Source organism: Streptomyces sp. NPDC001514, assembly GCF_053597075.1.
Genome location: NZ_JBSFHO010000001.1, coordinates 467,380 through 525,050, shown reverse-complemented (window position 1 = coordinate 525,050; position 57,671 = coordinate 467,380). Strand labels below are relative to the sequence as shown.

Genomic DNA, 57,671 nt, shown 5'->3' with positions numbered 1-57,671 from the left:
GCCTTCCATGACCGGTGGGCGTCGGGGCAGTTGCTGTCGCGCGGGACGACGGATCTGATGCTGCTGCGGATGTTCCTCGCGTTTCCGCTGACGTTTCTGCTGGTCAACGGGGTGACGATCCTCGTCGGCGCGGGGATTCTGCTGGCGCAGCAGTGGACGCTGGGGCTGATCCTGCTGGCGCCGGTTGCGCCACTGGTCTTCGTGGTCGCGAGGTTCGAGTCACGCTACTCGGAGGTCGCGCGCACGGCGCAGGACCAGGTCGGCGATCTGACGACGGTCGTCGAGGAGAGCGTGCTCGGCATCCGCATCATCAAGGGCTTCGGCCGCCACCGCAGCCAGGCGACGGCCTTCCGCGCCCTGGCCCAGCGGCTGCGGGGCACGGAACTGGCCAAGGCCCGGCTCCTGGCGGGCATCTTCGGCGTCATCATGATCGTCCCCGAGCTGGCCATCGCCGCTGCGCTCGTCCTCGGCACGATCCAGGTTGCGGACGGCACCCTTTCGGCCGGCACGCTGGTCGCCTTCCTCTCGACGGCGCTGGCCCTGCGCTGGCCGGTGGACGCGATGGGCTTCCTGCTGGCGATGAGCCAGGAAGCGGCGACGGCGACGGACCGCTACTTCGAGGTCATGGACGCGGCGGAGGAATCCCGGGAGCAGGCCGCTGCTTCCTCCCGGACCCACCACGCGGACGCGGACGGCGGGACATCCGGGGCGTCGTCCCACGGACGGCCTGTCACCGTGGACGGCAAGGCTTCGGGCGAGGCGGTCCACGAGGGCGGGGGCACCCCGGGCGAGGACCTCGCCCGGCTTCAGGGCGCAACCGGGCCCGGCCGTAGGGGGTCGCGGGGCGGGATGGTGTTCGAGGGCGTCGAGTTCCGGTACCCGGATGCCGACGAGGACTCCGTGCCCGTGCTGAAGCGGATCGATCTGCATGTGAGGCCCGGCGAGACCATGGCGCTCGTCGGGGGGACCGGGTCGGGGAAGACGACGCTGACCGCGCTCGTGCCGCGGCTGTACGAGGTCACGGGCGGGCGGATCATGCTCGACGGGCGGGACGTCGCGGTGCTGCCGCGGGAGGAGTTGCGGCGGCTCGTCTCGATGGCGTTCGAGGAGCCCACGCTGTTCTCGGCGAGCGTCGGGGAGAACGTGGGGATGGGCGACGAGGACGCCGGGGAAGAGGAGTTGCGGCGCGCGCTCGACGTGGCGCAGGCCGACTTCGTGGACGCGCTGCCCCAGAGCCTGCACACGCAGGTCGGCGAGCAGGGGCTCAGCCTCTCCGGCGGGCAGCGGCAGCGGCTCGCGCTGGCCCGCGCGGTCGTCGGGCGCCCGAGGTTCCTGGTCCTCGACGACCCCCTCTCCGCGCTCGACGTGCACACGGAGGCCCTCGTCGAGGCCGCGCTCCGCCGCGTCCTGGAGGACACCACCGCCCTCGTCGTGGCGCACCGGCCGTCCACGGTGCTGCTCGCCGACCGGGTGGCGCTGCTGTCCGGCGGCCGTATCGCCGCCGTCGGCACCCATCACGAACTGCTACGGGACAACGCCGAGTACGCCTGGCTGATGTCGGGCGGCCACGCCGAGGAGACAGCACGATGACGTCGCCGAGCGACCCGTTCGACCGGGACGCACTCCCCGCCCCGGACGGCGCCACCGGCGCCCTCCTTCGGTCCCTGCTCGCTCCCCGGCGCGCCCGTGTCGTCCTCGCCGCGCTCCTGCTGCTTCTGCAGCAGGCCGCCGCGCAGGCCGGGCCCCTGCTCGTCGCGTACGCCATCGACAGCGGCGTGCCGGCACTGCGCCGCGGCGACCACGGCCCGCTCGTGGCCGTCGGCGCCGGGTACGCCGCGTCCGCGGTCGCGTCCGGCGCGTTCCAGTACGCCTTCATCCGCGCCGCCGCCCGCGTCAACCAGGACGTGCTGCTCGACCTGCGCGGCCGTATCTTCCGGCATGCGCAGGCGCTCAGCGTGGACTTCCACGAGCGGTACACGTCCGGCCGGCTGATCTCCCGCTCCACCACGGATGTCGAGTCACTGCGGGAGCTCCTCAGCGAGGGACTCCAGGAACTCGTCGCCGTGGTCCTCGCCTTCGTCTACATCTCGGCGATGCTGCTCTGGCTGGACCTCGGCATCGGCGGCCTGGCCGTCCTGAGCTTCGTACCGCTGTATCTGCTCGTACGGCTCTATCGGCGCCGCGCCGCGGTCGTGTTCTCCGAGCGGTCCACCGCGATCGCCGCGGTCATCGTGAAGTTCGCGGAGACGATGAACGGCATCCGCCCGGTGCGCGCCTTCCGCCGCGAGCGCGTCAACGACGACCGCTTCCGTACGCTCAACGACCGCCACGCCCGCGCAAACGGCGACGCGCTCCTGGAGATGGCGCGGTATGTCGTCGGCTCCCGGCTGGTCGCCAACACCGCTGTCGCCGGGATCGTGCTGTGGGGCGCGTACCGCGTGACGGAGGGGACGCTCGCGCTCGGAGTGCTGGCGGCCGCCGTGCTGTATCTGCGGCGGCTGTACGACCCGATCGACCGGCTCGGCATGTTCCTCAACTCGTACCAGTCGGCGGGCGCATCGCTGGAGAAGATCGCGGGTCTGCTGGCCCAGATCCCGTCGGTGCCGGAGCCGGACCACCCCGCGGAGCTGCCCGCCAGTACCGGGTCCGGCGGACCGGGCCGTGCCGTGGTCTTCGAGGACGTACGGTTCGCGTACCGCACCGGCGGTGAGGTGCTGCCGCGTTTCCGGCTCACGATCCCGGCCGGGCAGACCGTCGCGGTCGTCGGCGCCACCGGCGCGGGCAAGTCGACGCTCGCGAAGCTGCTGGCCCGTTTCTACGATCCGACCGAGGGTCGCGTTCTCCTCGACGGCGTCGATCTGCGCGACCTCGCCGTGCGCGATCTGCGGCGCGGCGTGGTGATGGTGACCCAGGAGGCGTTCCTGTTCTCCGGCACGGTCGCCGAGAACATCGCGATCGGGCGCCCGGACGCGACCCGCGAGGAGATCGAGCGCGCCGCCAAGGCGATCGGCGCGCACGACTTCATCAGCGGGCTGCCGGACGGCTACGACACGGACGTACGCAAACGGGGCGGCCGGATCTCGGCGGGCCAGCGACAGCTCGTCGCGTTCGCGCGGGCGCTGCTGGCCGACCCCGCCGTGCTGATCCTCGACGAGGCGACGAGCTCGCTGGACATTCCGGGCGAGCGGGCGGTGCAGCGCGCGATGGACACGGTGCTGCGCGGCCGTACGGCGGTGGTGATCGCCCACCGGCTGTCGACGGTGGAGATCGCGCACCGCGTGCTGGTGATGGAGCAGGGCCGGATCGTGGAGGACGGCAGCCCGGCCGAACTCATCGCCGGCACCGGTCGGTTCGCCGATCTGCACCGGGCGTGGCGGGACAGCCTGGTCTGAGAACGCGGGGCTCCGCCCCGGTCCGCGCGTCCCCCAGGCGCAGCGGCCGCCGCCCATCGTGCAGCGGCCGACCGGGGCGGGACCGGACTGCCCGCGGCCGGTGTGATGGAGTGGGGATCATGACGACGACTGACGCGATCGTGGTGCCGGAGCTGTACGTCGGCTATCCCGGGGTGGCCTTCGGCGGGTACGTCGCGGGGGTGCTCGCGGAGCGCTCGGGGGCGAAGTCGGTACGGGTGGACTTCCGCGGTCCTGTGCCGGTGGAGGTGCCGGTGCGCATCGCCGAAACGGCGCACGGGGGCGTGGAGCTGGGCGAGGGCGAGCGGCCCCTGGCGACGGCACGTCCGGCCGAGCTGCCGCTCGACGCACCAGAAGCCCCTTCCTGGGACGAGGCGGTGGCCGCGGCCGAGGCGTTCCGGGCGGCGCCGCCGGAAGGGCTCGTCGACTGCTTCGGCTGCGGCCTGGACCGTACGCCCGAGCGTGGACTGCGTCAGCACTGCACCCCGGTGCCGGGCCGCGGACTTGTCGCCTCCGCCTGGGTCCCGTCCCCCGCTCTCGCCGACCCTGACGGCCTGCTTCCGGCGGAGCTGGTGTGGGGCGCCCTGGACTGCCCGGGCAACTGGGCGGGCCGCATGCTGGGCTCCCAGCGCCCGGGCGCGGTCACGGCGGCCCTCACCGGCACGGTCCTGCGCCCGGTGCGTACGGGCGAGCCGTACATCTCCTATGCGTGGCTGCGGTCCGAATCCGGCCGCAAGCACTCGATGGGCGTGGCACTTGCCACGGTCGGGGGCGAACTGTGCGCCCTCGCCGAGGCCTTGTGGCTGGACCCCCGGCCGACCGACTGACGGGCGGGCACCACGGTCCGCCACGGGCCCCTGCGGACGACGGGACTGACGCCCTCCCAGAGGATGCCCACCCATCTGGCGCTCTTGGCGCATGTGCAGGGACTGTCGATGGCGGCCGGGTCGGAGGCCGTGGCGTGCCGGGACCTCGGGCTGTCCGACAGCGAGTGGACGGCACGGAACGAGCCACGGTTCGCAGCGATCGCGGCGAGTGCGCGTACCCTCCGCGCGCCTCTCTGTTCGATCAGGACGACGTCGACCTGGATCTCGACTCCACCGTGAACTCGGCCTGGCACGCGTCCTCGACGGCGTCGCGGTGATGGTCGGCGAAACGTCCGCTTAACGAACATGACTTTTCCGCGAACGGACGGTTTCCGGCCAATCTGTTGACGCGCTCCTGACAGGAGGCGCTCGCGCCTGCCACTCTTCCCCCAATCCCGCACCGCATGCTCCGTCGCTCTGCCCGGGTGGCCCACCCAGCTGCCCGTAACCCCCCTCGCAGAAGGAGTCCGCGTGAGACCCACGCCCAGCCGTCGTCGCGCGTCCGCGACCGGCGCTCTGCTCGCAGCCGCAGCCCTCCTGGCTGTCGGAGTCCAGTCCGGACCGGCCGCCGCCGCACCGGACGCTCCGGCCGGCGCCGCACCGAAGAACCAGGCCGCATCGGCCGCCGACCCGGGCGCGCTGCCCGCGCAGCTCAGCCCCGCGCAGCGGGCCGAGCTCATACGCGAGGCCAACGCCACGAAGGCCGCCACGGCGGCCGAACTCGGCCTCGGCGCACAGGAGAAGCTCGTCGTCCGCGATGTCGTCCAGGACCGGGACGGCACCACGCACACCCGCTACGAGCGCACCTACGCTGGTCTGCCCGTCCTCGGCGGTGACCTGGTCGTCGCCGAAACGAAGGCCGGGAAGACCGAGTCCGTCACCAAGGCCAGCGCGGCCGCGCTGAAGAACGTCGACACCAGCGCCGATGTCGCCCCGGCCGCCGCCGAGCAGCAGGCGCTGGCCGCCGCCAGGGCCGAGGGCTCGAAGAAGACCGTGGCCGACCGCGCACCGCGCAAGGTGGTCTGGCTGGCCCAGGGCAAGCCGACCCTCGCGTACGAGACCGTCGTCGGCGGCATCCAGCACGACGGCACCCCGAGCGAGTTGCACGTCATCACCGACGCGGCCACCGGGAAGAAGCTCTTCGAACGCGAGGCCATCGAGACGGGCACCGGCAACACCATGTACAGCGGCCAGGTCACGCTCGGCACCGCGCCCTCGTACAGCCTGACCGACACCGGCCGCGGCAACCACAAGACGTACAACCTCAACCGCGGCACCTCGGGCACCGGCACGCTCTTCTCCGGCTCCGACGACATCTGGGGTGACGGCACCCCGCAGAACCTGGAGACCGCCGGCGCCGACGCACACTACGGCGCCGCGCTCACCTGGGACTACTACAAGAACGTGCACGGCCGCACCGGCATCAAGGGCGACGGCGTCGGCGCGTACTCCCGCGTCCACTACGGCAACGCGTACGTCAACGCCTTCTGGTCCGACAGCTGCTTCTGCATGACGTACGGCGACGGCTCGAACAACGCCAAGCCGCTCACGTCGATCGACGTGGCCGCGCACGAGATGACGCACGGCGTCACGTCCAACACCGCCGGTCTCCAGTACAGCGGCGAGTCGGGCGGCCTCAACGAGGCCACGTCCGACATCTTCGCGGCGGCCGTCGAGTTCTACGCCAACAACGCCCAGGACGCCGGCGACTACCTCGTCGGCGAGAAGATCGACATCCGCGGCAACGGCACCCCGCTGCGCTACATGGACAAGCCGAGCAAGGACGGCTCGTCCAAGGACGCCTGGTACTCGGGCATCGGCGGCATCGACGTGCACTACTCGTCGGGTCCGGCGAACCACTGGTACTACCTGCTCTCCGAGGGCAGCGGCGCCAAGACCATCAACGGCGTGAACTACGACTCCCCGACCTCGGACGGCCTCCCGGTCACCGGCATCGGCCGCGACAAGGCGTCGCTGATCTGGTTCAAGGCGCTGACGACGAAGTTCAACTCGACCACGAACTACGCGGGTGCGCGCACCGGCACGCTCGCCGTCGCGAGCGAGCTGTACGGGGCGAGCAGCGCCGAGTACAAGGCGGTCGCCGACGCCTGGGCCGCCATCAACGTCGGCTCCCGCCCGGGCGGCGACACGGGCACGTCGTTCGAGAACACCGCGGACGTCGCGATCCCGGACCTCGGCACCGCCACCTCCTCGGTGAGTGTCACCGGCCGCACCGGCAACGCACCCGCCACGCTCAAGGTCGGCGTGGACATCGTCCACACCTGGCGCGGTGACCTGGTCATCGACCTGGTGGCCCCGGACGGCACGGCGTACCGGCTGAAGAACTCCAGCGGCAGCGACTCGGCGGACAACGTCGTGGAGACGTACACGGTGAACGCGTCGAGCGAGGTCGCGAACGGCACCTGGCAGCTGAAGGTCCAGGACGTCGCACGCTACGACACCGGGTACATCAACAGCTTCAAGCTGACGTTCTAGCTGCACCGCATCAGCTCGGCCGCCCTGGGGGAGTGAGGCACACCCCCCAGGGCGGCCGCCTGTGTGACGAGCCCTCCGGACGGAAGCCCGTTTCCGCACGTGGTGAATAATCCTCACTCCATCACGGACGTCTGAGGGGGAATCATGCGCACCAGTACCGGGATCGGTGGCGAGCTCCCTGCGCATCGGTGACAGCCGCGCCGGCCTCACGGCCCGGCTGCCCCCTCAGGCGCTGGACGGCCCGCCCGACGGCTCGGAGCCCGAGCCGCCGGGGATGGACGCGTGCGTGTACTACCGGACGACCGACTACGCCCTGCACCCGGTCTACCGGCTGTTCTTCGACGACGGCCGGCTCGCCGCGAAGGACGTGCTCGATCAAGACCTACGACGCTCGTCGACGGACGCGACGCCATAGCCGGTGTGTCCGAAGTCGCGGCAGGTCACGCAGTGGTTGGACGCCATCCCCCAGGGCGCGTTCGCGCCGGACTCCACGACGACCACCTGTTCGGGCGTCTCGGATGGTGCCGTCATTGACCCCGTGATTCGCTGGGGACGCAGCCCCTGCCGTCACAACGGAGGTCACGGAGATGCCGGAGTGTTACGCGGGTACCTACTACCCACATCTGCGTGAGGTGCTGGACTCCCGGTATGCCGGCTTCTCCGACGGTGAGCTGGAGGAGGCCTTCGCGGAGGCGAGCGGTGAAAACATCACCCCCGCGGAGTACGAGGAGTTCTTCGACGGCCTCGGCACTGCGCTGGCGAAGGTGGCCGAGCCCACGGCCACGTTCGCCAAGGCCGTCGGTCCTGGCGCACTTCGGGGCGCCGCCGCCGGCAGTGCGCTGGGCCCGTTCGGCGCGCTGGGCGGGGCGCTGGTCGGTGCGGCCGGGTCGGCACTCCAGCAGCGATACGGCGGCCACGATGCCCGTGGCATCGGCGGCGTACTCAGCGGCGCGGCCGGCACAGCCGGCGGCTCGCCGACCGGGCCCGGCGCCCTGGCCTCGGGGCTGCTGGGCCTGGCCGGAGGCCGCGGCGGCCCGGCCTCGGCCATGCTGATGGCGTTGCTGCGGCGGCCGGAGACGGCCCAGGCGCTGGCCGCCCTCGGCGAGGGCCGGCACCTTTTGGTTCCCGTGGGCCGCCAGCAGGTGCCGGTGCCTGCCCACACGTTCGCCGGGCTGCTCGGTGCACTGGCCCGAGAGACCGAGGCGGAGTGGACGACCGACGCGGAGTCGGAGGAGGAACCGGAGGCCGGTGACGAGCGGGCGGGTCGGCTGCTGGGCCTGCTGGTGGGTGCGGAGCAGGACGAGACGGAGTCCTACGACGACGACGCCACCGCGGCGTACGAGGAGTTCGACGCATACGCCGGCTTCGACGATGAGGAAGGTCTCGACGATGCCGAGGACTTCGACGACATCGAACTCGACGACACCCTGACCGACGACGAGTGCTTCGCCTTCGAGTTCGACGAACTGGTCGGTGCCCGATGACCGGTCAGCAGCAGGTGATCGAACTCCTGCAGCGGCACCTCGCCGGCGCGGCGACGGCCACGGACGGCCTGGCCGACCTGGCCGGGTCGGCCGGATCCGACCAGCAGCTCGCCGAGTTGCTCAGCCGGCGCGAGGCGCAGCTGGAGCGCGACCTGGCCGAGGCCGAACAGGCCGAGCTACGGACCGAGGAGGAGGCCCGTCGGCTCTCCGAACGCCGCGAGCCCGCCGAGGACGTACGCCGTCGGGTCGCCGAGCTGGCCGCTCAGCTGGACGTGGCACACGGTCTGCTCGACGACATGGCCGCCGCGCTCGGCGCGTGCCCCGCGTGCTTCGGCGCGGACGACACATGTTGGTGGTGCCGCGGGCGGGGCGCGCCCGGCTTCACCACCCCCGACCCCGGACTTTTCGACCGGCTGGTCCGCCCAGCCGTTGTCATGCACGCCCGCATGCACCGGCGGGACCGTTCGACCGTCACCACCGACCCACCGTCGATGCGCGAAGGGACAACCCATGACTGAGTACGACGAAATCGGCACGCTGCTGGACGGCACCGAGTACGAGGAGTTCGAGGAACGCACCCCCTACCGTCGCCCGGCGGTGCGCACACCGAGCCGACGCAGCAGCTACTCCCCGAGACATACGCCCGCGCCGGCCAGCCAGGGCCAGGTGCAGTCCACCGCTCGCAACCTGGACAGCAAGATCGAGACCCTGGCTGCCGCGGTCAAGTCGCTGGAGTCGCGGACCAACACGCTCGCCACCGACCAGGGCAAGCTCGTCGCGACACTCCGCAAGGAAGCCGGCGAGCAGAAGAAGAGCTCCGACGTCATCCGGACCGACTTGCAGCAGACCAAGCTGCTCGCCCTGCTGCTGCCGATGCTCACGCAGGAGACCGTGGACGCCGACGCCGACGGCAAGGCGGTCAAGGTGGTCACCCGGTCGCAGAGCCAGATGGCCGACCTTCTGCCGTTCCTGCTGCTCATGCCGGGCTTGAGCGGCGGTAGTGGCAATCCGCACAGCGGCGGGCTCGGAGGCGACATGGTCACCAACCTGCTCCTGCTGTCCATGCTGACCAAGAAGTGAGGCGGAGATGGCTGCGTTGACATTCGGCACCGGCACCGGTGCGACCGGCGGCGTGGGCGTACCCGATGTGGCCGGCAAGACCCGCGCGGAGGCCGAGAAGAAACTCAGGGACCTGGGGCTGACGCCGCGCGTGTGGGAGATCGGCGGGGACGGCAAACCGGGCGAGGTGTTCAGCCACGAGCCACCCGTCGGGGCTGTCCGGCCGAAGGGCTCGGTGGTGACGCTGAACGTATTCGCCGCCAAACCCAACCCGCCCATCCCGCCCGAAGTGGTAAAGAAGCTGGATGAACTGACCAAAGCGGTCGCCAGGCTGGAGGACGAAGCCTCCGCCAAGGCGCGGTACGACGCCCTGGTCAAGAAGCTCGACCAGCTCGCCGGCAAGCTGCCCGGCAAGCTCTGAGCGGAGGGGTCGTCCATGGACCCGGCACTGCACGAGTTGGCCCGCCGCGGCGACCCCGATGACGAGGTCGGCGTCATCCTGCGATTGCGTGACCCGGACCGGCCCCCGGCGACGGTGCGGATCGTCAACATCTTCGGTGACATCGCCACCGTGCGGGTGCGTCGCCGGGACATCGCCGATCTGTGGGCCGACCCGGCCACGGTCAGCGTGAAGGCTCCGCGTCTCTACACACCGGACGTCGAGCCGCCGGCGGCGGCCACCGAGGCGGCCGACAGCGCGCCGTTCGAGGACCACTCCCGACCGGACCTCGCCGAGACCGGCCGTGGCGTCGTCGTCGGCATGGTCGACTGGGGCTTCGACTTCGCACACCCCGACTTCCGCCGATCCGACGGCCGCACAAGGCTGTTGGCCCTGTGGGACCAGCGCCCGGCAGACCCGGCGAATCCCGACCCGGCCGCCTCCTACGGGACAGGGCGACTGTTCACCGCCGCGCACATCGACGCCGCGCTCGCACAGCCCGACCCGTACCGGGCGCTGGGCTACCACCCCGCCGACTTCGACTCCGGGCCGGGCGCGCACGGCACCCACACGCTGAGCATCGCCGCGGGCAACGGCCTGGCCGGCGGACCGCCCGGCATGGCGCCCGAGGCGGACATCGTGGCGGTCAGCATGAGCAGACAGCCCGGCAACGCCATGGTGTCTCTGGGCAGTTCGGGTGACCTGCTGGACGCCTGCGCGATGATCTTCGACATCGCAGGCGACCGGCCCTGCGTGATCAATCTCAGCCTGGGGCGGCACGCAGGTGAGCACACCGGGCGGCTGCTGCTCGAGCAGGCCCTGGACCATCTGGTCAGTGCGGCGCCCGGCAGGGCCGTCGTCCAGTCCTGCGGAAACTACTTCCAGAGCCGCGCCCACGCCTCCTGGCGTTTGCGCCCGGGGGAAGCACGGACCTTCCGGGTCGCGGTGGACCCGGCCGACGTCACCCCCAACGAGGTCGACATCTGGTATCCGGGCCGCGACCGACTGACCGTCGAGGTGGTCACATCCGACGGAGCGCACCGGGCCGTGGTGCCGCTCGGCGACAACGGGGTGATCGGCATCAACGGGCGTGAGGTGGCCCGGATCCATCACCGGGCGCACGACCCCAACAACGGCGACCACCAGATCAGCCTGTTCCTCGACCCGGACCCCGCGATCGACGGCTGGCACATCACGCTGCACGCCGACGATGTGGTGGATGGCCGAGTACACGCCTGGATCGAGCGGGATGCCGGGTGCCGGCACTGCCAGGCACACTTCGACGACTCCGACGTGGACACCACGACCACCCTCGGCACGATCGTCAACGGGCTTCGTACCATCGCCGTCGGCGCCTATGAGGCGCACCGCCCGGACCGGCCTCCGGGCCGGTTCTCCTCCTCCGGTCCGACCCGCGACGGCCGGCAGAAACCCGACCTTGTCGCTCCCGGCGTGCGGGTGCTCGGCGCGCGATCACACCCCGGCACAAGTGAACGGGGACCGGCGTACGTGCGGATGTCCGGCACGAGCATGGCGGCGCCGGCGGTGACCGGCACGGTGGCACTGATGTTCCAGGCCGCCGGCCGGCCGCTGCCCGTCGAGGAGACCCGCCGGGCGCTCCTGGCGAGCTGCGACCCGCCGATGCCGGGCGCCGACGCGCGCCGACTGGGCAGCGGGTATCTGCGGGCCGACCGTGCGGTCGCCGCCGTGAGGCCCGCCGGTCCGGCCGGCGGCCGGGCCGACCTCCGGACGTACGTCGACGGCGACGCCGTGGCCGCGGGCACCCCCGGACTCGACACGTGGCAGACACCTTACGAGGCTTCGCTGCACGGGGAGGTGGACCCGTGCGCGCTGTCCAATCTCCGGGTGGCGGTGGTCGGCGGCGGCTTCGCCGGTCTGATGGCCGCCTGGTCACTGGCCACAGGCGGGGCCCAGGTCACCGTGTTCGAGGCCACCGAGCGGCTGGGGGGCCGGGTGCGCACGGACCGGTCGCTCGTGCCGGGCAAGGTGGTCGAGGCCGGCGCCGAGTTGATCGGAGAGAACCATCCGGCGTGGATCGCCCTCGCCCGTACCTTCAAACTGACGCTGACCAAGGTCACCACGAAGGACGAGTACAAGTCCAAGGGGCTCAAGGTCCGGTTGAGATTCGGTATGACTACGACCGACCTGACGGATGCCGAGCAGAAACAGATCGAATCCGATCTCGAACCGGTGCTTCTCAGGATCGGCGCTGAGGCGAAGGCGATCGACGCACTACGCCCGTGGACCAGCAAGAACGCCGCCAAGCTGGACGCCATGTCGCTCGAGGACCGGCTGAACGAAGAGGACATGTTCGGCGAGGCCTCGTCCCCGGCCCGGCACTACTTCGAGTTCTTCACCGAGAACGACCAGTGCGTTGCACTGGACAAGCAGAGCTACCTCGGGTACCTGGCCGCGGTGAAGGCGCACTCGATGGGCGGCGACATGCTGGCCTACTGGAACAGGACCGAGACCCACCGCTGCGAGGGAGGCAACGACCAGCTCGCCACCGCGCTCGCGCGCACCCTCAAAGACGTCCGGCTCAAAAGCCCGGTGACCGCGGTCGAGGTGCAGGACAGCGGCGTACGGGTGACGTACGGCTCCGGTGCCTCCGGAGGGGCGGTCTCGACCGCTGATTTCGACTTCGCCATCCTTGCCGGCTCGCCGTTCGCATGGCCGACGGTCAGCGGTCCCACACCTTTCGTCCCGGCCAACTACACCATCCAGCACGGCCCGGCGGTCAAGTTCCTCAGCGCCTTCGACCGCGACTTCTGGACCACCCAGGGACTGGCGCCGAGCGCGCTCTGGGACCGGCTGGGCAGCGTCTGGGAGGGCACCGACAAACAGAAAAAGCCGCGGAAGGGCGTCGACCTGTCCGTCTATTCAGGCGGATCGTTCGTCCTCAGCGCTCCGCTCTACAAGACCCGCATGGAGCTGCTCTACCCCTTCTACACGACCAATCTGAAGAAGTCGTCGCTTGTCGACTGGCCGAACGAGCCGTACGTCTGCACCGGTTACTCGGTACCCGCCCCCAAAGAGGTCACCACGATCGCGAAGAACCTGAGCAAGCCCTATCAGGGACGGTTGTTCTTCGCCGGCGAGCAGGCCTCGCCGGGGTTCTTCGGCTACATGGAGGGGGCTCTGCAGTCCGGCCTGTTCGCGTCCTACGAGGTGGCCAAGGCCTGGCTGGTGGCCTGTGGCGGGTCAGCGGTCACACCGAAGACGGTGGAGCAACTGGCCGCGTTGATCGGCGAGAAACCCGCGCAGAGCGAGGCGGACATGATGGGATCCGGCGGCTTGTGGGATCTGCGGACGCCGGCACCGCAGAGGGTCGCCGCCCACGCCTACGAGGCGGAGACCGCGTACGAGCAGGACGACGACGTGCCCGTCTCGCCGCCCGCTCCTCCCGTTCCTCCGGCTCCGCCGACGCTCAACCCCACGTACCTCACGGTCGGTTCACCCCAGGAACGGCCCAACGCGACCTATGCCGCCGAGCAGTCCCCGGGAACCGCCGTACTGCCCAAGGCGCGCCCCCGGTTCACGCCTCCCGCCCCGCCGAGCCCGGCGCTCGCCGGACCTCCGGTCCTGCGGACGTGCTGCATGCTGTCGCCCGGTTTCCTCACCGGCGGCAGCGGTGCCGGAGGACACGGCTCCGGCAAGCCGGGCATCGTCTACACCGGCAGAGCCGGATTCATCGACCTCGCCCACCTGTGGGACGTCTGCGACGGCACGGCATTCGCCTATCAGGAGATCCACCGGGCGAGCGGCGCCGCCGGCACGAAGATCCGTACCGCCGAGGGCGAGGCCACGCTGACCGGCGCGGTGCCGCCGACGGAGTGGATGGAGGTGGCCCGGTCGATCGCCTTCGACGACGCGTTGGGACACGAGATCGCCACGTACCCCATGGGTGCAGGATCTTGCGGCCCCACCGTTCCCGGGCTGCACAACTCGTCGTTCTCGCCCGAGGACCTGTGCTCCAACTTCCTCGGCACGGTGGTCGCCCAACGCTCGATCCTCGCCGGCGGGGCCTTCGTTCCGGAGGCCGAGCGTCAGCTCACCGCACTGCTCGCCTCGCTCGCCGCGCAATCGGCCACCGAGACGAGGGCGGCCTTCGCGTTGATCGCGCGGCGGTGGGTCGACCTGACGCTGGGCATCACCAACTCGTGCTTTCTCAAGCGGCGCAACTTCACCTCGGTGCCGTTCAAGACCGGTCACAGGAGCGACGCGCCCACGCCCGGGTGGGTGGTCAAGCCGTTCGCGTTCACCGCCACGTACGACTACCAGCACGTCACGGGCTTCCGCCGGACCGACTTCGGCACCCACATCGCCAGGATCAAGGCGGCGGCGCGGGCGCAGTACGGCCCCGACTTCGCGTCCCCGTAGCGGCCGGGCCCACGCCCCCGCCTGCTGGTCGGGAATCTGCGGCCCGGGGCCCACACCGAACCGGCCGTCTTCCCGGCGGCCCGCCGCCCCCTCGCAGGGCGACGGGCCACCCGGTGCAGCAACCGTCAGCGCATCAGCACTCCCGCCCCTTCCCCCGGCGCCTCCGTCGGCAGCGCCACCAGCCCGAGATCGGCGCCGGACGGCAGCCGTGGATGCGCGGGCAGCACGCGGACGGTGTAGCCGAAGGGACCGGTGCGGTCCAGGGCCAGCGGGCCCTCGTAGACCCTGCGGCCCGCCTCGTCCGGACCGCCGTCGGCCGGTTTCAGCGGGAAGGCCTGGGCGTCGGCGATCGTGTCGTCGGAGTCCACGTGGCCCGCCACCGCCTGCACCTCCACGTCGTCCGGCTGGAGTTCACCGAGCCTGACGCTGACCCGCAGGGCGAGCGTCGAGCCCAGCTCCGCCGTGCCGAGTGCCGTGCCCGCCTCGACATGGTCGACGGCGACCCCCGGCCAGGCCGCACGCACCCGGCGCTTCCAGGCCGCCAGCTCCCGGGCCGCGTCCGCGTCCAGGGCGAGGTCGCGGTGGGCGCGGGCGGCCGGGGCGTACAGCCGGTCCACGTACTCCCGCACCATCCGGTCCGCCAGCACCTTCGGGCCGAGCGTCGTGAGGGTTCGGCGGACCATCTCGATCCAGCGGCCGGGCAGCCCTTCGCGATCCTGGTCGTAGAAGAGCGGCGCAATGCGCTCCTCGATGAGCTCGTACAGCGCGGCGGCCTCCAGCTCGTCGCGGCGGTCGTCGTCATGGGCCGCCGAGCCGTCGGCCGTGGGGACGGCCCAGCCGAAGTCGGGCTCGTACCACTCGTCCCACCAGCCGTCCAGGACGGACAGGTTGAGACAGCCGTTGAGCGCTGCCTTCATCCCGCTCGTACCGCACGCCTCCAGCGGCCGCAGCGGGTTGTTGAGCCAGACGTCGCAGCCCGGGTAGAGCGTGCGCGCCATCGCCATTCCGTAGTCCGGCAGGAAGACGATGCGGTGGCGCACCCGCGGATCGTCCGCGAACCGCACCAGCTCCTGGATCAGGCGCTTTCCACCGTCGTCCGCGGGATGGGCCTTGCCCGCGACGACGATCTGCACCGGCCGGGTGGGGTGCAGCAGCAGCTCCATCAGCCGGTCGCGGTCCCGGAGCATCAGGGTGAGCCGCTTGTACGCGGGGACCCGGCGGGCGAAGCCGATGGTGAGGATCCCGGGGTCCAGGACCCCGTCGATCCAGCCGAGCTCCGCGGCGTTCGCCCCGCGCTGCCGCCACGACACGTACAGCCGCTTCCGCACCTCCCGCACCAGCTGCCCGCGCAGCTCCCGGCGCAGCTCCCAGAGCTCTGCGCCGGGCGTCTCCGCCACGGAGTCCCCGAGCCGGCGGATCTCGGGGGCCACCCAGGTCGGGGCGTGCACCCCGTTGGTGACGGAGGTGATCGGGACCTCGGGCGCGTCGAAGCCCGGCCACAGGCCCGCGAACATCCGGCGGCTGACCGCGCCGTGGAGCGTCGAGACGCCATTGGCGCGCTGGGCGAGGCGCAGGCCCATCACGGCCATGTTGAAGACCTTCGGCTCACCGCCCGGATAGCTCTCCATGCCGAGCCGCAGCACGCGCGCGGCATCCACTCCGGGCAGTTCGCCGTCGTCGCCGAAGTGGCGGGCGACGAGCTCGCGGTCGAAGCGGTCGATGCCGGCCGGGACGGGGGTGTGCGTCGTGAACACGGTCCCGGCCCTCACCGCCTCCAGCGCCGCGTCGAAGTCCAGTCCGTACGGGGACAGTTCGCGGATGCGCTCGAGGCCGAGGAATCCGGCGTGGCCCTCGTTGGTGTGGAACACCTCGGGCTCCGGGTGTCCGGTCAGCCGGCAGTACGTGCGGACCGCCCGCACTCCCCCGATGCCCAGGAGCATCTCCTGCAGCAGGCGGTGTTCGCTGCCGCCGCCGTAGAGCCGGTCGGTGACGTCGCGCTCGCCCGGCGCGTTCTCCTCGACGTCCGAGTCGAGGAGCAGCAGCGGTACGCGCCCGACGTGGGCCTGCCAGACGCGGGCGCGCAGCGAGCGGCCGCCGGGAAGGGCGAGGGCGATCTGGGCCGGGGCACCGTCGGCCTCGCGGAGGAGGGTCAGGGGCAGCTCGTCGGGGTCGAGGACGGGGTAGTGCTCCTGCTGCCAGCCGTCGCGTGACAGGGACTGGCGGAAGTAGCCGTGGCGGTAGAGGAGTCCGACGCCGACGAGGGGGACGCCGAGGTCGCTCGCGGCCTTGAGGTGGTCGCCGGCGAGTATGCCGAGGCCGCCGGAGTACTGCGGCAGTGCGGCGGTGATGCCGAACTCGGGCGAGAAGTAGGCGACGGCGGCGGGCAGCGGCTCGTCGTCGGCCTGCTGCTGCTCCTGGTACCAGCGGCGCCCGTGCAGATAGTGGTCGAGGTCGCCGGCGGCGTCCGCGAGCCGGTGCAGAAATCCCTGGTCACGGGCGAGCCCGGCGAGCCGCCCGGCGGACACGGCGCCGAGGAGCCGCACCGGGTCGCCCCCGGCCGCGCGCCACCCGTCGGGATCGACGGCGCGGAAGAGCTCCCGGGTCCCGGAATGCCAGGACCAGCGCAGGTTGCGTGCCAGCTCGCTGAGGGGGGTGAGGGGTTCGGGGAGGACGGGGCGGACGGTGAATCGACGAATGGCCTTCACAGGTCCCACCTTCGCAGCGGAGGTACGCATCCGGGGACGCACAACGCTGGGCGCCGGGCCGGATGTCGCCTTCCCCTCCGACGGTAGTGGCGCGACGCCCCTCTCAACCACGGCGCACGGCCCGGCGCGGAGGGCGCGCGGTCCGTGGGCCTCTTGGGCGCCTGCGGCAGGGCCCGTGCGACTCCGCCGCGTGAGCCCGCCGCAGGCGCCCCTACCGCAGCCGCACCGGCGGCACGTCGTACGGCGAGCCCTGGTTCACCGTCTCCGCGTCGAACGCCCCCGTCGCGGCGTAACGTGCCGCGATCTCCGCCAGCTCCGCGGCCGGGATCACGTCGTGGATGTCGGTGAATCCGCCGGGGGCGCGCTCATGGGCGAGCTTGATGACGACCTCGGGCCCCAGCTGCCGGTTGGCGCGCTGGAGTTCGGTCATCGCCGGGCGGCGCGCCGCCTCGTACGACGCGAGTGCCTCGGCCGGGTCGGTGTGCCGGGCCAGCGCGTGGGCGAGGGCGCGGGCGTCGATGATGGACTGGGTGGCGCCGTTGGAACCGATCGGGTACATCGCATGGGCGGCGTCGCCGATCAGGGTCGTACGGCCGTGGCTCCAGCGCTCCAGGGGCTCGCGGTCCACCATCGGGTACTCGAACGCGCCGTCGGCCGCGCGCAGGACCTCGGGGACGCTGACTCCGTCGAACTCCCAGCCCTCGTAGTGGTGCAGGAACTTCTCGACCGGAACCGGCCGGTTCCAGTCGCCGCGCGAGGTGTCGTCGATGGCCTCGGCGGGCATCGCGAGCGCCCAGTTGACGAGGACCTCCCGGGTCTCCGGGTCGGGCCCGGCCATCGGGTAGACGACGGCCTTGAGGCGGTCGTCGCCCGCGATGAACATGAACGTTCCGGCACGGTGGGCGGGCAGCCGGGACACGCCGCGCCACACCAGCATGCCGTTCCACGGCGGTTCGCCCTCGGCCGGGTTGAGCGCGGCGCGCACGGCGGAGCGGATTCCGTCGGCGCCGATCAGGACGTCGGGTTCGAGCGCGGTCCGGCCGCGGTTCGTACCGTCGCGGTGCTCCAGGCGGACGCGGGCGCGGCCGTCCGGGAGCGGGTCGAGGCCGGTGACGCGGACGCCGCCGACGACGGCGCCCGGGCCGATGCGGCTGCGTACGGCGTCGGCGAGGACCCGCTGGAGGTGGGCGCGGTGGATGGACAGCTGGGGCCAGCGGTAGCCGGCGCCGAGACCGCGCGGGTCCCGCGAGATCAGGCCGCCGGAGCGGTGGTAGTAGCGCAGCTCCCGGGTGCGTACGGAACCGGCCTCGAGGGGCTTCAGCAGACCGAGCGCGTCGAGTTCGCGCACCGCGTTGGGCATGATGTTCAGCCCCGCGCCGACGTGCCGGCTCTCGCGGGCCGCCTCGACGACGGTGATCCTTTCGAACCCGGCGGCGTGCAGGCTCAGCGCGGCGGTGAGCCCGGCGATACCGCCGCCGGCGATCATGATGTGCGTCATGGCGGGCGTTCTGGCTCGGGTCCTGGCGTACGTTCCGGCTTGGGTCCTGGTGTGCGTCCTGGCTTGCGTCATTGCGTGCGCCCTCCTCAGGCCGCGGGTGTGCGCGGGCGTTCCGTCGCGCGGCGCACCAGCGTCTCGTTCTCGCGGGTCAGGTCCAGCACCGCACGCAGCAGTTCGACGGGGGCGCCGCCGCTGCCGACGTCGTACAGCCGGACCTCCTCGCTGTAGGCCTTGCGGGCGATGCCGATGTGGCGGGCCCGGAACGTCTTGAGGGTGCGCAGCACCCGGGCGAGGGAGACGGCGGACGCGGCGAGCTCCGGCGGCAGCCGGTCCACCTCCTCCCAGCTGATCGCGGCGGACAGCTTGCTGACGGCGGAGGTGCCGCCCGCGTGCGCGGCGTGGAAGGCGCGCCACGGCGGGAGGCTGTACGGGACGGACTCGGCGAGGAACGCGTCGTACCGCGCGTCGCTGCGGTCGCTCTGCCACAGCGTCAGATCGATCAGCCAGAGCGGCACCTGGGCGGCGGCGGGGCCGAGGTGGTCCCGGCCGTCGACGGATATCTCCTCGAAGTAGGGGCGGAGCACCTGCGCGAAGAAGACCGGCGAGACATTGGCGACGGTGAAGTCGATGGAGTCGACCATCGCCTGCACGTGATGGGCCGTGCGGTCGAGCGCGAGCGCGAAGCCCGGCTCGTACGGTTCGAGCGCGGCGAGCTCGGCGCACGTGTCGAGGGAGGCGACGAGGCTGGGGAAGACCATGCGTACGGCGTCCTGGAGACTGGCCTCCATCGGCTCGCCGGTGTACATGCGCTGCCGCGCGCCCAGCGGGTTCCAGGTCGTGTAGTGGTGCACGGTGTCGCGCGGCACCATGTCGGTGCGCCGCCCCAGCTCCGCGAGCACCGGAAGTGCCTCGGGAACGGCGTCCAGCGGCTCCGTCCCGTGCCGCTTCAGCGACCCGAGCAGCATCCCGATGTCCCGCATGGCCGCGAGCGCCTCGACGACGCTCCACCCGGCGGCCCGGTCGGGCTCGGGGAGCAGTGTGCGCAGCGCGACGGTGAGTGCGGCGACGTCGGCGTTCCGGTTCATCTCGGGCAGTGCGGCGAGCAGCGCGTCGGCGGCGAGGGGGTCGGCGGCGCGGATGTCGGCTATCCGGTAGCGCGGATCGCCACGCGTCTCCAGATCGCGCGCGACAAGGTCGAATACGGACACGGAAAGGCCCTCCTCGGGCGGTGAAAGGTGTGGTCGTGGTCGTGGTGCGGGGCGAGACGGACGGCCCCGCAGGGCGGTGCCGGTCGGGCGGTGCCTTGGCGGCACCGCTCCGTCAGCCGCGGTCTGCAGGCTCAGGTGAGGCGCGTCGGCGGGTGGGGGCGCGTGCGGCGGGCCCACGCGGCGGAGCCGCATATCGGACACGCCCCCGCCCTTTCCCGAACCGGGGGCTGGGGGCGCCGCGCCCGGTTTCCGGGGCTCCGCCCCGGTCCCCCTCCCCTACGCCCTGCGGGCGTGGGGACGTTGGGCCCCATGTGGGCCCGTCCGGCGCTCGAGGACGGACACCCGGTCCCGCCCGGCGGTACCGGACATGCCCCAGGGGCCCGGGAGGCTTGCCCCCGTCACGGGACCGGGCGGGGTCGCCCCTCCCCCGTCGCGGCCGCCGCAGGCACCCGCAGCCTCAGCGACAACAGCGCCGCGGCCGCGGCGAACGCGGCGCCCACGAGCAGCGCCGCCTTGAAGCCCGCCGTCTCCGCCGCCGCCCCCGGGGCGTCCGCGGCGGCCGTCGTGGTCGTGGCCACCGCGACCAGCACCGCGAGGCCGAGCACCGAGCCGAACTGCTGGCTCGTGTTGATGAGTCCGGATGCGAGGCCCGTCTCCTCGGGCGCCGCCTCCGCCGTCGCGGCCACGTTCGTGGTGACCATGACCAACGGGAGCGCGACGCCCAGCAGCAGACTCGGCGCCAGCACGGTCGTGAAGAACGTGCCCTCCGCGGTGAGGGCGAGCGACAGCCACACCATCCCCGCGAAGAGCAGCCCGAAGCCCAGCGTCATCGCGTGCCCCAGCCCCAGCCGCCCGATGAGTCGCCCCGTCTGCGGGGCCGTCAGCACGACCACCACCGACAGCGGCAGCAGCCCGAGCCCGCCGGTCAGCGGCGACTGTCCGAGCACGCTCTGCAGGTAGAGGCTGACCAGGAAGAACATCGGGAAGAGGGCCATCTGGGCCAGCGCGCTCAGCACATTGGCGAGCCGCAGCGCCGGCCGCCGCAGCACCGCGGGCGGCACCAGTGGTTTCGCGATCCGGGTTTCCAGCACCGTGAAGACCACGAGCAGGACCAGCCCCGCGCCGGCCGCCGTCAGCGTACGGACGCTCGTCCAGCCCGCATCGCCCGCACCGACGAGCGCGTACGCCAGCAGCCCGAGGCCGCCCGTGGCGGTCAGCGCTCCTCCCGCGTCGAAGCCCGGCTGTGCGCTGCGCGTCCCCCCGTCGAGAAGGCGCAGTGCGAGCAGCCCGAGGAGCAGCGCGACGAGCACGTTGAGCCAGAACGTCGAACGCCAGCCGAGCAGATCGGTGAGGACGCCGCCGAGCACGGTGCCCAGCACCCCGCCGAGGCCGCCCATCGCGGCGAAGGCGCCGAGCGCCCTGTGCCGTCCCGGACCGTCCGGGAAGAGGATCAGCAGCAGCGCGAACGCCGCCGCGGCGGCCAGCGCCGCCCCGATCCCCTGCGCCGCACGCGCGGCGACCAGCGCGCCCGCCGACTGCGCGAGCCCACCCGCCGCCGACGCGGTGGCCAGCAGCCCGAGCCCGGCGAGGAACATCCGCCGGTGCCCGAGGAGATCGGCCGCGCGGCCACCGAGCAGCAGCAGCCCGCCGAAGGTGATCAGATACGCATTGGCCACCCACGACAGACCTGCCGAGCCCGACCCCAGCGCCTCGCCGATCGAGGGCAGCGCGACATTGATGATCGCGGTGTCCATGATCAGCAACAGCTGGGTGGAGGCGAGCAGCACCAGCGCGGCCTTCGGACCACGCTTCGGAGGTGCTGTCGTGTCCACAGGGTTCAGCGAGGTCACCGCTGCTCCCCGGAATCCGGCTCCCGTCGGTCCAGCTCGTAGCCGTCCAGACACGCCTGCGCCAGCTGCTCGCAGCTGGCGGTGTCGCCCTCCCACACCTGCTGCATCAGATAGATGTGCGGGGCGCCGTGGTAGAAGCGCTCGTACTGCTCGTGACGGCCCGCGAACTCCGAACCGAGGGCGTCCCAGGCCAGCTTGAGCAGCTTGATCCGGTCCTCGGCGGGGTGCCCGGGCGAGCGTATGTACTTCCGTACCAGCGGCCCGAGTTCCGGGTGCAGCAGATCCTCGCCGGACGCCGGCAGCTGGATGACACCGCCGCCGGCGAGCATCTTGATCTCCTGCACGGCCTGCGGATACAGCTCCCCTGCCATGATCCGCTGCGCGAAGGAGATGTCCTTGCCGGGCCTGACGCCCTCCCCGCCCTCGACCTCCTCGTACGACGCCTCGGCGGCCAGCACGAACGCCTTGGCCTGGGCGACCTTCCCCATCAGCCGTCCGATCGCCTGCGTCACCGGCGGGAGCTGATACGTGTTGTTCGCCTTGGTCAGCAGGATCGCCAGGCCGGTGAGGAATTCGAGCTTCGTCCAGAACCGGGTGGCCGCCTGGTGCACGAAGTTGAGGTACGCGGGCGTCTGCCACCACATCCGGAAGGTGGCGTCCACGTTCCGGTACGTGAGGACGTTCTCCCACGGCACGAACACGTCGTCGCAGACGAGCAGCGCGTCGTTCTCGTCGAAGCGCGACGACAGCGGATTGTCGAACACGCTGCGCGCCTGCGCCTCGTACGACGTGCGGGACAGGAACTTCAGCCCCGGCGTGCCGATCGGGACCGAGAAGCACAGGGCGTGCTCGATGTCCTGCGGGGCGAGCGGTTCGATGGTGCCGACGATGACCTCGTTGCCGAAGACCGAGCCGGTGCCGATCATCTTGGCGCCGCGCACGACGATGCCGCCGTCCTTCTCCGCCACCACGCGCACGACCAGGTCGTCCTCCTCCTGTTCGGAGGCGGACTTGGTCCGGTCGATCTGCGGATTGGTGATGGTGAAGGTCGGGTAGAGGTCGCCCTCGGCGAGCCTGCGGTGGTACGCGAGGGCGTTGGGGGCGCCGTCGAAGCCGTCCGTCGTGAACAGCTGAGGCGCGGCCGCGAAGCCCGCGGCGCCGCCCGCCATATAGTCGGGGGTGCGCCCGAGGAAGCCGAAGCTCGATTCGGCCCAGACCTTGTACGCGCGGCGGCGGGCCACGAGATCCTCGTACGAGCGCGGCACGGCGTATGCGCGGTGGACACCGCCCTGGGTGAGCACGGGCGTGTGCTCGGAGTCGTGTGCCAGGTCGTACAGCCGGGCGATCGACGCCGCGGTGTTGCGGAACGCGGGGTGCCGGGTGACGTCCTCGACCCGCTCGCCGTCGAGCCAGACCTCCCGGCCGTCACGCAGCGATTCCAGATAATCCTGACCGGACCTCGTCACCATGTCTCCTCTTGCGGAACACTCTGCCGCTGCCGAGCCTGTCTGCCCTCCCCTGCCTGCGGCAATGAACGACCGTCCAGCGGTCATTAAGAACCGGCCAGTCGGCGGCCCGTCGCCCATGGGCGTTCATGGGCGTTCGTCTATGCGCGTTACGCGGCACTGACGGAGGCGCTGCGGTACTCGCCGGGGGTCTTGCCGAACCATTTGCGGAACGCGAGGTGGAAGCCGACGGAGCTCTGGTAGCCGACCCGCTGCGGCACCGCCGACTGCGGCAGTGACGTCTCGCCCAGCAGCCGCGCGGCCTCCTGCATCCGCCGTCCCGTCAGATGCCGGGCCGGCGCCTCGCCGACGAGCTCGCGGAACGCCGCGGTGAAGGCCGAGCGGGACATCCCCACCGCGCGGGCGAGCGACTCGATGGTCCATGGCTCCGCGAACCGGGTCGCGACGATCACCAGCGCCTTGCTGATGCCCGGATGCCTGAGCACGGGCAGCGCGGCGGGATTGTCCGCGAGCTCCCTCAACAGCGGCCGCAGCGCCAGCACCAGCGCCATTTCGAAGGCCCGCAGGGTGATCAGCCGGTCGCCGGGGCCCACCGGCCGCTCGGGCGAGGCGAGCAGGCGCAACGTGTCGCGCAGCAGGGGCTCCTTGGCGACCTGGGAGCCGTCGAGCACGAGCACCCAGGGCAGCGCCTTGTACAGGCCGGTGGCGGCGCCGGCGTCGTAGTGCAGTCCCGCGCACAGGAGCCGGCTCGCGGGGCCTTCGCCGTCGATACGGATCTCGCCCGAGGTGCCCGGCTGACGCTCGGGCAGTACGGCCCTGAGCGGGACGCCCTGGCGGTCGGGGCGGTCGGAGAGCCGGTGAGCGGTGCCCGTGGGAAACACGGCGAGGTCTCCGGCGTGCAGCTCCAGCGGGGTCTGGCCCTCGCCGCTGATCCAGCAGCCGCCCTCGACGATGTAGTGCAGCACGGCGCAGCTCTGCTCGGCATCGCCCTCGATGGCCCATGGTGCGCTGACATGCCACCGGCTGTCGAAGACGCCGGTGAGGCGGAGCGGTTTCAGCAGCTCACTGAGGAGGTCGTCGCTCTGCGCATCGGTGGCTTCCATGGACGATCCTTCAACCTCCCCCCCGGTTTGTTAATTGATCGGCCGAACCCGCCGCCGCCAGCCTGGAAACGCCGTAACGGCAACAGTCACACCCTATCGAAGGGCACTTCAGACACATGTCCGATCACATTCCGATGCGGGTAGCGGTCGTGGGGGCGACCGGCTTCCAGGGCGGCGCCGTCGCCCGGCTCCTCGCGGAGCGCGGCCACCGGGTCCGCACCCTGACCCGCAGGCCCGGGGCGGACCGCCCCGAGATCGCGGGCGTCGCTTTCGCCCAGGGGGATCTGGCGAACCCTCACCACGTACGTCAGCTCTTCGACGGGGCCACGCACGCCTCGGTGGTGATGCCGCTGGAGTACGACCCGGAGAAGGTCCGGACGTACGCGCGGAACCTGGCCGAGGGCGCGGCGGCGGCCGGGATCGCCCGGCTGGTCTACAACGCCAACACGCGCGTCCCGGACGAGACCACGAACGTGGCGGCGTTCGAGACCCGGCGGCTGGCCGAGTCGGTGCTCCGCGAAGGGCTGCGGGACAGCTCCGTCGAGCTGGTGGTGCTGCGGCCTCCGGTCTATCTGGACAACCTCTTCAGCCCGTGGAACGGACCGGCCCTCGTGAAGGAGGGCGTCCTGGCGTATCCGCTGCCCGCGGACACGCCGGTCGCCTGGCTCTCGCACCGCGACCTGGCGGAGGCGGTGTACGCGGCGCTCACGGTGGCGGGTGCGGCGGGCCGTACGTACGACATCGGCGGCGCGCGTACGGTCACGGGCGCCGAACTCGCGGCGGCGTTCGGCAAGGGGCTCGGGCGCGAAGTCCGCTACGTGCCGCTGCCGGCCGATGTCTTCGAGCAGGGCCTCGCCCAGGTCATCGGCGCGGACGCGGCGGCGGGGGTGGCCGGCATCTACCACTACATGGCGAGCGGAGCGAGCCCGCAGCTGATGGCGGACGACGGCGGCACGTCCGCGCAGACCCTCTCGCTCAAGCCCGCTCCGGTCGACGAATGGGTGTCCCGACAGCCCTGGCAGGTCTGGTCGGACGCCGGGACGAACACGCCGTCCCAGGGCTGACGGTCATGGCTGTCTGCCCGGTACCGGGAGCACCCGGTACCGGGCAGATTGCCGTTCGGGGGCGCGCGGAACCTTGTCCGCCCCACTACCTCCCAGTAGTTAACGAAGCACCGGATTGCCCCCCGGCACTGAGTGGGAAGGCTCCCCCGGTACCCACCGGCGCGCACGCATCCACACGCAGCTATTCGAGTGAACGCGGACAGGAGCGGCCATGCCCGCAGCCCGCCAGTCGTCGACGGAGCAGTTACAAAGAACACCCACACCCCGCGCAGCGGATCCGCCTGCTCAACCCGCCATGCCCGCACAGTCACCAGGTGATGCCGTGAACCCGCAGATTGGCCGCATTCCCGTCCTGGACGTACGCCCGCTCGTCGACTGCGGCAGAAGGCCCGCGAAGGCGGTGGCCGGCGAGACCTTCCGGATCTCCGCCACCGTCTTCCGAGAAGGCCATGACGCGGTGGCCGCCAATGTCGTCCTGCGCGACCCCAGCGGGCGGCCCGGCCCCTGGACGCCGATGCGGGAGCTCGCGCCCGGCACGGACCGCTGGGGGGCCGATGTGACTCCCGACGCCGAGGGGCACTGGACGTACTGCGTCGAGGCGTGGAGCGATCCGGTGGCCACCTGGCGCCACCACGCCGGTATCAAGATCCCGGCCGGTATCGACACCGCGCTGGTGCTCGCCGAGGGCGCCGAACTCCATGAGCGCGCCGCCGCGGGCGTACCGAAGAAGGACGGCCGGGAGGCGGTGCTCGCCGCCGCGGACGCGCTGCGCGACGAGGCGCGGACGCCCGCAGACCGGCTGGCCGCCGCGCTCGCCCCGGAGGCGGTCGCCGCGCTCGGCCGGCATCCGCTGCGCGAACTGGTCACCGCCTCGCCCCCGTTGCCGCTCCAGGTCGAGCGCACCCGTGCGCTGTTCGGCTCCTGGTACGAGTTCTTCCCGCGCTCCGAGGGGGCCTCGGTCAAGCGGGGCAAGCCGGTCTCCGGCACGTTCAGGACGGCCGCGCAGCGGCTTCCCGCCGTCGCCGCGATGGGCTTCGACGTCGTCTATCTGCCGCCCGTCCACCCCATCGGCAGCACCTTCCGCAAGGGCCCCGACAACACGCTCGAGGCCGGCCGCCACGACGTGGGCGTCCCCTGGGCGATCGGCTCGCCCGAGGGCGGCCACGACGCGGTCCACCCGGACCTCGGCACGCTGGACGACTTCGACGAGTTCGTGCGCTGCGCACGGGACCTGCGGATTGAGGTCGCGCTCGACTTCGCGCTGCAGTGCTCGCCGGACCATCCGTGGGTGGAGAAGCACCCCGAGTGGTTCCACCACCGCGCGGACGGCACGATCGCCTACGCCGAGAACCCGCCCAAGAAGTACCAGGACATCTATCCGATCGCCTTCGACAAGGACATGAAGGGGCTGGTCAAGGAGACCGTGCGGGTGCTGCGGCACTGGATGGGCCATGGTGTGCGCATCTTCCGTGTCGACAATCCGCACACCAAGCCGGTCGTCTTCTGGGAGACGGTGATCGGCGAGATCAACCGCACCGACCCGGATGTGATCTTCCTGGCCGAGGCCTTCACGCGCCCCGCGATGATGCACACCCTCGCCGCGATCGGCTTCCAGCAGTCGTACACGTACTTCACCTGGCGCAACACCAAGCACGAGCTGACGGAGTATCTGACGGAGCTGTCCGGCGACGCGGCCGCGTACATGCGTCCCAACCTCTTCGTGAACACCCCGGACATCCTGCACGCCTACCTCCAGGACGGCGGCCGCCCCGCCTTCGAGGCGCGGGCCGTACTCGCCGCGACGCTGTCGCCGACGTGGGGTGTCTACGCCGGGTACGAGCTGTGCGAGAACACCCCGCTGAAGCCGGGCAGCGAGGAGTACCTGAACTCGGAGAAGTACCAACTGAGGCCCCGGGACTGGGAGTCGGCGGAACGCGAGGGGCGCACCATCGCCCCGCTGATCACCGCCCTCAACCGGATCAGGCGCCGCCATCCGGCACTCCAGCAGCTGCGGAACCTCCACTTCCACCGCGTGGACAACGAGGCGGTGATCGCCTACAGCAAGCGCTCGGGACCGGATGTCGTCCTGATGGTCGTCAACCTCGACCCCCACCACACCCAGGAGGCCACGGTCTCGTTGGACATGCCGGCGCTCGGCCTCGACTGGCACGAGACCGTACCGGTGCGCGACGAGCTCACCGGAGAGACCTATCACTGGGGCAGGGCCGCCTATGTGCGCCTCGAGCCGGGCGTCATGCCTGCGCACATCGTGGTCCTGCGACCGTCCCCGCCGATCGGAGGGTCACCCACATCATGATCGTCAACGAGCCCGTCCACGACCTCTTCGAGGACACTCCCGCCAAGGACCGGGATCCCGACTGGTTCAAACGCGCCGTGTTCTACGAGGTGCTCGTACGGTCCTTCCAGGACAGCAACGGCGACGGCATCGGTGACCTGAAGGGCATCACCACCAAGCTGGACTATCTGCAGTGGCTGGGCGTCGACTGTCTGTGGCTTCCGCCGTTCTTCAAGTCCCCGCTCCGCGACGGCGGTTACGACGTCTCCGACTACACGTCCGTGCTCCCCGACTTCGGCGATCTCGCCGACTTCGTCGAGTTCGTCGACGCCGCGCACCAGCGCGGTATGCGGGTCATCATCGACTTCGTCATGAACCACACCAGCGATCAGCACCCGTGGTTCCAGGAGTCCCGCAAGGATCCGGACGGCCCGTACGGCGACTACTACGTCTGGGCCGACGACGACAAGCAGTTCCAGGACGCGCGGATCATCTTCGTCGACACGGAGACCTCCAACTGGACCTTCGACCCGGTCCGCAAGCAGTACTACTGGCACCGCTTCTTCTCCCACCAGCCGGACCTCAACTACGAGAACCCGTCGGTGCAGGAGGAGATCATCTCCGCGCTGCGCTTCTGGCTGGACCTCGGCATCGACGGATTCCGGCTGGACGCCGTGCCCTACCTGTACCAGGAGGAGGGCACCAACTGCGAAAACCTTCCGGCGACGCACGACTTCCTCAAGCGCGTCCGCAAGGAGATCGACGCCCATTACCCGGACACGGTGCTGCTGGCCGAGGCCAACCAGTGGCCCGAGGACGTCGTCGACTACTTCGGCGACTTCCCGGCGGGCGGCGACGAGTGCCATATGGCGTTCCACTTCCCGGTGATGCCCCGGATCTTCATGGCCGTGCGGCGGGAGTCCCGCTATCCGGTGTCCGAAATCCTGGCCAAGACCCCGGAGATCCCGGAGAACTGCCAGTGGGGCATCTTCCTGCGCAACCACGACGAGCTGACCCTCGAAATGGTCACCGACGAGGAACGCGACTACATGTACGCGGAGTACGCCAAGGATCCGCGGATGCGCGCCAACATCGGCATCCGGCGCCGCCTCGCGCCGCTGCTCGACAACGACCGGAACCAGATCGAGTTGTTCACGGCACTGCTGCTGTCCCTGCCGGGCTCGCCCATCCTGTACTACGGCGACGAGATCGGGATGGGCGACAACATCTGGCTCGGCGACCGCGACGCCGTACGGACCCCGATGCAGTGGACGCCGGACCGCAACGCCGGTTTCTCCTCGTGCGATCCGGGCCGGCTTTATCTGCCGACCATCATGGATCCGGTCTACGGCTACCAGGTCACCAATGTCGAGGCGTCGATGGCGTCGCCGTCGTCGCTGCTGCACTGGACCCGGCGGATGATCGAGATCCGTAAGCAGAATCGCGCCTTCGGGCTCGGCTCGTTCACCGAACTGCCGTCGTCGAACCCGGCCGTGCTCGCGTTCCTGCGGGAGTACAAGGACGATCTGGTGCTGTGCGTGAACAACTTCTCGCGGTTCGCGCAGCCGACGGAGCTGGATCTGCGGAGGTACAACGGCCGTCATCCGGTGGAGCTGATCGGCGGGGTGCGCTTCCCGGCGATCGGTGAGTGGCCGTATCTGCTGACGCTGGCGGGCCACGGCTTCTACTGGTTCCGGCTGCGCAAGGAGGCCGTGGCCACCGAGGCCGTGGTGAACGGGGCCGTCCGGAAGGACTCCGCGCGCAAGCCCGCGCCGAAGCGGAGGTAATCCGGCACATGCCATGTCGGGTGCGGGGCGGTTGTCACTGCCCCGCACGGGGCACGCTCCCCCTCATATCGAGGCTCATGTCGGGACTCGTACCGAGGCTCGGGTCGAGGCTTGTCCGAGGCCGTACGGACCATCCTCACCCGACACTCCCCCTGCCTGCGGCGGAGGGACCCCCACGCACTGCCCGGACAGCTATATTTGCCACAATCCGGGACACTCTTCGCATCCTGTGGTGTGCCCGGGGAAAGGACGCGATGCCATGTCGGAGGCTGCATCCACCCGGACCCCGGTGGCACTGCTCCCCTCGCTCACACCGCTGCTGCACCAATGGCTGCCCCGGCAGCGCTGGTTCGCGGGCAAGGGACGCCCGGTCGCCGGCTTCTCGCTGGTCTCGGCGGCCGAGCTGCTGCCGGTCGACTCGGCAGGACCCGGTCTGCTGCACATGCTCGTCCGCGTCCAGCAGCCGGGCCCGGCAGGCGCGAAGGGCACGGGAGGCAAACGGGACGGCGGCCAGGCAGCCGACTGCTACCAGCTTCTGCTCGGCGTACGGACCACACTGCCGCCCCACCTCGCGACCGCGCTGATCGGCCGGGTCGCGGACGGCCCACTGGCCGGCCGGACCGTCTACGAGGGCCTGCACGACCCCCGGCTCGCCGCACTGCTCCTGGAGCGACTGCGCACTCCCGGCCGGTTCGGCACGCTCCGCTTCGACCGCACCGAACCCGTGCTGGGCGGGCTGCCCGCCCGCATCCTGGATGCCGAGCAGTCCAACTCCTCGCTCGTGTACGGCAATTCGTACATCCTCAAGATCTTCCGCAGGGTGTACCCGGGCACCAACCCCGATCTGGAGCTGCCGCTCGCCCTCGCCCGGGCGGGTTGCGACCGGGTGCCCGCGCCCGTCGCCTGGTACGAGTCGGCCACGCCCGAGCCCGCGACGCTGGGCGTCCTCCAGCCGTTTCTGCGCGGCACCCAGGACGGCTGGCAGCTGGCGCTGAAGGCGCTCGCCGCCGACCGCGACTTCACCGCGGACGCGCACGCGCTCGGGCAGGCGACGGCGGAGGTGCACACCGCGCTGGCCGCGGCGCTGCCGACGATGACGCTGAGCCGGGCGCAGACCGAGCATCTGGCGACCGCCATGAACGAGCGGCTCGACGCGGCGGTCCGGGCCGTGCCCGCCCTGCTGCCGTACGTACGCGGACTGCGGGCCGCCTTCGACGCGATCGCCGAAGCGGACCTCGACGGCGGCGGACGCGCCCAGCGCATCCACGGCGATCTGCACCTCGGCCAGACCCTGCGCACCCCCGACGGGGACTGGTCGGTCATCGACTTCGAGGGCGAGCCCGCGCGCCCGCTCCTCGAGCGCCGCCGGATGCAGCCGCCGGTCCGCGACATCGCGGGGATACTCCGTTCCTTCGACTACGCGGCCCGCTCGCACCGCCCCTGGAACCCGGTCTGGGCGGCGCGCTGCCGTGCCGCGTACTGCGAGGGCTACGCCGAGGCCTCGGGCACCGACCCCCGGGCCGAGCCGGAGCTGCTGCGCGCCTACGAGACGGACAAGGCGGTGTACGAGGTCGTCTACGAGGCCCGGCACCGCCCGGACTGGCTCCCGGTGCCGATGTCGGCGATCCGACGCCTCGCCGGCCCGGCGCGCTGACACCCCGTGACCGGGGACTTCGCCCCACACCCCCGTACGGCCTTCGGCCGTGTCCCCGCTCCCACAGTTGACACCCCTTCGAGGAGGCCGCCCCCGTGACCCCCCGCACCCCGTCCGCCCAGCCGCCCGACGACCGACCTTCACCCCGCGCCAGGACAGCCCGGGAGTCCCGGGCATCCGCCGAGAGCCCGCCGACCCGCCGCGCGGCGAACGCGGCGAACCCGACGAACGCGGCGAGCACGGCGAGCACAAGCGCGACCGAGACGCGGAAGGCGTCCGGGGCCAGCCACGGCGTACGCCCCGCGAAACCGCTCGACGACGCCGACCGTGAGCGGCTGCTCAGCGGCTCGCACCACGATCCGCACGCGCTGCTCGGCGCCCACTCGATGCGCGGCGGGGTCGTCTTCCGGGTGCTGCGCCCCCACGCGCTGTCGGTGACGGTGCTGGCCAAGGGGCTGCGCGCGGAGCTGCACGAGGACGGCGACGGGTTCTTCTCGGGCGTGCTGCCGATGCGCAAGGAGCCGGAGTACTCGCTCCAGGTCACCTACGAGGACGCGACGGTCGAGTTCGCGGATCCGTACCGCTTCCTGCCCGCGCTCGGTGAGCTCGATCTGCATCTGATCGGCGAGGGCCGGCACGAGGAGCTGTGGCAGACCCTCGGCGCCCGCCCGATGACCCACCAGGGCGTGACCGGCACCCGTTTCACGGTCTGGGCGCCGAACGCCCGCGGGGTCAGGGTCATCGGGGACTTCAACTACTGGGACGGCACCGCCCACCCGCTGCGCTCGCTCGGCTCGTCCGGGGTGTGGGAGCTGTTCGTGCCCGGGGTCGGCGAGGGGGCGCTGTACAAGTTCGACATCACCCGCCCCGACGGCTCGCACACGGTCCGCGCCGACCCCATGGCCCGCCGCACCGAGGCGCCGCCCGCGAACGCCTCGATCGTCACGGAGTCCCACCATGTGTGGCGCGACGAGGAGTGGATGGCGCACCGCGCCGACCGCCCGGTGCACGAGGCCCCGTTCTCGGTCTACGAGGTGCATCTTCCCTCCTGGCGCCCGGGGCTGACGTATCGCCAGCTTGCAGCACAACTTCCGCTCTACGTACGCGACTTGGGGTTCACCCATGTGGAGCTGATGCCGGTCGCCGAGCATCCCTTCGGCGGTTCCTGGGGCTACCAGGTCACCGGCTTCTACGCTCCGACGGCCCGGATGGGCACCCCCGACGACTTCCGCCACCTGATCGACGCCCTGCACCGGGCCGGCATCGGGGTGATCATGGACTGGGTCCCGGCGCACTTCCCGCGCGACGACTGGGCGCTGGCGGAGTTCGACGGACGCCCGCTGTACGAGCATTCCGACCCGGCCAGGGCCGCGCACCCCGACTGGGGCACCCTCGAATTCGACTACGGCCGCAAGGAGGTCCGTAACTTCCTCGTCGCCAACGCGGTCTACTGGTGCGAGGAGTTCCACATCGACGGGCTGCGGGTGGACGCGGTCGCCTCCATGCTCTACCTCGACTACTCGCGCGAGCACGGCGACTGGACTCCCAACGAGCACGGCGGCCGGGAGAACCTGGACGCCGTCGCCTTCCTGCAGGAGATGAACGCGACCGTCTACCGGCGCTGCCCCGGGGTCGTGACGATCGCCGAGGAGTCCACGGCCTGGGACGGCGTCACCCGGGCCACCCACCATGTCGGCCCGGGCGGCTTCGGCGGTCTCGGCTTCGGCCTGAAGTGGAACATGGGCTGGATGCACGACTCGCTCGGTTACGTCGAGCACGAGCCGGTGCACCGCAAGTTCCACCACAACGAGATGACCTTCTCGATGGTGTACGCGTACAGCGAGAACTACGTCCTGCCGATCTCGCACGACGAGGTCGTGCACGGCAAGCGGGCGCTCGTGTCGAAGATGCCCGGCGACTGGTGGCAGCAGCGCGCCAACCACCGGGCCTATCTCGGCTTCATGTGGGCACACCCGGGCAAGCAACTCCTCTTCATGGGGCAGGAGTTCGCCCAGGGCGCGGAGTGGTCGGAGGGCCACGGTCCTGACTGGTGGCTGCTGGATCCCTCGTACGAGGCCGAGCCCGACCACCGGGGCGTCCGGGATCTGGTGCGTGAGCTGAACGCGGTGTACGCGGTGACGCCCGCGCTGTGGCAGCGTGACACCGTCCCCGAGGGCTTCGCCTGGGTCGACGGCGGAGCCGCTGAGGACAACGTCTTCGCCTTCCTGCGCTTCGGCGCGCAGGGGGCCCCGCTGCTGGCGGTCTCCAACTTCTCGCCGGTGGTACGGCACGAGTACCGGCTGGGCGTTCCACCGGAGGTGCCCGCCTGGACGGAGGTGCTGAACACGGACGCGGCACGGTACGGCGGCAGCGACGTCCTCAACGCGGAGCCGCTGAAGCCGGAGTCCGTCGCCGCCCATGGCCACCGGACGAGCGTCCAGCTCACGTTGCCGCCGCTGGCGACGGTGTGGTTGAAGCCGGCCTGACGGTCGGCGGGGCGGCAGCGCGACGCGGGCCTTTCGGGCGGCGCGACGCGGCCTGACAGCGGCGTGACGCTGCCTGACAGCGGCGTGACGGGCGGCGGGGCGACGTCGGCCGGGCGGGTCCTCCCCCCGACCGGCCGTCGCCCCGCCATCTGTTTCATCCCGTCGGGCTGAGCGCCGCGGGCAGCTCGCCGATGTGGACGAGGCCCAGGCGCTGGGTGGCCCGGGTCAGCGCCACGTACAGGTCGCTGTCCCCGAACCGGGCCGGCTCGACGACGATCACCGAGTCGAATTCGAGGCCCTTGGCCTGTCGGGGGTCGAGCAGGACGACGGGCCGGGTCAGATCGACGGGACCGCCGCCCAGCGCGGCGAGTTCGCCGTGGAGCTCGCGCGGGGCGATCACGGCCAGGCGGCCTTCCCGCGGGGTCTCGCGGGCGACCGCGGCCAGGACCGTACCCGCGAGTCCGCCCTCGTCCGCCCGCGCGGTCCACGGTCCGACGCCCGTCGAACGCACCGAGCGCGGCGGCCGGAAGCCCGGGTACGTGGCGCGGCGGGCGGCGGCCGCAAGCTCCATGATCTCGGCGGGCGTACGGTAGTTGACGCCGAGTCTGGCGTGCTCCCAGCGGTCGCCGACGTACGGTTCGAGGATCTCCTGCCAGGAGCCGCAGCCGGCGATGTCGCCGGTCTGTGCGGGGTCGCCGACCAAGGTCATCGAGCGGGTCGGGATGCGTCGCATCAGCAGCCGCCAGGCCATGGCCGACAGCTCCTGCGCCTCGTCGACGATGATGTGCCCGAAGGCCCAGGTCCGGTCGGCTGCGGCGCGCTCCGCGGCGCTGCGGTGGTCGGCCTCCTCGTGGCGCTCCGCGAACCGTTCGGCGTCGATGATGTCGTGCGCGGCGAGGACCTCCGACGCCTCCTTGTCGACCTCCTCCTTGTCCTCGAACTCGTAGGTGCGGGAGGCGTACGAGACGTCGAGGACGCCCTGTGCGTACGCGATCCGCCGCTCCCGCTCGGCCTCGGCGGCGGCGCGGGCTGCGGAGTCGTCCTCGCCGAGGAGTTCGGCGGCTTCGTCGAGGAGGGGGACGTCCGCGGCGGTCCACGGTGCCCCCTTGGCGCGCCTGATCAGCTCGGCGTCGTCCCCGTCGAGATGGTCCGGGTCCTCGAGGTAGTCCGCGAGGAACTCCTGCGGGGTGAGCGGGGGCCACAGGGACAGGATGGCGGCGTGCACATCGGCGCTTGCGGCGATCGCCTTGCCGAGCAGGGCGATGTCATCGGGGCCGAGGAAGTTCGGGCCGCCGTAGGGATCGGCGCCGATGCGGTCGGCGAGCTGGGTGGTGAGGTCGTCGATGATCCGGAAGGCGAAGGTGGGCAGGGCGAGATTGTGCGGAAGCCCGGTCTCACGGGCCTTGTGCCGCGCCTCCACGGCCATGTCCCAGTCGATCATCAGCTCCCCGTCGTCGTGCGGGATGACGATCGGCTCGCCCTTCTCGGGCACCTGCTGCCGGTCCCGTACGGCCTCGGCCAGTACGCCCGCCATCTCGGCCCGCCCCTTGACGGCGGCGGCCGCGGGGGTGTCGGTGCCGGTGGCGTGCACACCCGGGAACAGCTCCCCGACGGTCGCCAGCAGCACGCCCGTCTCGCCGAGCGAGGGCAGGACCTCGCCGATGTACCCCAGGAAGGCGGGGTTGGGCCCGACGATCAGCACGGCCCGCTTGGACAGCTGCTCCCGGTGCGCATACAGCAGATAGGCGGCCCGGTGCAGCGCGACCGCCGTCTTCCCGGTCCCGGGCCCGCCCTCGACGACGAGCACGCCGCGCTGCGGGGCGCGGATGATGCGGTCCTGCTCGGCCTGGATCGTGGAGACGATGTCCGCCATGCGTCCGGTGCGGGCACTGTTGAGCGCGGCCAGCAGCACTTCGTCGGCGTCGTGCGACTCGTACCCGGTGCGGGTGGTGTCGTTGAGATCCATGATCTCGTCGTGCAGGGCCGTGACGATGCGCCCCTGCGTGGTGATGTGCCGGCGTCTGCGCAGGCCCATCGGCTCGTACCCGGTCGCGAGATAGAACGGCCGCGCGACCCGCGCCCGCCAGTCGATGAGAAGCGGCGTCCGCTCGGCGTCGTCGCGCCGGATTCCGGTGCGGCCGATGTGGTACGCCACTCCGTCGCGCCGGTCGATCCGCCCGAAGACCAGTCCGGTGTCGGCGGCGTTCAGCGCGGCCAGCGTCGCGGAGTGCTCGATGACGGCGACATCGCGCTCCACGCGTGCCTGGCGCCCGTTTCCGGTCTGCCCGACCGCGCCTTGGACCGCGGCCTCGGCCTCCTCCCTGAGCTGGTCGAGCCGCTCGTGGACGAGGGAGACGAATTGTTGTTCCTGTTGCAATTCTTCGGTTGACAATTCAGCTCCAGACGCGATAGAGTGCGTTTATTGAACTTCTCCGTGTAATGCGTTGTGGGCGAACACGGAACTATTAAATATACGCGAAGAAATACCCCGGCCGTCAATTCGGACCGGGGTTTCTGTTTGCGTCAGGGCGCTCGGGGCCGGTTTACCGCGCCGCGAGCACGGACCGCAGCCGCGCGACGATGCCCCGCCATTCGTCGGCATCACCGGCGTCGTCCGCGTCGCCCCAGAGCTCCGCGAGCTCCGACTCGGGCGCGAGGATCCGGTCGATGGCCCGCACTCCCAAGGCCGGGAGATCCGCGGGCAGCGCCGGCACGGGCTCCTCCGGACCGTAGACGGGATCGACAGGCTCCCCACCCGGCAGCCCGGCCGCGACGAGCGCCACGGCGGCCAGCGCCTCGTCCGCATCGGGCGCCTCGACGTACTCCGGCTCCTCCACGACCTTGAGCAGCGCTGCCCGTATGTGCCCCGCCCTCGCCTCCGGCTCCAGGTCGTCGAGATCACCCGCGAAGTCCGCCGCCGCGTCGTTGTCGAAAGGCCCCGTGCCCCACGTACCCATGCCGGCTCCCTGCTCCTTGTCGATCACCTCCTCCATCGTGGCAGGCGGAACCGACAACAGACCGTGCCGGGGTTGTCAGAGCACGTCCTCCAGCTCCTGCAGGAGCTTCCGCTTGGGCCGGGCCCCCACCATCGACTTCACCGGCTCGCCGTGGCGGAAGACGATCAGCGTCGGCATCGACAGCACCCCGTACCGCAGGGTGACCTCGGGGTTCGTGTCGGCGTCGAGCTGGACGACCTTGAGCCGGTCGGCCTCCTCGGCGGCGACCGCGCTGAGCACCGGGGCGAGCTGGCGGCACGGGCCGCACCAGTCGGCGGTGAACTCCACCAGAACCGGGCGATCCGCCCCCAGCACCTCCGTGTCGAAGTCCGCGTCCGTCACCGCGGCGACGCCTTCTGCCTGAATCATCCGTCTCACCCTCCGAGTTCACACCGTGGGTCCGGGCCGCCCGGCATGGCCGCCTCGGCCCGTACGAGCTGCGCGCCGACCTGGTCCCGGACGGCCTGGAGCCGCCCGATCAGCTCGTCCAGCTCGGCGAGCTTGCGCCGGTAGACGGCGAGCGACGCGGGACACGCGTCCCCGGCCGGGTGACCGGCGCGCAGGCACTCCACGAAGGGCCTCGTCTCCTCCAGCTCGAACCCGAAGTCCTGCAGGGTCCGGATCTGCTGGAGCAGCCGCAGGTCGTCCTCGTCGTACGTGCGGTATCCGTTCACCGCGCGCCGTGCGGGCAGCAGCCCACGGGACTCGTAGTAGCGCAGCGTGCGGGTCGTCGTTCCGGCCCGCTGCGCCAGCTCGCCGATTCGCATGCGTACGACCGTAAGCCTTGACGCCGACGTCAAGGAAAGCCGGACGGGCCCGGCCGGACGGGCCGTCCGGGCCGTCCGGCGACACCCGCACGTGCCGTCACCGCGGGGCGGCGTCACGCCCCTTCGGTGATGGTCCTGTACGTGCTCGCCCAGTCGTCCGCCGCGTGCCCCTTGGCGATCGTCCGGTCCGCCACTGCCTTGATGGACTCCAGCTGGGAGACGTCGAGACCGCGGTGGCGCGCCGCGTGGAGGATGTGGTCGACGCCCGCGGCCATCATGCCGAGGTTGGCCTGGACGCCGGGGTAGCTGCCCGCGTCGATGTTGGCCGCGAAGGACTGCACGATGGGCGGCAGGATCTGGACGATGGCGCCGAGGAACGGGGTGATGTCGGCGGCCTTGACCCCGTCGGCCGTGGCCAGGGCGTACGCATGCACAAGGCCCGAGATGCTCCCGTAGAAGAAGTCCAGCAGGGAGAGGTCGTACAGCGCGGCAAGCCCGGGGTCGGTGCCGACGAAGACCGCGTTGCCGCCGAGGGCCTTGAGCGTGGATTCGTAGCGCTGGAACGCCTCCTGGGAGCCGGAGTGGAAGAGCAGCGCGTCGGGGGTGCCGATCAGGGGGGTGGGGACCATGACCGCGCCGTCCAGGTACGCGATGGAGCGCTCGGCCGCCCAGGCCGCGGTCTCGCGGCAGCGCTCGGGGGTGTCCGAGGTGAGGTTGACCAGGACACGGCCCTGGAGCGCGTCGGCCAGGGGCTCGAGGATCGCGCTCGCGGCGTCGTTGTCGACGACACAGACGATGGTCAGCTCGCCGGCGCGGACGGCCTCATCGGCGGTGGCCGCGCGGACAGCGCCGCGTGCGACGAGGTCGTCGCCCTTGCCGGGTGTGCGGTTCCAGACGGTGGTGGGGTGGCCGGCGTTCAGGAGGGCCCCGGCGAGGGCCTGGCCCATCGCACCGAGGCCGATGACGGTCACGGAGGTGGTGGATCCGGTGGTGGGTTCGGTGGTCGCGGTGTTCTCGGTAGGCATACGGATCATGCTTGTGGGCCGCACACAACCCCACAAGTACCGACAAGAAAGTCAGGTACTCACCTCGAGGTGAACATCGAGGTCAACGGCCCCGTCCACGGCCCGTCAGCGGCCCGCCGACGGCGGCAACAGCGGTTTCCGCCCCACAGGTGACGAGAGCACGATCGATGTCGTCGTCCGGCCGAGCGCGGACGTCTGCTCCAGGACGTCCTCCAGATGCTCCGTGTCCGTCACGGCGACCTTGAGGATCCAGCAGTCCTCGCCGACGACATGGTGGGCCTCGATCACCTCAGGGCGGCCGAGCAGTTCCAGCGTCCTGGGGTGCTTCAGCGTGTAGCCACCGTGCGGGTTCACGCGGATGAAGGCCTGGATGCCGTAGCCGAGCCTGGCCGGTTCCACCTGCGCGCCGTAGCCCGTGATCGCACCGCACGCCTCGAGGCGGCGCAGCCGCTCGGTGACGGCGGCCGGGCTGAGCCGCACCCGCCGGCCGAGCTCGCTCAGTTTGATGCGGCCGTCGGTCTGGACGAGCTCGAGAATCAGGCGGTCCACCTGGTCGAAGGCGGTCGCCGACGTTTCGTCGGCAGCGGCGCGCAGATGCCGTGGTTCTTTCGGTGCGGCGGCCGGAACTCCCATGACTCCCCCTTCAGGACGCGGCCCGTCAACGTAACACTGGTGGTGCCGGTGGGAAACGCCGGGAATTCGAGGGGAGTCGGGATGCGGGACGTGTGTGTCATCGGCGGCAATCGCTATTTCGGGAAGCGGCTGATCCAGCGGCTGCTGAATTCGGGAGCGCGTGTCACCGTTGTCAACCGCGGCTCTTCCGCGCCGCCCCCGGAGGCCGTTCATCTCGTCGCCGACCGGGACGACGAGACGGCCCTGGCGGCCGCGCTCGGCTCGCGCAGCTTCGACGTGGTCGTCGACCAGGTCTGCTACACCCCGCGCCAGGCCGAGATCGCCAGGCGGGTCTTCGCCGGGCGCACCGGCCGCTACGTGATGACGTCCACCGTCGAGGTGTACGAGCACGAGGACTCCGCGGAACCGGTCGCCGAAGAGGCCGTCGACCCCCGTACGGTCGCGGTGGACCTCGCACTGCCCTGGGACGACGCGGAGTTCCGGGACGCGCACTACGGTGAGGGGAAGCGGCAGGCGGAGGCGGTGTTCGCGCGCGATCCCGCGTTCCCGTACGTGGCCGTGCGCGTCGCCCATGTCCTGGGCGGGGACGACGACTTCACCGGCCGGCTGGACCACTACGCCGACCGCATCCGCAGGGGCGAGCCGATCGCCGTACCCGCCGTGAATCACTCCGCGACCTATGTGTACGTCGAGGAGATCGCCGCGTTCCTGGAATGGGCGGCCGGTGCGGAATTCACAGGTCCGGTGAACGCGGCGGCGCACGGGCGGCTCACCACGGCGGACATCTGCACGGCGGTGGCGGACGCCATCGGCGGCAAGACACTCGTATTCCGGCCTGTGGAGTCCGGGGCGGCCGGCGAGGTGTCGCCGTTCTCCTTCTCCCGCTCGTACGGCATGGACAACTCCCGTGCCGAGCGGCTCGGTTTCCGCTTCGGCCGCAGCACGGAGTGGCTGGCCCAGGCTGTCGCCGAGACCGTCGGCACGCGCGCCGCCGCCGACGTCGAGAAGGTGCGGTGATGACGGCGGTGACGGCGGTGACGGCGGTGCGCAGGATCGGCGGTGTCCAGGTCGGCGCGATCGGGCTCGGTGCGATGCCGCTGTCGATCGAGGGCCACCCCGACGAGGCGCGGGCGGTGGCCACCCTTCACGCCGCGCTCGACGCAGGCGTGACGCTGATCGACACGGCCGACTCGTACCACCCGCCGGGCGAGCAGCCGGGCGCGGGTGAGCTGCTGGTCGCCCGCGCCCTCGCGGCGTACGGCGGCGACACCGGTGACGTACTCGTCGCGACCAAGGGCGGGCGCGGGCGCACCGCCGACGGCGACTGGTCGGTCAACGGCGACCCGCGTCATCTGCGGCGGGCCGCCGAGGCCTCCGCCGAGCGGCTGGGTGTCGAGGCGATCGGGCTCTACCAGCTGCACAAGCCGGACCCCGCCGTTCCGTACGCCGAATCGCTGGGGGCGATCCGCGAGTTGCTGGACGCGGGCACGATCCGCATGGCCGGGATCTCCAACGTCGACACCGCACAGATCAGGCAGGCCCGGGAGATCCTCGGCGACGGGCTCGTGTCGGTGCAGAACCGCTACTCGCCTGCCGTCCGGGACAGCGAGGCGGAGCTCCGGCTCTGCGCCGAGCTGGGGCTGGCCTTCCTGCCGTGGAGCCCACTGGGCGGGATCTCGCGCAGTTCGCTCGACGGGGCCTCGGCGCAGGACGTGGACCCGGAATTCGCGGGCTTCCACCGGGTGGCGCGGGAGCGTGGGGTGAGCGCGCAGCAGGTGGCGCTCGCCTGGCTGCTGGCACGATCGCCTGTGGTCATCCCGATCCCCGGGGCCAGTAGGCCGCAGTCGGCGAGGGATTCGGCGGCGGCCGCCGGTCTCGTACTCACTGAGCAGGAGGTGCGGCTGCTCGACGCGGCGTGAGCCACCCGCCGCCCGCCGCCCCCAACTGGTCTGTGGCTTCGGAAAGTTAAGGGTGCGAAGTCATTGACGGCTGCCCTGGCTCCATCTACAAAACCTCTGAGAGCGCTCTCAAGCCCCCCTCGGCACCATCCCCTCCGGAGGTGTTCCTTGAGTACGAGCCGCATCAGACGCACTCCCCTCTTCAGCGCACTCCTCGCCATGACCGTGGCACTCGCCGGCTTCCTCGCCGTCGGCGGCGCGGGAACGGCGCGCGGGGCCGTACCGCCCGCACCCGGCTGGACGCTGCAGTGGAGCGACGACTTCACCGGGCCCGACCGGTCCCTGCCCTCCTCCACCAACTGGCAGATCGACACGGGCCACGCCTATCCCGGCGGCCCCGCCAACTGGGGCACCGGCGAGATCCAGAACTACACCTCCAGCCCCGACAACCTCAGCCTCGACGGCAGCGGCAACCTCCGCATCACCCCGCTCCGGGACGGCGCGGGCAACTGGACCTCCGCCCGGATCGAGACCCGCCGCGCCGACTTCAAGGCCCCGGCCGGCGGCACCCTGCGCATCGAGAGCCGGATCCAGATGCCGAACGTGACCGGTGACGCGGCCCTGGGCTACTGGCCGGCCTTCTGGGCACTCGGCGCGCCCTACCGGGGCAACTACTGGAACTGGCCGGGCATCGGCGAGTTCGACATCATGGAGAACGTCAACGGCATCAACTCCGTGTGGGGGGTGCTGCACTGCGGCGTCAACCCGGGCGGCCCCTGCAACGAGACGACGGGCATCGGCGCCAGCCGCACCTGCCCCGGCGCGAGCTGCCAGTCGGCCTTCCACACCTACCGCTTCGAGTGGGACCGGTCCGTCTCCCCCAACGAACTGCGCTGGTACGTGGACGACCAGCTCTTCCACAGCGTGAACCAGAGCCGGGTCGACGCCGGTACCTGGGCCAACATGACGGACCACGCGGGATACTTCATCCTCCTCAACGTCGCGATCGGCGGCGCCTTCCCGGACGCGCTGGCCGGAAAGACCCCGACCGCCGCGACCGTCCCGGGCCGCCCGATGCTCGTCGACTACGTCGGCGTCTGGACGCGGGGCGGTGGCGGCACGACCCCGCCGCCGACCGACCCGCCGCCGTCGGGCTCCTCGCAGCTGTATCTGCGCACGGGAGGCGGCGCCGGTGACCCGGCCGCGTCCTCCACGGTCACGCTCGCCTCCGCCGGCGGCGCGAATTACGACGGCACTCCGCACAACCCGCAGGTGTTCACGTCCGGCCCGATCACGCGGACGTACGACGGCGGCTCGACACAGTTCGACCTGTTCGTGGACGCAGGGACAACGGTTGCCAACGGCCAGCAGGTGAGGGTGAGTTACGACCGTACCGGAGACGGGACCTGGGACCGTACGGAGACGTACCACTACTTCGCCACCGATCCCGTGCCGGGATACGAGCACTACACGCAGGCGCGCGGCCTGCAGTCGGCCACCGGTACACACGGCAACCTGACGGGCGGCAAGGTGCGCGTCGAGGTGTGGAGCGCGATCGGCAACGGCAGCAGCACGCTCGGCATCGGCAACCAGTCCGTCGTCAGAATCCCCTTCGGCTGATGAGGAGTTGGCCGTGAATCCTCTGTTACGCCGAGTGCTGTCGGGCGCGGCCGCCGCGCTGTTCCTGGCCACGGCGGGGTGCGCGACGGCTCGCGACGCCGGCTCCGTGCACTCCGGCTCCGTGCACGCCGGGCACGCCGGCCACGCCGGGCAGCACTCGGCGCACGCGTACACCTACACCAAGGCCCAGCAGGCGGCGATCGTCGCGCAGGCTGCGGCACCGCTGCGCGGCAGCGAGTTCCGCGCGGACTGCTTCTCCAGCCACCGCCGGGGCGACGACCCGATCGTCTTCCCCGGCCAGGCGGGCCGCTCCCACATCCATGAGTTCTACGGGAACAGGACGGCGGACGCCTCGTCGACGCTCCAGTCACTGAGTGCGGGCACCACCAACTGCACCCCGGCGACCGACCTCTCCTCCTACTGGACACCCACCCTCTACCGGAACGGAGTCCCCGTGGCCCCTGAGCGGGTCACCGTCTACTACCAGGGCATCACGGATCGCACCCGGGCCGTCGCCCATCCGCGCGGCCTGCGGTACGTCGTCGGCAACGCCCTGGCCACCTCCCCCGACCAGAATCCGGCCGCCCGCTGGTCCTGTGTCGGCCGGCCCGAGTCGAGCCGGGACTTCATGAACTGCCCGCCCGGCACCAAGCTGGAGAACTATCTGGACTTCCCCACCTGCTGGGACGGGAAGAACCTGGACAGCGCCAACCACCGCGACCACATGGCGTACGCGACCGGGCAGACCTGCCCGGCCGGTCACCCCGTGGTCGTACCCCGCCTGGAACTGCTGATCACCTGGCCGGTCACCGGCGGCGGCCTCACCCTGGCGGGCACCCGGAACGGCGCGAACGTCACCGACGCGCCCGGCTACACCTTCCACGGCGACTTCTTCAACGCCTGGGACCAGGCGGAGCTGGAGCGCCGGGTGCGCGACTGCATCGTCGCGGGCTACATCTGCGGGACGGACGGCGCACCGATCCAGCAGTGAGTGGTGCGCGAGCGGCGTGGACCTGGGACGTGGCTCCGGGGGCCCGATCAGGCCCCCGGAGCCCGGAAGTCGACCGTCTTCTTCGTGGCCGCGTCGATGTCCTCCACGCTGATCAAGGGAACGACCCTGGACGTCACCGCTCCGGTGGCGCGGGCGGCCATGGCGGTGGCGACCATGCAGACATCGTCGGGCATGTCGACGACGCAGTAGAGATCGTCGTCACCGAAGGCGTAGTACATCCATTCGAGGGTGCCTCCGCACGATCTGATGACCTGCTCCACGGCCTGCCTGCGGCCCGTGCCGCCCTCCTTGAGCAGGCCCTTGGTTCCCTCTGCGGTGTAGCTGGCCTGGACGAGGTACTTCGGCATGCGCCTCTCCCGTTGTTCCGGTGCGCCGCCGGGTGCGGCCACGGTTTCACCTTTGGCCACCCGAGGTCCTACGGCCATCCAGAGACCCCCGCCCGTGTCCCCAGGGGCCTAGGGTGCAGCCCCGCAGCCTCGTCCCGGTGGGGGCGGGGTACGGGTGCGGGCCCCGGCTCGGTGCCGGGGCCCGCGTGGGTGGTGACGGTCAGACCTTCGCCGTCGCCAGCTCGTCCTCGTCGTCCTCCCGCGGCTCGGGTACGTCCACGGCGGCGCCGCCGGCCGGGGCGTGGTCGTCGACGAGGGTCTCCTCGTCGAACGGGATGCGTCCTGCGAGCACTTCGGCGGCCCGCTCCTTGTCGATCTCCTTGGTCCAGGTGCCGACGAGGACCGTGGCGACCGCGTTGCCGGCGAAGTTGGTGAGGGCGCGGGCCTCGCTCATGAAGCGGTCGATGCCAACGATGAGACCGACGCCGTCGACGAGATCGGGCCTGTGCGACTGCAGGCCGCCCGCCAGGGTCGCCAGGCCCGCGCCGGTGACGCCCGCCGCACCCTTCGAGGCGATGATCATGAAGACGAGCAGCGAGATCTGCTCGGGGATCGAGAGCGGGTTGCCCATCGCCTCGGCGACGAAGAGCGAGGCCATCGTCAGATAGATTGCGGTGCCGTCCAGATTGAAGGAGTAGCCGGTCGGGACGGTGATGCCGACGACGGGCTTCGAGACGCCCAGGTGCTCCATCTTGGCGATGAGCCGCGGCAGCGCGGACTCCGACGACGAGGTGGAGAGGATGAGCAGGAACTCGCGGCCCAGGTACTTCAGCAGCGCGAACAGGTTCACCCCGGCGATCAGGCGCAGCAGCGTGCCGAGGACGACGAAGACGAACAGCGCGCAGGTGACGTAGAAGCCGATCATGATGACCGCGAGCGACTTCAGTGCGTCGAGCCCGGCCGAGCCGACCACCGCCGCGATCGCGCCGAACGCGCCCACCGGAGCCGCCCACATGATCATCGCGAGGATGCGGAAGACCAGCCGCTGGATGTGCCCGATGCCGCGCAGCACCGGCTCACCGGCCTTGCCCATGGCCTGCAGCGCAAAGCCGACCAGCAGCGCGACCAGCAGCGTCTGGAGCACCTCGCCCTCGGTGAAGGCGGAGACCAGGGTCTTCGGGATGATCCCGAGGAGGAAGTCGGGGGTGCTCTCGCTCGCGCCCTCCGCCTGCTTCGCGCCCTCCTCGGCGATCGCGTCGGTCAGGTGCAGCCCGGCACCCGGCTCCAGGATGTTGCCCACGATCAGGCCGATGGCGAGCGCCACCGTCGACATCACCAGGAAGTAGCCGAGGGCGAGGCCGCCGACCGCGCCGACCTTGGCGGCCTTGCGGACCGAGCCGACGCCGAGCACGATCGTGCAGAAGATGATCGGGGAGATCATCATCTTGATCAGGTTCACGAAGCCGGTGCCGAGCGGTTTGAGCTCGACGGCGACGCCGGGTGCGGCGAAGCCCACGACGATGCCGAGGACGACGGCACCGATGACTGCGAGATAGAGATAATGGGTGCGGTCCCGCCTTGCGGCTGCTGGTGGGGTTGCCACGGGGATTCCTCCTCGACGACCTGACGAACATCCACGTCCCGGCGGATGTCCTCGATGCCGCGACTATTCATCACCCCTGTGACCCCGGTCACCCTTGCGTACGTTTCGTTCACACGAAATCGGCCAGGCAGACTTACGGCATGCACATACCGCGCCTTCGCAGCCTCGCAGGCCAGCTCTTCGCGATGCAGGTCGTGCTGGTCGCCGCGATCGTGGCGGGGTTCGCGTTCTTCACGTACGTCACCGACCGCACGCAGGCCGAGGAGACCGCGCGGCGGCAGGCGACGGCCACCGCGACGGCGGTGGCGGACTCGCCGTCGGTGGTGGCCGCGGCACGGTCCGCCGACCCGTCGGCGCTGCTCCAGCCGTACGCGGAGAGGCTGCGGAAGGACTCGGGCGTCACCTTTGTGGTGATCATGGCGCCGAACGGGACGCGATGGACGCATCCGGAGCCGGCCCAGATCGGCCGTAAGTATCTGGGGCACATCGACGAGGCGCTGCGCGGTCGTACGTACTCGGAGACGTACACGGGGACGCTTGGGCCTTCGGTGCGGACGGTGGCGCCGGTGCGGGACGGTGGCCGGATCGTCGCGCTCGTGAGCGCGGGCATCACCATCGACAGGATCAGCGAGCAGGTGCGGAAGCAGGTCACCGCGCTGCTGGGGATGGCGGGCGCGGCGCTGGTGCTCGGCGGAGTCGGTACGTACGTGATCAACGCGCGGCTGCGGCGGCACACGCACGGGATGAACGCGGCGGAGCTGAGCGCCATGCACGACTACCACCAGGCCGCGCTGCATGCGGTGCGCGAGGGGCTGGTGATGCTGGACGGGCGTCGCCGGATCGCCCTGATCAACGACGGCGCACGGGAGTTGCTCGGTCTGGACGCGGACGCCGTGGGGCGGGGCGTCGACGAACTGGGGCTGCCGCCCGGGCTCACGGGCGCACTGCTCGCGAGCGAGCCGCGCGTCGACGAGCTGCATCTGACCGCGGACCGGGTGCTCGTCGTCTCCACGCAGCCGGTGGTGGGCGGCGAACGCCGGGGTACGGTCGTGACCCTGCGGGACCACACCGAGCTCCAGGCCCTCACCGGCGAGCTGGACTCGGAGCGCGGGTTCACCCAGGCCCTGCGCGCCCAGGCCCATGAGGCGGCGAACCGCCTTCACACCGTCGTCTCCCTCATCGAACTGGGCCGCGCGGACGAGGCGGTCCGGTTCGCCACGGCCGAGCTGGAGCTGGCCCAGGCCCTCACGGACCGCGTCGTCACCGCTGTCGCCGAACCGGTCCTGGCCGCCCTTCTGTTGGGCAAGGCAGCCCAGGCCAACGAGAGCGGCGTCGAACTCATCCTCACCGACGACAGCCGCCTCGACGACGGCGTCCTCCCCCCGTGGCTCCCCCAGCGGGACCTGGTCACCATCCTCGGCAACCTGATCGACAACGCGGTCGAGGCGGCCTCGGCCACGGGCGGCGCGCCGACGCAACGGGCCGCCGGGGCGGCAAGGGCCCGGGTCACCGTCACCGTCCGCACCGACAACGACGAACTCGTCCTGCGCGTCGCCGACACCGGGCCGGGGGTGGGCCCCGGGGACACGGATGCCGTGTTCCGGCGCGGATGGTCGACCAGGGGTCCGGGTCGCGGCCTGGGGCTGGCGCTCGTGCGACAGGCCGCGCATCGTGGTCGGGGGACGGTGGAGGTGGGCCAAGGACCTGACGGGGGCGCGGAGTTCACGGTCAGGCTGCCGCTGCGAGCCGCGGAGGTGAGCACATGAACCGGCCGGGGGTCCGGGGGTTGCCCCCGGAACGACACAGCACGGTCAGGCTGCCGCTGCGAGCCGCGGAGGTGAGCACATGAGCCCGACCGCCGGCAGCGACATCCGTGTGCTCGTCGTCGAGGACGACCCCGTCGCCGCCGACGCCCACGCGCTCTATGTCGGGCGTGTGCCGGGGTTCACCGTCGCCGGGGTGGCGCACTCGCGCGCCGAGGCGCACAGGCTGCTGGAGCGGACACCCGTCGAGCTGATCCTGCTGGACCTCTATCTGCCCGACGGGCACGGGCTCCAGCTGCTGCGCGCACTGCGCGCCGCGGGCCACTCCGCGGACGTCATCGCCGTCACGTCCGCCCGCGACCTCGCGATCGTCCGCGAGGGCGTGTCGCTCGGGGTCGTCCAGTACGTCCTCAAGCCCTTCACCTTCGCCACGCTCCGCGACCGCCTCACCCGGTACGCCGAGTTCCGCGCGAGCGCCGGCGAGGCGTCGGGCCAGGACGAGGTGGACCGGGCGCTCGCGACGCTCCGTACACCCCAGCCGGCCGCGCCTCCCAAGGGCCTCAGCGGGCCCACGCTCGAAGCCGTGACCCGCACGCTCCGCGACGCCCCCGCCGGGCTCACCGCGGCCGAGGCAGGCGCGGCCGTCGGGATCTCACGGATCACCGCGCGCCGCTATCTGGAACACCTGGTCACCGCGGGCGTGGCGGCCCGCAGCCCCCAGTACGGGCAGATCGGCCGCCCCGAGCTCCAGTACCGCTGGATCCCGTCGGGCCGCTGAAAACCCCCGAGGGAGTCCACCAGCCGGCATCTACCCGCTGGTACGCTACGCGTGTCGACCCCTCCGTCTCCGGCACGGAATCTGGGCGCCCGCGTCTCTGGATGTTCCTACGAGTTGTGACCTTGGGTAAACGCACCGTAGTCAAAACGTCCTCGCCCCCTCTACGGTGTGCCCGTGCACTCCACCCCGCCCTTCAACGCCCCCGCCGCCCGCCGACTGCGCGAGGCGCTGGGGATGGCTCCCGGCCACGTCGCCTACGGTCTCCAGGCTCAGTACGGACTCCAGATAGCCCCGGACATCGTGGTCGCCTGGGAACGGGGACTGCTGGCGCCGAGCTCCCAGGAGCTGACGGCGCTGGCCGGAGTGCTGTGGTGTGCGCCCGGTGACCTGCTGGGCGCGGCCAGGACCCTGCGCGAGCACCGGATGGCGCGGGCCATGACCGTGGAGGACCTCGCCCGCCGGGTGGGCATGGACGTGTCCTCGTACCGGAAGATGGAGGACGCGAACCGCTGGCGCGGCAACGAACGCCAGACCGCCGCCCTCGCCGAGACCCTTGCGCTCTCGCCGCGCGAGCTGCTCACCGCCACCGGGCGCAACGACGAGCTGGCGGAGCTGCTGCGGAGCGCGGCGACGACGCGGTGGCAGGCGTACGTACGCCCGGTCGCGAAGCTGCTGGCGATGCCCAAGCGGCATCTCGAGGACGTACTGCAGCAGCTGCACGCGGACTACCAGGCGCGCATGGTGACGACGTCCAGCTGGGGCGCGTCCGGCGGCTCGGGCGACTCGGGCAGGCAGTTCCTCGACCGGGTGGTGGACCACTTCTGGGAGCTGGCCCCGGGGTAGGGCTGCTGGGGACCCGTCCGGCGCATGCCCCGGGTCTGCATGCTGCCCGCCTTCAGGCGCCGCGCCTCACAAGCCTCAGAAGACCGACTCCGCCTCGAACACCCGGTCCTCCGGCACCGTCTTCAGCCGGGTCACCGCCTCCGCCAGCGGCACCAGCGTGACCTGCGTACCCCGCAGCGCGGTCATCCTGCCGAACTCACCGCGGTGCACGGCCTCCACCGCGTGCCAGCCGAAGCGGGTCGCGAGGACCCGGTCGTACGCGGTGGGGACGCCGCCGCGCTGGACGTGACCGAGGATGACCGGGCGCGCCTCCTTGCCGAGCCGGCGTTCGAGCTCGACGGCGAGCCGGTTGCCGATGCCGGCGAAGCGCTCGTGGCCGTACTGGTCGATCTCGCCCTTCTCGTACGGCATCGACCCCTCGGCCGGATGTGCACCCTCCGCGACGCAGACGACCGCGAACTTCTTGCCGCGGGCGAAGCGTTCCTCGACCATCTTCACCAGGTCGTCGACCTCGAAGGGCCGCTCGGGCAGGCAGATTCCGTGCGCACCGCCCGCCATTCCGGACTCCAGCGCGATCCAGCCCGCATGTCGGCCCATCACCTCGACGACCATGACCCGCTGGTGGGACTCGGCGGTGGTCTTGAGGCGGTCGATGGCCTCGGTGGCGACCGTGACCGCGGTGTCGAAGCCGAAGGTACGGTCGGTGGCGGAGATGTCGTTGTCGATCGTCTTGGGCACGCCGACGACGGGCATTCCGGCGTCGGCCAGCATCCGGGCGGCGGTCAGCGTCCCCTCGCCGCCGATGGGGATGAGCGCGTCGAGGTTGTAGCGGCGGGCCAACTCCTCGCAGTTCTCGGCGGCTTCACGCAGCCGGGCGCGCTCGAGCCGGGCGGAGCCGAGGATCGTGCCGCCGCGGGCGAGGATGCCGCTGACGGCGTTGAGGTCGAGGGGGCGGTAGTGGCCGTCGAGCAGGCCCTTGAACCCGTCCTCGAAGCCGATGACTTCGTCGCCGTGGCCGGTCAGGGCTCGGTGCACGACCGACCGGATCACTGCGTTCAGGCCGGGGCAGTCGCCGCCTGCGGTGAGAACTCCGATGCGCATCGTGCTGTGTCTCCTGCTCGCTGGTGATACATGTGAGCGGTTTCGATTCTCACACGCCGGGTCCGGACCGCGCCCTCCGGCGGCTCCGCGGACACCGGGTGCACGCGGCGGGCGCTGTACCCACCCCCGGAGGTATTGTCAAGAGGGCAATGCCACCCTATCGAGGTTTTTCGAGCACGCGAGCATGACGCCGAGCAGCGCTCGGCGCCCAGCGGTCGGAGCCCAGTGCTCAGAGCCCGGAGCCCAGCGCTCCCGGGCTCAGACCGCTGGACACACCGCACCCGCACACCGCACACGACACAGGACAGGAGAGCACGCGTGACGCGCAGCGTGTACGTGACCGGCATCGACCGGGGGGACGGTCGCCAAGTGGTCGAGCTGGGGGTCATGGAGCTCCTGACCCGCCAGGTGGACCGGGTGGGAGTGTTCCGGCCACTGGTCCACGACGGACCCGACCGTCTGTTCGATCTGCTGCGCGCCCGCTACCGGCTCTCGCAGGACCCGTCGACCGTGTACGGCATGGACTACCACGACGCCGCGGCGCTCCAGGCCGAGAAGGGCACCGACGAGCTGGTGTCCCGGCTCGTCGACCGCTTCCTCGCGGTGGCGCGCGAATACGACGTCGTCCTCGTCCTCGGCACGGACTTCCACGCCACCCAACTCCCCGACGAGCTGGCGCTGAACGCGCGGCTGGCCAACGAGTTCGGCGCCTCCGTCATACCCGTGGTGGGCGGCAAGGGCCAGACGGCCGAATCCGTACGCGCCGAGGCCCGCAACGCCCACCGCGCCTATGACGTGCTCGGCTGCGACATCCTCGCGATGGTCGTGAACCGGGTGGCGCCCGAGGACCGTGAGGTGATCGCCGAGCGGCTCGCGGCCCGGCTGCCCGTCCCCTGCTACGTCCTGCCGGACGAGCCCGCGCTCGCCGCGCCCACGGTCGCCCAGATCACCCACGCCCTGGGGGCCACCGTGCTGCTCGGGGACGACTCCGGTCTCGCCCGGGACGCACTGGACTTCGTCTTCGGCGGCGCCATGCTGCCGAACCTCCTGAAGGCCCTGACCCCCGGCTGCATGGTCGTCACTCCCGGTGACCGCGCCGACCTCGTGGTCGGCGCACTCGCCGCGCACTCCGCGGGCACCCCGCCCATCGCGGGCCTGCTGCTCACCCTCGACGAACGCCCCGCCGAGTCGATCCTGACGCTGGCGTCCCGGCTCGCGCCGGGCACCCCGGTGATCTCGGTGCCCGGCGGTTCCTTCCCCACCGCGGCCGAACTCTTCGCGATGGAAGGCAAGTTGAACGCGGCGACCCCGCGGAAGGCGGAGACCGCGCTCGGCCTCTTCGAGCGCCACGTCGACACGGCGGGCCTGCTCGGACGGGTCGAGGTGGCCCGTACCGGCCGGGTCACGCCGATGATGTTCGAGCACGACCTGCTGGAGCAGGCCCGCGCCGACCGCCGCCGCGTCGTGCTGCCCGAGGGCACAGAGGAGCGGGTGCTGCAAGCCGCCGACGTACTGCTGCGCCGTGACGTCTGCGATCTGACCCTGCTCGGCGACACCGACGTCATCCGCAAGAAGGCCGCCGACCTCGGCATCGACCTCGCCGCCGTCCAGCTGATCGACCCGGTGACCGCCGAGCTGCGCCAGCGCTTCGCCGAGCGGTACGCCGAGATGCGCGCCCACAAGGGCGTCTCGGTGGAGCTGGCGTACGACGTCATCGCGGACGTGAACTACTTCGGCACGCTGATGGTCCAGGAGGGACTGGCCGACGGCATGGTGTCGGGCTCGGTCCACTCGACGGCCGCGACCATCCGGCCCGCGTTCGAGATCATCAAGACCAAGCCCGACGCCTCGATCGTGTCGTCCGTCTTCTTCATGTGCCTCGCCGACAAGGTGCTGGTGTACGGCGACTGCGCGGTCAACCCGGACCCGAACGCCGAGCAGCTCGCCGACATCGCCGTGCAGTCGGCGGCCACGGCGGCCCGCTTCGGCGTCGAGCCGAGGATTGCGATGCTGTCGTACTCCACCGGCACCTCGGGCTCCGGCGCGGACGTCGACAAGGTCCGGGAGGCGACCAAGCTGGTCCGCGAGCGCCACCCCGACCTGAAGATCGAGGGCCCCATCCAGTACGACGCGGCGGTCGCGCCGTCCGTCGCGGCGACCAAGCTGCCGGACTCCGAGGTGGCGGGCCAGGCGACCGTGCTGATCTTCCCCGACCTCAACACGGGCAACAACACCTACAAGGCCGTGCAGCGTTCGGCCGGAGCGGTGGCCGTGGGGCCGGTGCTGCAGGGCCTGCGCAAGCCGGTCAACGACCTCTCGCGCGGCGCGCTGGTCAGCGACATCGTCAACACGGTCGCGATCACCGCGATCCAGTCCCAGGGTCAGGAGCTCCCCGCATGACCGCCACTCGCGTTCTCGTCCTCAACTCCGGCTCGTCGTCGGTGAAGTACCAGCTGCTGGACATGCGCGACAGCTCGCGGCTCGCCGTGGGCCTCGTCGAGCGGATCGGCGAGCAGACGTCCCGGCTGGTGCACACCCCGATGGCCGGCACGGCCTCCGGCGGCGCCGGGAAGCGTGAGCGCACGGGCCCGATCCCGGACCACGACGCGGCGCTCAAAGCGGTTGCCGAGGAGCTGACGCAGGACGGGCTCGGCCTCGACTCCCCCGAACTCGCGGCGATCGGCCACCGGGTGGTGCACGGCGGGCTGAAGTTCACCGCCCCCACCGTGATCACCGACGAGGTGCTGGCGGAGATCGAGCGGCTGGTCCCGGTGGCGCCCCTGCACAACCCGGCGAACATCACGGGTATCCGTACCGCCCAGGCACTGCGTCCCGATCTGCCGCAGGTCGCGGTGTTCGACACGGCGTTCCACACGACGATGCCGGAGTACGCGGCGCGGTACGCGATCGACGTCGAGACCGCGGACGCCCACCGGATCCGACGCTACGGCTTCCACGGCACCTCGCACGCGTTCGTCTCCCGCAGGACCGCCGCGCTGCTCGGCAAGGCCCCGGAGGACGTGAACGTCATCGTGCTCCACCTGGGCAACGGCGCCTCGGCGTCGGCGGTCGCCGGTGGCCGCTGTGTGGACACCTCGATGGGACTGACCCCGCTGGAGGGGCTGGTCATGGGGACGCGCTCGGGCGACATCGACCCGGCGGTCACCTTCCACCTCAAGCGGGTGGCGGGAATGTCCGAGGACGATGTCGACGTCCTGCTCAACAAGAAGAGCGGCTTGGTGGGGCTGTGCGGCGACAACGACATGCGGGAGATCCGCCGCCGTATCGACGAGGGCGACGAGCGGGCGCGGCTCGCGTTCGACATCTACATCCACCGGCTGAAGAAGTACATCGGCGCCTACTACGCCGTCCTCGGCCGGGTCGACGCGGTCGCGTTCACCGCGGGCGTCGGCGAGAACGCGGCTCCGGTGCGGGAAGCCGCCATCGCCGGCCTCGAGCAGCTCGGGCTGGTGGTGGACCCGGACCTCAACGCCGTACGGTCGGACGAGCCGCGGATCGTCTCGCCGCAGGACGCGCGGGTGGCGGTCGCGGTGGTGCCGACCGACGAGGAACTGGAGATCGCGCAGCAGACCTTCGCGCTGGTCGGCGAACCCCTCGACTGAGCGAACGTCCGCCCATTTGTATTTTCCGCCAGATGGAATATTCAGCCTAGAAACAAACCGATAGGATCCGCCTTATGCGCCGTTCCAAAATCGTCTGCACACTGGGCCCCGCCGTCGACTCCTACGAGCAGCTGAAAGCGCTCATCGAGGCCGGCATGAACGTGGCCCGATTCAACATGAGCCATGGGACCCAGGCAGAGCACCAGGAGCGGTACGACCGCCTCCGCAGGGCGGTGGCGGACACCGGCCGCGCCGTCGGCGTGCTCGCCGACCTCCAGGGCCCCAAGATCCGACTGGAGACCTTCGCCGAGGGACCGGTCGAGCTGCTCCGCGGGGACGAGTTCACGATCACCACCGAGGACGTCCCCGGTGACAAGTCCATCTGCGGTACGACGTACAAGGGCCTGCCCGGCGACGTCTCCAAGGGCGACCAGATCCTCATCAACGACGGCAACGTCGAGCTCCGGGTCACCGAGGTCGACGGCGCACGCGTCAAGACCATCGTGATCGAGGGCGGTGTCATCTCCGACCACAAGGGCATCAATCTGCCCGGCGCGGCGGTCAACGTCCCCGCCCTGTCCGAGAAGGATGTCGAGGACCTGCGCTTCGCCCTGCGGATGGGCTGCGACATGGTCGCGCTCTCCTTCGTCCGCGACGCCAACGACGTCAAGGACGTCCACAAGGTGATGGACGAGGAGGGCCGCCGCGTCCCGGTCATCGCCAAGGTGGAGAAGCCGCAGGCCGTCGCCAACATGGCGGACGTCGTCGCGGCGTTCGACGCGGTGATGGTGGCGCGCGGCGACCTGGCCGTCGAGTACCCGCTGGAGCGGGTCCCGATGGTGCAGAAGCGCCTCATCGAGCTCTGCCGCCGCAACGCCAAGCCGGTGATCGTCGCGACCCAGATGATGGAGTCGATGATCACCAACTCCCGCCCGACCCGCGCCGAGGCGTCCGACGTCGCCAACGCGATCCTGGACGGCGCCGACGCGGTCATGCTGTCGGCGGAGTCGAGCGTGGGCGCGTACCCGATCGAGACGGTCAAGACGATGTCCAAGATCGTCACCGCGGCCGAGGAGGAGCTCCTCTCCAAGGGCCTCCAGCCCCTGGTCCCTGGCAAGAAGCCGCGCACCCAGGGCGGTTCGGTCGCCCGCGCGGCCTGCGAGATCGCCGACTTCCTCGGCGGCCGTGCCCTGGTCGCCTTCACCCAGTCCGGCGACACGGCCCGCCGGCTCTCCCGCTACCGGGCCCAGCAGCCGATCCTGGCCTTCACGACGGAGGAGTCGACCCGCAACCAGCTCACCCTGAGCTGGGGCGTGGAGCCCTTCATCGCCCCGTTCGTGGAGACCACGGACGCGATGGTGGACCTGGTCGACGCGGCCCTGCTGAAGCTCCAGCGCTTCAACGAGGACGACATCATGATCATCACCGCGGGCTCCCCTCCGGGCGTCCCGGGCACGACGAACATGGTGCGGGTGCACCACCTGGGTGGCGGCACCAAATCCGCCTGACGCCTTCGGGCGCGTACGACTGTGGGGCCGCATCCCTGGCGGGGGTGCGGCCCCTCGGGCTGTCGGCGTCCGTGGTCGCCGGGATACGCGACCAGCCCACCTGAGTGGTATCCACCGTGACCCGTCGCCGGCATCGGCAAGCCCGAGCCACTTAAGGTGATCTGTCGGGCTACTGGTCCCGCCGCATCGACGACGAGCGCCGCCTCGTCCACCGGGCCGACGACAAGGAAGTCGTCATCATCGCGCCGGCTGACGACTGTGGGCCGCACCCACGAAGGGTGCGGCCCACAGCCTTCCGCGGCTCCCGGAAGATCAGCCGGCGCTGCCACCGGTGAAGTAGTTGTGCAGTCCGGGCACGGTGAGCGTGCCGCCGAACTGGCCGGCCTGCTTGATCTTCACGTCGGTGAAGATCGCGAAGGGGACGTCGAGCGGGGGCGGCGTCTGGGGGCTGAAGGTGACCGGGATGAGTCCGAACAGCTTGCCCTTCAGCTCCTCCGTGTACATGGTCACCGGGCCGGTGCGGATCGTGGACGTGGAGCCCGCCGCCCCCTTGACGTGGGCGGTGGTTCCGTTCGGGCCCTCGACCAGCTGGTGCAGGTCGTCGATGTCCACCGAGGTCGCCGTGAACTTCAGCGCCTTCTTGATCTTGCCGCTGCCGGTCCTCACCTCGACGATGCCGTGGTACTTGAGCCCGCTCAGCGTGAGCTTGCTGCTCTCCAGCCGCCAGGGGGCGTCCGGCAGCAGCGGGATGCCCGGCTCCAGTTCGGCGGCGGCCAGCGCCTCCGGGTCGGCGGTGGGACACGGGAAGCGCGGCTTGCCGTCGGCGCCCTCCGGGATGTCCTCGTCCTTGACCGGGTCGAGGCCCTTGGCCTTGTCGTCGAGCTCCTCGACCTCGGCACCGGCCTTCTCGGCCGCGTCCTTGATGGCCTCCGCGGTCTTGTCGACCGTGCCGCTGACCGGGTCCTTGGTCGCCTCGCCCGCGTCGGACGGCGTCTCCGTCGCCGGCTTCGACGGCTCTTCGGTGGGCTTCGCGGTGTCACTCGGCGCCGGGGTCGTCGGCGTGGCCGTCGGCTCGTCGGGGCCGTCGAACAGGTCCTTGATCGCGTCGCCGACACCCAGCGGGTCGAGCGGGTTCTTGGTCTCGCTGGGCGTGGGGTCCGCGGTCGGCGCGGACTGGCCGACAGGCTCGCCCCCCGCCCCGGACGCCGAGGGGGAAGCGCCAGGCTTCGGCTCGTCGCCGGCGTCGCCGGACGGGCTCGCGGACGGCTCGTCGGAAGGCTTGTCCGACGGCTCGTCCGTGGAGTCGGACGCGTCGTCGGAAGGCTTGGACGACTCCGAGGCGGACGGCGACTCCTCCGGCGCCTGCGGCTCGTCCGAGCGGGTCACGCACGGGCCGGGGGCGAAGGGAATGTCCTTCTCGTCGGCGAGCGCCAGCTTGGGCGTGAGCCCCATGCCGACGAAGACCGCCGTGGGCATCGCTGCGATGGCCATGGCCTTGCCCGCGGGTATCTGCAGCTTGGTCAGCAGCGACTTCCTCGGGGCCGCGTGACGCGGGCCCTTTCTCAGGCGGGGCTCTTCGTCAGCCGCGATCAGTGATTCTTCGTCACCCCGCACTGTTGCTCCCGCCTTCGGTGTGGGCAGTCGTCTTCGCCATGCTCACGGTGTCCGAGAACTGCGGACCGGGTACGAGCGGAACGTTGTCCGCATCGTCCGCCGCGGGGGCCGGGGCAGTCGGCTCCGCGGTGTCCTCGGCCGGCTCGGCAGGCTTCCCGGGCGCCCAGGAGATGGAGAGTGCGCCACCGATCAGGGCGAGCAGGAAGCCGATGAGAAAGCCTCCGATGTTGGACACCGGGAGCGAGATCAGGGCCAGCATGATCGTGGCCACACCGGCGAACACTCGGACAATGTGGTGGAACCACATGGTCAGTCCCAGCGTCACCAGCAGCACGCCGATGATCAGCGAACCCGCGCCCGCGGTGGTGGCCATGTTCAGCGTCATATGGCCGACCTGGAGACTTGCATACGGGAAGTAGGCAATCGGTACGCCGCCGAGCATGGTGAACAGGCCGGCCCAGAAGGGCCGCTGGCCCCGCCAGTCGCGGAAACGCCGCTTGATGACGCGGAGGTAGTGCTCGTCGTTCTGCCCCGGTGACTCGGCGCTCATGGAAAACAGCTCCCTGGAACCGGTGTTGCTGTGAAAAGAAGTGAGGGTCGGGCGGGCGGGGCCACGGAAGGTGCTCCCCACCCGCCCGGGCGGGTGCTTAGTAGCACTCCTTGACGCCCTTGTGCAGCTTCATGCTGAGATTGCTCAGCTTGAAGGTGCCGGCGGTGGTCGCCCACGCCGTCTGCTTGACGCCGGTCAGCTTGGCCGTCTTGGCCCGCTGGGCGAATCCGTACGGGTTCACCTGCTTCTCGGTACCGGGCTGGATGCCGGGCTTGTTGTTCCCGTCGCCCGCCGCGACGCCGATGTCGATCTGGCCGAACTCGGCGCTCGTCGTCTCGAGCTTCTCGACGTCCAGGTACAGGCCCGTCGCATCGACGGGCGTACCCTTGTTGCCGGCCGTGAGCTCCAGGCTGACGCTGCCGAAGAACGGCACGTCGGGAGTGACGACCGACTGGCACATGTTGGTGATCGTCGCGTGGCTGAACGCCGACACCGCGACCGGGTGGGCAGTCTTGTTGCCCTTGAGGTCGGTGCCCGTCGCGAGGCTTCCGTACTGGAGGAAGTCCTCACCGTTCAGCTCATCGGCCGTCACCTTGAAGCTCTGGCCGGAAACACTGAAGGACGCCGCAAGCGCACCCTGTGCCAGACCGACGCCTATCGCAGCCGTGGCGGCCACGGACGGCACCATGACGACCGCGAACCGCTTCCATCTGGTCCCACCACGAACCTGGGACATATC

At 71.1% G+C, this 57,671-nt stretch carries 43 protein-coding genes and 1 pseudogene (1 of these 44 running past the window's edge); 26 read left to right on the top strand and 18 right to left on the bottom strand.

What is annotated here, in order from left to right; all coding sequences use genetic code 11:
• From ACWCXB_RS02280 to ACWCXB_RS02235, 10 genes are all read left to right on the top strand, one after another.
• Nucleotides 1–1,590 carry the 3' portion of an ABC transporter ATP-binding protein gene (locus ACWCXB_RS02280; protein WP_450718052.1) on the top strand. Its footprint begins 354 nt before the window's first position, so 1,590 of the gene's 1,944 nt are visible here — the last part of the coding sequence; its start codon lies off the left edge, out of view; its stop codon occupies nt 1,588–1,590.
• Nucleotides 1,587–3,392: an ABC transporter ATP-binding protein gene (locus ACWCXB_RS02275; RefSeq protein ID WP_450718050.1), complete on the top strand. Its 1,806-nt coding sequence runs from the start codon at nt 1,587–1,589 to the stop codon at nt 3,390–3,392. The genes ACWCXB_RS02280 and ACWCXB_RS02275 overlap by 4 nt, the downstream gene beginning before the upstream one ends.
• A 119-nt stretch (nt 3,393–3,511) precedes the next feature.
• Nucleotides 3,512–4,237, top strand: a complete 726-nt coding sequence (locus ACWCXB_RS02270; RefSeq protein WP_450718048.1) for a hotdog fold domain-containing protein — start codon at nt 3,512–3,514, stop codon at nt 4,235–4,237.
• Between the two features lie 510 nt (nt 4,238–4,747).
• On the top strand, nt 4,748–6,772 hold the full coding sequence (locus ACWCXB_RS02265) for a M4 family metallopeptidase (protein ID WP_450718046.1): 2,025 nt from the start codon (nt 4,748–4,750) through the stop codon (nt 6,770–6,772).
• A gap of 166 nt (nt 6,773–6,938) precedes the next feature.
• Nucleotides 6,939–7,187 (top strand): hypothetical protein, encoded by a 249-nt coding sequence (locus ACWCXB_RS02260; RefSeq protein ID WP_450718045.1) that lies wholly within the window; start codon nt 6,939–6,941, stop codon nt 7,185–7,187.
• Between the two features lie 172 nt (nt 7,188–7,359).
• Complete coding sequence (locus tag ACWCXB_RS02255) at nt 7,360–8,256, top strand: hypothetical protein (RefSeq protein ID WP_450718043.1); 897 nt, start codon at nt 7,360–7,362, stop codon at nt 8,254–8,256.
• Entirely contained in the window at nt 8,253–8,774 is a 522-nt protein-coding gene (locus ACWCXB_RS02250; protein ID WP_450718041.1) for a hypothetical protein, read from the top strand. Before ACWCXB_RS02255 ends, ACWCXB_RS02250 begins: the two co-directional genes overlap by 4 nt.
• Entirely contained in the window at nt 8,767–9,336 is a 570-nt protein-coding gene (locus ACWCXB_RS02245; RefSeq protein WP_450718039.1) for a hypothetical protein, read from the top strand. Before ACWCXB_RS02250 ends, ACWCXB_RS02245 begins: the two co-directional genes overlap by 8 nt.
• Nucleotides 9,337–9,352: 16 nt before the next feature.
• Entirely contained in the window at nt 9,353–9,736 is a 384-nt protein-coding gene (locus ACWCXB_RS02240; RefSeq protein ID WP_450718037.1) for a PASTA domain-containing protein, read from the top strand.
• A gap of 15 nt (nt 9,737–9,751) precedes the next feature.
• Nucleotides 9,752–14,155, top strand: coding sequence for an FAD-dependent oxidoreductase (locus tag ACWCXB_RS02235; protein WP_450718035.1), 4,404 nt, complete (start codon nt 9,752–9,754; stop codon nt 14,153–14,155).
• A gap of 125 nt (nt 14,156–14,280) precedes the next feature.
• On the opposite strand, the gene glgP is transcribed toward ACWCXB_RS02235, so the two are convergent.
• The 6 genes from glgP to ACWCXB_RS02205 form a co-directional block, all read right to left on the bottom strand.
• On the bottom strand, nt 14,281–16,860 hold the full coding sequence (gene glgP / locus ACWCXB_RS02230; RefSeq protein WP_450718033.1) for an alpha-glucan family phosphorylase: 2,580 nt from the start codon (nt 16,858–16,860) through the stop codon (nt 14,281–14,283).
• 211 nt (nt 16,861–17,071) lie between these two features.
• Nucleotides 17,072–18,358 carry an FAD-dependent monooxygenase gene (locus tag ACWCXB_RS02225; protein WP_450718031.1) on the bottom strand — a complete coding sequence of 429 codons (1,287 nt, stop codon included), beginning with the start codon at nt 18,356–18,358 and terminating at the stop codon, nt 17,072–17,074.
• Between the two features lie 86 nt (nt 18,359–18,444).
• Nucleotides 18,445–19,566, bottom strand: a complete 1,122-nt coding sequence (locus ACWCXB_RS02220; RefSeq protein WP_450718029.1) for a monodechloroaminopyrrolnitrin synthase PrnB family protein — start codon at nt 19,564–19,566, stop codon at nt 18,445–18,447.
• A gap of 398 nt (nt 19,567–19,964) precedes the next feature.
• The gene (locus ACWCXB_RS02215; protein ID WP_450718027.1) at nt 19,965–21,416 is read right to left on the bottom strand and encodes an MFS transporter; all 1,452 of its coding nucleotides are present in this window, start codon (nt 21,414–21,416) and stop codon (nt 19,965–19,967) included.
• On the bottom strand, nt 21,413–22,885 hold the full coding sequence (locus ACWCXB_RS02210; protein WP_450718025.1) for a 4-hydroxyphenylacetate 3-hydroxylase family protein: 1,473 nt from the start codon (nt 22,883–22,885) through the stop codon (nt 21,413–21,415). Before ACWCXB_RS02210 ends, ACWCXB_RS02215 begins: the two co-directional genes overlap by 4 nt.
• A 146-nt stretch (nt 22,886–23,031) precedes the next feature.
• Nucleotides 23,032–23,985: an AraC family transcriptional regulator gene (locus ACWCXB_RS02205; protein WP_450718023.1), complete on the bottom strand. Its 954-nt coding sequence runs from the start codon at nt 23,983–23,985 to the stop codon at nt 23,032–23,034.
• A 116-nt stretch (nt 23,986–24,101) separates the two neighbouring features.
• On the opposite strand from ACWCXB_RS02205, the gene ACWCXB_RS02200 reads away from it, so the two are divergent.
• From ACWCXB_RS02200 to glgB, 5 genes are all read left to right on the top strand, one after another.
• Nucleotides 24,102–25,049 carry an SDR family oxidoreductase gene (locus ACWCXB_RS02200; protein WP_450718021.1) on the top strand — a complete coding sequence of 316 codons (948 nt, stop codon included), beginning with the start codon at nt 24,102–24,104 and terminating at the stop codon, nt 25,047–25,049.
• 295 nt (nt 25,050–25,344) lie between these two features.
• The gene (locus ACWCXB_RS02195; RefSeq protein ID WP_450718019.1) at nt 25,345–27,366 is read left to right on the top strand and encodes an alpha-1,4-glucan--maltose-1-phosphate maltosyltransferase; all 2,022 of its coding nucleotides are present in this window, start codon (nt 25,345–25,347) and stop codon (nt 27,364–27,366) included.
• Entirely contained in the window at nt 27,363–29,132 is a 1,770-nt protein-coding gene (gene treS, locus ACWCXB_RS02190; protein WP_450718017.1) for a maltose alpha-D-glucosyltransferase, read from the top strand. Before ACWCXB_RS02195 ends, treS begins: the two co-directional genes overlap by 4 nt.
• Nucleotides 29,133–29,391: 259 nt before the next feature.
• Entirely contained in the window at nt 29,392–30,786 is a 1,395-nt protein-coding gene (locus ACWCXB_RS02185) for a maltokinase N-terminal cap-like domain-containing protein (protein ID WP_450718015.1), read from the top strand.
• A 335-nt stretch (nt 30,787–31,121) separates the two neighbouring features.
• A complete protein-coding gene (gene glgB / locus ACWCXB_RS02180) occupies nt 31,122–33,272 on the top strand; it encodes a 1,4-alpha-glucan branching enzyme (RefSeq protein ID WP_450718204.1) in 2,151 nt (716 codons plus the stop codon).
• Nucleotides 33,273–33,426: 154 nt separating this feature from the next.
• Here glgB and ACWCXB_RS02175 read toward each other — a convergent pair whose 3' ends face one another.
• The 6 genes from ACWCXB_RS02175 to ACWCXB_RS02150 all read right to left on the bottom strand — a co-directional run bounded on the left by ACWCXB_RS02175 (nt 33,427) and on the right by ACWCXB_RS02150 (nt 38,693).
• Nucleotides 33,427–35,664, bottom strand: a complete 2,238-nt coding sequence (locus ACWCXB_RS02175) for a HelD family protein (RefSeq protein ID WP_450718013.1) — start codon at nt 35,662–35,664, stop codon at nt 33,427–33,429.
• A gap of 151 nt (nt 35,665–35,815) precedes the next feature.
• Entirely contained in the window at nt 35,816–36,265 is a 450-nt protein-coding gene (locus ACWCXB_RS02170; protein WP_450718011.1) for a DUF4259 domain-containing protein, read from the bottom strand.
• A 39-nt stretch (nt 36,266–36,304) separates the two neighbouring features.
• The gene (gene trxA / locus ACWCXB_RS02165; RefSeq protein WP_450718009.1) at nt 36,305–36,637 is read right to left on the bottom strand and encodes a thioredoxin; all 333 of its coding nucleotides are present in this window, start codon (nt 36,635–36,637) and stop codon (nt 36,305–36,307) included.
• A gap of 5 nt (nt 36,638–36,642) precedes the next feature.
• Complete coding sequence (locus ACWCXB_RS02160) at nt 36,643–37,035, bottom strand: MerR family transcriptional regulator (RefSeq protein ID WP_450718007.1); 393 nt, start codon at nt 37,033–37,035, stop codon at nt 36,643–36,645.
• Between the two features lie 113 nt (nt 37,036–37,148).
• Nucleotides 37,149–38,060 carry an NAD(P)-dependent oxidoreductase gene (locus ACWCXB_RS02155; protein WP_450718005.1) on the bottom strand — a complete coding sequence of 304 codons (912 nt, stop codon included), beginning with the start codon at nt 38,058–38,060 and terminating at the stop codon, nt 37,149–37,151.
• A gap of 105 nt (nt 38,061–38,165) precedes the next feature.
• Nucleotides 38,166–38,693 carry an Lrp/AsnC family transcriptional regulator gene (locus ACWCXB_RS02150; protein ID WP_450718003.1) on the bottom strand — a complete coding sequence of 176 codons (528 nt, stop codon included), beginning with the start codon at nt 38,691–38,693 and terminating at the stop codon, nt 38,166–38,168.
• An 81-nt stretch (nt 38,694–38,774) separates the two neighbouring features.
• Between ACWCXB_RS02150 and ACWCXB_RS02145 the strand changes: the two genes are divergently transcribed.
• The 4 genes from ACWCXB_RS02145 (at nt 38,775) to ACWCXB_RS02130 (ending at nt 43,202) form a co-directional block, all read left to right on the top strand.
• Nucleotides 38,775–39,710: an NAD-dependent epimerase/dehydratase family protein gene (locus ACWCXB_RS02145; RefSeq protein ID WP_450718001.1), complete on the top strand. Its 936-nt coding sequence runs from the start codon at nt 38,775–38,777 to the stop codon at nt 39,708–39,710.
• The gene (locus tag ACWCXB_RS02140; protein WP_450717999.1) at nt 39,710–40,612 is read left to right on the top strand and encodes an aldo/keto reductase; all 903 of its coding nucleotides are present in this window, start codon (nt 39,710–39,712) and stop codon (nt 40,610–40,612) included. The genes ACWCXB_RS02145 and ACWCXB_RS02140 overlap by 1 nt, the downstream gene beginning before the upstream one ends.
• A gap of 198 nt (nt 40,613–40,810) precedes the next feature.
• Nucleotides 40,811–42,211 (top strand): glycoside hydrolase family 16 protein, encoded by a 1,401-nt coding sequence (locus ACWCXB_RS02135; protein ID WP_450718202.1) that lies wholly within the window; start codon nt 40,811–40,813, stop codon nt 42,209–42,211.
• 13 nt (nt 42,212–42,224) lie between these two features.
• The gene (locus ACWCXB_RS02130; protein ID WP_450717997.1) at nt 42,225–43,202 is read left to right on the top strand and encodes a DUF1996 domain-containing protein; all 978 of its coding nucleotides are present in this window, start codon (nt 42,225–42,227) and stop codon (nt 43,200–43,202) included.
• 47 nt (nt 43,203–43,249) lie between these two features.
• Here the strand turns inward: ACWCXB_RS02130 and ACWCXB_RS02125 are convergent, their stop codons facing one another.
• Nucleotides 43,250–43,570, bottom strand: a complete 321-nt coding sequence (locus ACWCXB_RS02125; RefSeq protein WP_450717995.1) for a GYD domain-containing protein — start codon at nt 43,568–43,570, stop codon at nt 43,250–43,252.
• Nucleotides 43,571–43,769: 199 nt separating this feature from the next.
• Nucleotides 43,770–45,158, bottom strand: a complete 1,389-nt coding sequence (locus ACWCXB_RS02120) for a cation:dicarboxylate symporter family transporter (protein ID WP_450718200.1) — start codon at nt 45,156–45,158, stop codon at nt 43,770–43,772.
• Between the two features lie 134 nt (nt 45,159–45,292).
• Between ACWCXB_RS02120 and ACWCXB_RS02115 the strand changes: the two genes are divergently transcribed.
• From ACWCXB_RS02115 to ACWCXB_RS02105, 3 genes are all read left to right on the top strand, one after another.
• On the top strand, nt 45,293–46,918 hold the full coding sequence (locus ACWCXB_RS02115; protein WP_450717993.1) for a sensor histidine kinase: 1,626 nt from the start codon (nt 45,293–45,295) through the stop codon (nt 46,916–46,918).
• Between the two features lie 79 nt (nt 46,919–46,997).
• The gene (locus ACWCXB_RS02110; protein WP_450717991.1) at nt 46,998–47,693 is read left to right on the top strand and encodes a response regulator; all 696 of its coding nucleotides are present in this window, start codon (nt 46,998–47,000) and stop codon (nt 47,691–47,693) included.
• 174 nt (nt 47,694–47,867) lie between these two features.
• Nucleotides 47,868–48,536, top strand: a complete 669-nt coding sequence (locus ACWCXB_RS02105; protein WP_450717989.1) for a helix-turn-helix domain-containing protein — start codon at nt 47,868–47,870, stop codon at nt 48,534–48,536.
• Between the two features lie 75 nt (nt 48,537–48,611).
• Here the strand turns inward: ACWCXB_RS02105 and ACWCXB_RS02100 are convergent, their stop codons facing one another.
• Complete coding sequence (locus ACWCXB_RS02100; RefSeq protein WP_450717987.1) at nt 48,612–49,637, bottom strand: ATP-dependent 6-phosphofructokinase; 1,026 nt, start codon at nt 49,635–49,637, stop codon at nt 48,612–48,614.
• Between the two features lie 318 nt (nt 49,638–49,955).
• On the opposite strand from ACWCXB_RS02100, the gene pta reads away from it, so the two are divergent.
• The 4 genes and pseudogenes from pta to ACWCXB_RS02080 all read left to right on the top strand — a co-directional run.
• Nucleotides 49,956–52,037: a phosphate acetyltransferase gene (gene pta, locus ACWCXB_RS02095; protein ID WP_450717985.1), complete on the top strand. Its 2,082-nt coding sequence runs from the start codon at nt 49,956–49,958 to the stop codon at nt 52,035–52,037.
• On the top strand, nt 52,034–53,260 hold the full coding sequence (locus ACWCXB_RS02090) for an acetate kinase (protein WP_450717983.1): 1,227 nt from the start codon (nt 52,034–52,036) through the stop codon (nt 53,258–53,260). Before pta ends, ACWCXB_RS02090 begins: the two co-directional genes overlap by 4 nt.
• 74 nt (nt 53,261–53,334) lie before the next feature.
• Nucleotides 53,335–54,768, top strand: coding sequence for a pyruvate kinase (gene pyk / locus ACWCXB_RS02085; RefSeq protein WP_450717981.1), 1,434 nt, complete (start codon nt 53,335–53,337; stop codon nt 54,766–54,768).
• Nucleotides 54,769–54,888: 120 nt separating this feature from the next.
• Nucleotides 54,889–55,010, top strand: a pseudogene (locus ACWCXB_RS02080) (Txe/YoeB family addiction module toxin); the annotation flags it as partial.
• A 70-nt stretch (nt 55,011–55,080) separates the two neighbouring features.
• On the opposite strand, the gene ACWCXB_RS02075 reads toward ACWCXB_RS02080, so the two are convergent.
• The 3 genes from ACWCXB_RS02075 to ACWCXB_RS02065 form a co-directional block, all read right to left on the bottom strand.
• Complete coding sequence (locus ACWCXB_RS02075; RefSeq protein WP_450717979.1) at nt 55,081–56,382, bottom strand: hypothetical protein; 1,302 nt, start codon at nt 56,380–56,382, stop codon at nt 55,081–55,083.
• Nucleotides 56,372–56,932 carry a DUF6114 domain-containing protein gene (locus tag ACWCXB_RS02070; RefSeq protein ID WP_450717977.1) on the bottom strand — a complete coding sequence of 187 codons (561 nt, stop codon included), beginning with the start codon at nt 56,930–56,932 and terminating at the stop codon, nt 56,372–56,374. Before ACWCXB_RS02070 ends, ACWCXB_RS02075 begins: the two co-directional genes overlap by 11 nt.
• Nucleotides 56,933–57,029: 97 nt before the next feature.
• Nucleotides 57,030–57,668, bottom strand: coding sequence for a DUF6230 family protein (locus ACWCXB_RS02065; RefSeq protein ID WP_450717975.1), 639 nt, complete (start codon nt 57,666–57,668; stop codon nt 57,030–57,032).
• Between the last annotated feature and the right edge of the window lie 3 nt (nt 57,669–57,671).

Bases quoted from the DNA above. Each gene is read 5' to 3' on its own strand.
- ACWCXB_RS02255 (WP_450718043.1), top strand. From the start codon at position 7,360: ATGCCGGAGTGTTACGCGGGTACCTACTACCCACATCTGCGTGAGGTG.
- ACWCXB_RS02160 (WP_450718007.1), bottom strand. From the start codon at position 37,035: ATGCGAATCGGCGAGCTGGCGCAGCGGGCCGGAACGACGACCCGCACG.
- ACWCXB_RS02205 (WP_450718023.1), bottom strand. From the start codon at position 23,985: ATGGAAGCCACCGATGCGCAGAGCGACGACCTCCTCAGTGAGCTGCTG.
- ACWCXB_RS02270 (WP_450718048.1), top strand. From the start codon at position 3,512: ATGACGACGACTGACGCGATCGTGGTGCCGGAGCTGTACGTCGGCTAT.
- ACWCXB_RS02090 (WP_450717983.1), top strand. From the start codon at position 52,034: ATGACCGCCACTCGCGTTCTCGTCCTCAACTCCGGCTCGTCGTCGGTG.
- ACWCXB_RS02170 (WP_450718011.1), bottom strand. From the start codon at position 36,265: ATGGAGGAGGTGATCGACAAGGAGCAGGGAGCCGGCATGGGTACGTGG.
- ACWCXB_RS02115 (WP_450717993.1), top strand. From the start codon at position 45,293: ATGCACATACCGCGCCTTCGCAGCCTCGCAGGCCAGCTCTTCGCGATG.
- ACWCXB_RS02245 (WP_450718039.1), top strand. From the start codon at position 8,767: ATGACTGAGTACGACGAAATCGGCACGCTGCTGGACGGCACCGAGTAC.
- ACWCXB_RS02070 (WP_450717977.1), bottom strand. From the start codon at position 56,932: ATGAGCGCCGAGTCACCGGGGCAGAACGACGAGCACTACCTCCGCGTC.
- treS (WP_450718017.1), top strand. From the start codon at position 27,363: ATGATCGTCAACGAGCCCGTCCACGACCTCTTCGAGGACACTCCCGCC.
- ACWCXB_RS02135 (WP_450718202.1), top strand. From the start codon at position 40,811: ATGACCGTGGCACTCGCCGGCTTCCTCGCCGTCGGCGGCGCGGGAACG.
- ACWCXB_RS02200 (WP_450718021.1), top strand. From the start codon at position 24,102: ATGTCCGATCACATTCCGATGCGGGTAGCGGTCGTGGGGGCGACCGGC.
- ACWCXB_RS02150 (WP_450718003.1), bottom strand. From the start codon at position 38,693: ATGGGAGTTCCGGCCGCCGCACCGAAAGAACCACGGCATCTGCGCGCC.
- ACWCXB_RS02195 (WP_450718019.1), top strand. From the start codon at position 25,345: ATGCCCGCACAGTCACCAGGTGATGCCGTGAACCCGCAGATTGGCCGC.
- ACWCXB_RS02155 (WP_450718005.1), bottom strand. From the start codon at position 38,060: ATGCCTACCGAGAACACCGCGACCACCGAACCCACCACCGGATCCACC.
- ACWCXB_RS02065 (WP_450717975.1), bottom strand. From the start codon at position 57,668: ATGTCCCAGGTTCGTGGTGGGACCAGATGGAAGCGGTTCGCGGTCGTC.
- ACWCXB_RS02100 (WP_450717987.1), bottom strand. From the start codon at position 49,637: ATGCGCATCGGAGTTCTCACCGCAGGCGGCGACTGCCCCGGCCTGAAC.
- trxA (WP_450718009.1), bottom strand. From the start codon at position 36,637: ATGATTCAGGCAGAAGGCGTCGCCGCGGTGACGGACGCGGACTTCGAC.
- ACWCXB_RS02210 (WP_450718025.1), bottom strand. From the start codon at position 22,885: ATGGTGACGAGGTCCGGTCAGGATTATCTGGAATCGCTGCGTGACGGC.
- ACWCXB_RS02235 (WP_450718035.1), top strand. From the start codon at position 9,752: ATGGACCCGGCACTGCACGAGTTGGCCCGCCGCGGCGACCCCGATGAC.
- pyk (WP_450717981.1), top strand. From the start codon at position 53,335: ATGCGCCGTTCCAAAATCGTCTGCACACTGGGCCCCGCCGTCGACTCC.
- ACWCXB_RS02110 (WP_450717991.1), top strand. From the start codon at position 46,998: ATGAGCCCGACCGCCGGCAGCGACATCCGTGTGCTCGTCGTCGAGGAC.
- ACWCXB_RS02185 (WP_450718015.1), top strand. From the start codon at position 29,392: ATGTCGGAGGCTGCATCCACCCGGACCCCGGTGGCACTGCTCCCCTCG.
- ACWCXB_RS02145 (WP_450718001.1), top strand. From the start codon at position 38,775: ATGCGGGACGTGTGTGTCATCGGCGGCAATCGCTATTTCGGGAAGCGG.
- ACWCXB_RS02250 (WP_450718041.1), top strand. From the start codon at position 8,253: ATGACCGGTCAGCAGCAGGTGATCGAACTCCTGCAGCGGCACCTCGCC.
- ACWCXB_RS02125 (WP_450717995.1), bottom strand. From the start codon at position 43,570: ATGCCGAAGTACCTCGTCCAGGCCAGCTACACCGCAGAGGGAACCAAG.
- ACWCXB_RS02140 (WP_450717999.1), top strand. From the start codon at position 39,710: ATGACGGCGGTGACGGCGGTGACGGCGGTGCGCAGGATCGGCGGTGTC.
- ACWCXB_RS02275 (WP_450718050.1), top strand. From the start codon at position 1,587: ATGACGTCGCCGAGCGACCCGTTCGACCGGGACGCACTCCCCGCCCCG.
- ACWCXB_RS02225 (WP_450718031.1), bottom strand. From the start codon at position 18,358: ATGACGCACATCATGATCGCCGGCGGCGGTATCGCCGGGCTCACCGCC.